Genomic DNA, 53,507 nt, shown 5'->3' with positions numbered 1-53,507 from the left:
CCGCGCAGCCGTAAGGCTCTGGGGGACACGGCCCCTCCACCGACAGCCCGCCTGGCGCGGCTACGCCAGGCGGGCGTCCCGGAAGACGTCGCCACTGTAGCAGCCAGCCAACAAACAAGGGGGACCGGCCGCCGAGCCGCAGGCGAAGAGCGGCTGGTGGAGGGGGCGGGCGGGCGGCACAGCCTTGCGACGCACCGTGATCACCAGCCGCGCACGCGCGATGCGCAAGGCGATGACCGAGCCCGAGGTCATTCTGTGGAGCCGTCTCCGCGGACGCTCAGGCGAACTTCCGACCTTCCGCCGGCAGCATCCGTTCGGCTCGATCATCCTCGACTTCTACTGCCCGAAGTTGCGGCTCGCGCTCGAGATCGACGGTTCGACACACTGGGACGACGATGCGCAGCTGAGGGACGCCGCGCGCGACCGATGGCTGGCCAAGCAAGGCGTGCAGGTCCTCCGCTTGCCTGCGTCCCGCGTCTACCGCGATCTCGCCGGTGTCATGGACGAAATCGCCCTGAAGGCGGCTGAGGTCGAACGCAGCCGAAAGGCCTGAGCGGCCGCTCGCCCCCTCCACCCCGCGCTCTGCGGCGCGCGGTCCCCCTCCCGCCGCTTCGCGGGGGAGGTGAGCGGTCGCCTCCCACCCCTCTGCGAAGTTCCGAACGTCCGCATACCGGAGTGTCGTAGACGCGATCGGCCTGGCGAACCCCAGTGATCGCCTGCGCCTGCGGCGTGTCAGCTGGGGGCCCGCAACGAGCGCTTGCATCCTCCGGAGCGTGCGCTAGCCTGAAGCCATGTCAGAGACTGTGGGAACCTGCTGAGCAGACGCGAGACGCGCTGCAGCAATTGCGAGGGTCGCAGGATCGCGCCCCTTGACCGCCTGCCATTCGAATTCCCCACAGGTTCACAATCATGCAAATCCGACAGGAGCGTCCTGGGGACGCCACCTTCATCCGCGCGCTCACCGACGCGGCGTTCAAGGACATGCCTTTCAGCGACCAGACCGAAGCCAAGGTCGTCGATGCGCTGAGGGCGGCCGGGGTCCTGACCCTATCGCTCGTCGCCACCGAGGGCGGCGACGTGATCGGCCACGTCGCCTTCTCGCCGGTCACCATCAATGGACGCGCCGGCGACTGGTATGGCCTGGGGCCCGTATCCGTCTGGCCGGATCGTCAGCGCGCAGGCGTCGGCCAAGCCCTCATCCGCGACGGACTGGATCGTCTCCGGTCGATGGGCGCGGGCGGGTGTGTCCTCCTCGGCGCCCCAGCCTACTACCACCGGTTTGGGTTTGAGAGCGATCCGGACCTCTACACCCCGGACGCGCCGCCCGGAGCCTTCCAGCGCCTCAGCTTCAACGGCTCCCGGCCAACAGGCGAGGTGCGCTTCCACCCCGCCTTCGACGTTCAATAGACCAAGCGGAGCGGCCCTCGCTCGGGGGCCGCTCCCCACCCCGCACAGTATCGTCCCGCACAGTATCGTCCCGCACAGTATCGTCCCGCACAGTATCGTCCCGCCGGCTTCGCGATCACCGAGAGACGGGCGGACGAGGGACGGGCTGGCGCCGAACGGCCTCCGCCCGCACCCACCAATCGACCGTAGTGAAATCTTACCAAATTCGCGCGCGTCCGTCAAGAACAAATTGGCAACATTTCACCCCTTGAATCTTTCGCCTCGCCGCCCAAATCCTCGCCGTCCGCGCGCGAGCCTCCGTCGTGCGCGGGCTCAGGCGAAAGGAAACGAGCAGGAGATTCAACCTCATGCGCCTTGCGACTTCAGACGAGGCCATCCGCCGCGAAGGGCTCGCCGCGGCTCTCGACCGCTGCCTCCGCCCCGGCGTGGGCTTCCTCCATCCCCGCGACGTCCTCAAGGATCCCTTCCTCGACATCGGCGAGAAGCGGGCCGTCCTCGCCTCCTGGGCGTCGGACGCCTCGGCCGTGCAGGATGAACCGCGCCTGCGCTGGCTGCTGGGCACGCCCGAGCCGGTGCCGCTGGCCGAGGTGCGGGAAGCCCTCGACCGCCTCGACCGCGAAGCCGGCGCCGGCCACGCCTGAGAGGGCCCGACTGAGAGGTGCGACGGGCGCCCGCGCTCAGCGGACGCCGACGATCTCGGCGTCCGCGCCGTTGATCACGACCTCGTCGCCGACGCGCTTGCCCATCACCGCCTTCGCCAGCGGCGAGACGTGGGAGACGCTGCCCGCCGCCGGGTCGGCCTCGTCCTCGCCGACGATGCGGAAGGCCTGGCGGCGGCCGTCCTCGCGCTCGATCTCCACGGTGCGGCCGAACTGGGCGACGCCCGCCTCCGGCGCCGGCTCGAGCAGCTGGGCGCTGGCCCGGCGGGCGGACCAGTAGCGCAGGTCGCGCGTGGCCCGCGCCATGGCCGTGCGGTCCGCCGCCAACCCGCCCTCGGCCTGGGCCGCCGCATAGGCGGCGCGGGCGGCCGCGAGCTCGGCCTCGATGGCGGCCAGGCCCGTGGCGGTGACGAGGTTCGGGTGCGGCGAGATCGGACGGTCGGGCAGGTCTGCCGCCTGCGCCTCGTAGTCCTCTTCTCGGGTGAATGCGACGGCCATGGCGTTCATCTAGGTCCTGGGGCCGCCGACGGAAAGGCCGACGCGCCTGCCGGCTTCAACGCGCATCCCCGGCCAGGATATCCAGCGCCACCTTCAGCACCGCCTCCAGCCGCGCGGCGTCCCGGTCGCCGCCCGCCGCCTCGCGGGGCGTCTTCTCCTCGCCGCAGATCAGGTCGCAGGCGGCCACGAGGTCGGGCTGACGGCACAGCCGGCGGCGGAACGCGTCCAGCCGTCGGCGCGCCGCCTCCGTGCCCTCCCCGTGCGCCAGCACCTCGCTGAGCGCCGGCGCCACGAACGCGCCACGCACGCGCTCGCCCAGGGTCGAGGGGATCGACGCCTCCAGCTTCACGCGCCGGTAGGCCTGCCCGTAGCGCTCGCCGGCGGCCCGGGCCGCCGCATCGATCCGCCCCTTGCCCGCCAGCCAGTCCAGCCCGCTCTGCCGCCGGTAGGGCTGGACGCAGGTGCGGTTGCGCCGCGGCCGGAACTCGGCGATCGCCTCGCCCCGCGCCCGGGACAGGGCCACCGTTTCGGCCACCCCGGCGTTCACCGCCGCGGCCTCGGCCTGGGCCTTTGCCTCCTGCTCGATGCGCAGCAGGCGGTCCCGCGCCACGTTCGATGCATCCCTCATCGCGGCGCCCCTCGGGCCACCACCGCGTCGGCGAGGCGATAGACCGCCTCGGACGCCTCGGCCTCGCCCTCGATCACCACCAGGCCGGCCGCCGTATGGGCCAGCAGCTCGCGCAGGAACCGGCCGCGCTCCTTCGGCTTTCGCCGGCTCAGCTCTGCCGCCACCAGGCTTGCGGCGTCGGCCCGCCCGCTCATCGCGACAGCACCGGATAGCCGCCCTGGGCCTGCACCGCCGCGACGTGGCGGTCGTGCCGGGCGAAACGGGGCCGCTCGGAATCGCAGCCCGCGCCCGGCCGCGCCACCCTCAGCAGCGCCTCCAGCACCTGCCCACGTCCGGAACTGACGCCAAGCTCTGCGCAAGCTCGCGCCTGGGTAGCTCCGCTGTGACGGAGCACGGAATAGGTTTCTCGATCGATGTTCGCCATACGTTCTGTATGTAAGATACAGGCCATTGAGTCAAACATGTTGATATGTAACCTACAGCCATGGACGGTCGCGCCCAGAGGCTCCGGCAGGCCCGCATCGACAAGGGCTTCGACACGGCCGCCGCCGCGGCCGACGCCTTCGGCTGGAGCCGCAATACCTACGCCTCGAACGAGAACGGCAACGCGCCCTTCTCGTACCGCCGGGCCAAGGAGTACGCCGCCGCCTTCGGGGTCGCAGCGGAATGGCTGTACGATGCGGCGGGCCCCATGCACGGCGCTTCCGTCACGGGGCTGGTTCCGGTGATCGGTCACGTCGGGGCCAATCCGGACGGCACGGTCCTCTTCGCCCACGGGCAGGATCCCGCCGAGCTCGCGCCGATTCCGCCCGGCGGCACCGATATGGCCCGGGCGCTGAAGGTGGTCGGCCACTCCATGCGCGGCGTCGCCGACCAGGGCGCCCTCATCTATTTCGAGGACCAGCGCACGCCGCCGACGCCCGACATGCTGGGCCATGTCGTCGTGGTCGAGACCGACACCGACGAGGTGCTGGTCAAGCGCCTGCTGCGCGGCTCGCGCCCCGATCGCTTCGACCTGGAAAGCGTCGCCGGCCCCACGCGCCACGACGCCCGCCTGCGGTGGGCCGCCCACATCACCGCGATCATCCCGCCGTTCCAGGCCCGTCGCATCCTGCAGAGCGCGGCGTGATCGATAACGAACCTACAGCTACGCGCGGCACGCTTCCGTATCAAACCTGCGGAAGAGGCGATGTGTAACGAATTCCGTTTCGAGGATTCCCTCGCCGACCTGCTCGGCGCCTTCCGGGCGTTGCAGATCCCCCTCGACTGGGAAGGCGGCGCGCCGAACCTGGAGCCGCGCGCCTCGATCCGGCCCACCGATCCGGCCTATCTCATCGCCGGCCGGCCAGGCGGCGGGGGCCGGCTCCTGCAGCTGCGCTGGGGGTTCCCCGGCCCACGCGGCCCGATCATCAATTTCCGATCGGAGGGCCGGGCGCTAAGCCGCGGCCGCTGCCTGGTTCCGGCCAGTGGCTTCTTCGAGTTCACGGGTGCGAAATCGCCCAAGTCGAAGTGGGAGTTCACGCCCGACGGCGCAGACTTCCTGGCGATCGCCGGCCTGATCCGCGACGACCGGTTCACCCTGCTGACCTGCGCGCCCGGCCCGGACGTCGCGCCGTATCACGATCGCCAGATCGTGATCTTGTCGCGCGACCACTGGGGCGCCTGGCTGGATACGGATCATCCACAGCCGCCGATCGGGCCCTCGCCCGCCGGCAGCCTGAGGGTTAGGCAGATCCGCTAGATGCGCCCTGCTACGGCAGGTCTTCCGCCAGGATCGCCATTTCGAACATGAACGAGCCGTCCTCGTCCTCGTCCTGGAAGACGACGCCGATGAACTCCTCGCCGATGTAGACCTCGGCGGAATCCTTCTGCTTCGGCCGCGGCACGAGCGTGATCCGGGCGTTGGCGAAGGTCCCGCGCAGATAGCCTTCGATCCTGCGGATGGTCTTCTCGTCCACGCCTACGCTCCTCGGGGGTCAGTTGCGGGCGCGAACCTACAGAATGCCGCGCCCGGGCGAAACCTCAGATCACGTAATCCGGGTCGATCGAACTCGGCAGGGTGTGATCCATGCTCTTGGCCGGCTCGTCGCAGGTGGGGCAGTTGACCAGCTTCGCCGGCACGCCGGCCGCGGTGCAGCCCGGCGGCACCGGCTTCAACACCACCGAACCCGAGGCGATCTTGGCGTAGTCGCCGATGGTGATGTTCCCCAGCACCTTGGCCCCGGCGCCCAGCAGCACGCCCTTGCCGATCTTGGGGTGACGATCGCCCCGCTCGGCGCCCGTACCGCCCAGGGTCACCCCCTGCAGCATCGAGACGTCGTCGCCGATAACGGCCGTCTCGCCGATGACGATGCCCGTGCCATGGTCGACGAACACGCCGCGCCCGATCCGGGTCGCCGGGTTGATGTCGACCTGGAACAGCTCGCTGGTCCGGCTCTGGAGGTAGAACGCGAGCGTCTCGCGGCCCTCGTTGTAGAGCCAGTGCGCCACCCGGTGGGTCTGCAGCGCCAGGAATCCCTTGAAGAACAGGAACGGCTGGACATAGCCCTTGCAGGCGGGGTCGCGCTCGAACACCGCCTTCAGGTCGGCCTCCGCCGTCTCCACGATCGAAGGTTCGGCCTCGTAGGCTTCCTCGATGGTGTCCCGCAGGCTCATGGCCCGTAGCTCCTGGTCGCCCAGCTTCCGCGCGAGCTGGTAGCTCAGGGCGTCGCCCAGGGTTTCGTGGTTCAGGATCACGGCCGCCAGCAGGCTGGCCAGCGCCGCCTCCGACTTGGCGGCGGCATAGGCCTCGTTCCGCAGCGCGGCCCACACGGGCGGCGGCGTGTGGGGATCCACCACTTCCAGGCGCTGACTCATCGCTTCCTCCCGACCCATAGGGTTCTCCCTACCCTAACATAACGCGGGCCAAGGCCGGCGTCAGAAGCCCTTCACGAGCCATATGGTATGCCTTCAGCAGCATCGCCACCGTCAGCATGTCCTTGAGGTGTCCGGCCATGGCGGCGTCGAGGGCCTCGCGGAACGGCACGCGGACCATCTCGATAGCCTCGGTGTCGTCAGCGGCATGAACGCCGTCTGCGGCCGACAGCTCCGTCGCCAGGAAACCGATCATGAGTTCGTCGGTGACGGAATTCGAGAGCTGCGCCCTCAACACCTCGCGCCACTCTGCGGCGGCCAGGCCCGTCTCCTCGGCCAGCTCGCGACGGGCGCTCTCCAGCGGGTCGACATCGCGCGCCCCGCCGCCCTCCGGGATTTCCCAGCTGTAGTCGCCGAAAGGCAGCCGGCTCTGGCCGAGCAGCACCGTCGTGCCATCCTCGAACAGGGGCAGGATGGCGATCGCCAGGTTCTTGAAGCTGACCAGCCCATACTGGGCCGGCGCCCCCGTCGGCGCGATGGCCGCGTACTCCGTCACGCTGATCCAGGGGTTGTCGTAGACGACACGCCCCTCGCCCCGTGTCCACGGCCGACCGTGCGCTCGCAGCCAATCCGGCTTGCCCGTCATTCCCGTCCGCCTCGCTTGCAGATGGCCGCCTGCCCCCCATAAAGAGGGGATCGCATCGGTAGCTAGCACCGAGACACCATCTTGGCTCCTCCCCCGCTTCCTCCGCCTCCGCCCTTCGGAGCGCCGCTGCCGGTCACCCCCGCGCCTGAGGTGCTGCGTTTCCTGACCGCACGACGGTCAGCGTCCGCGGTCACGCTCGCCGAGCCCGCGCCCAGCGCCAGCCAGCTGGCGGACCTGCTGCGCCTCGCCGCCCGCGCGCCCGACCATGGCAAGCTTGCCCCGTGGCGCTTCGTCATCCTCGAGGGCGGAGCCAAGGTCAGCTTCGCCGACCGCCTCGATGCCCTGGGCCAGTCACGCGGCGACCCCACGCTCTCGGCCAAGCTCGTCAAGCTCCGGACCCCGCCCCTCGCGGTGGCCGTCGTCTCTTCGCCGAAGCCCGGGGCGATCCCGGAATGGGAGCAACTGCTTTCGGCCGGCGTCGTCTGCACCAACCTGCTCTACGCGGCGCTCGCCATGGGTTTCGGCGCGAACTGGATCACCGACTGGTACAGCTATGACTCCGAGGCCATCGCGATCCTTGGATTGAACCCCGGCGAGAGGGTCGCGGGCTTCGTCCTCATCGGAACGCCGCGCGAAATGCCGATGGAGCGCGATCGTCCCGACGTCGACACGCTCGTATCCTACTGGGAGCCGTAGAATCGGCATCTGCAGCTCGCGCGCGAGTCCGGAACCACAGGCGGCGAGGAGGCCTCAGGCGCCCCATGAACTATCCCACGGCCCGCGAGGCGCTCTCTCGGTCCCTCCCGCTTCCGAAGGACATCCGGATCCTGGAGCTCAAGGATCATGGGGACGAGCGGGGCGTATTCCGCGAGATTTTCCGCACGCCTTGGGCGGCGGGCCCCGTTCCCATGCAGTGGAACATGGCCTGGTCAAAGCCCGGCGTGCTGCGCGGCGTCCATGTCCACCCAAGCCACGTGGACCATCTCACGGTGGCAATCGGCGAAATGATCCTGGGCCTTCACGACTTCCGCCCGGATTCGCCGACGGCCGGCCTGTCGGCCATGCTTCGCCTCCAGGGCGATGACCCCCACCTCGTGGAGATACCGACCGGCGTGGCCCACGGGTTCTATTTCCCCGTCGCCAGCATGCACGTGTACGGCGTCTCCCGACTGTATGCGGGGCCCGACGACTTTGCCTGCCGTTGGAACGATCCCGAACTGAAGTTCGCCTGGCCCACCGAGGCGCCCATTCTGTCTGACCGCGACCGTGCGGCCGGATCGTACCGGGCGCTGGCCGAACGGCTTGTCGCCCAGGCGGCGGCATGAGCCTTCGCGTCGGGCTGGTCGGCTGCGGGCGCTGGGGGCGCCATATCCTGCGCGACCTCGTCGCCCTCGGCGCGGAGGTTCAGGTGACCTGCCTGACCGAGGCGACGGCGGCCGAGGCTCTACGCGGCGGCGCCATTGCGGCGGGAACTGCGCCGCCCGACCTTCAGGCCTGCGACGCCTTTGTCGTGGCGACACCGACGGCGACCCACGCCGCCGTGCTGGAGACGCTCGTCGGTGCGGGACGTCCGATCTTCGTCGAGAAGCCGATGACCGCCGACGTGGCGAGCGCCCGCCGCCTCGCGTCGGCCGCGCCGTCCACCCTCTTCGTGATGGACAAGTGGCGCTACCACCCCGCGATCGAGGCCATGCGACGCGAAGCGCAAGCTGGCTCGGTGGGCGAAGTCCTCGCGATCAGAACGTCCCGCTGGCAGTGGTCGAGCCCGCATCGGGACGTCGACCCCCTCTGGATCCTGGCCCCGCACGACATCTCCATTGCGCTCCACATCCTGGGCCGCATTCCACCGCTCGTGGAGGCGTACCCCGTCGTCGCCGGCCGCCCTGACCTCGGAGTCTCGGCACGGCTGGCCGACCAGGCCACTCAGGTCCACATCGACATCGGCGTCACCTCGACCGAGCACCGGCGCCGCTGCCTGTTGATCGGCAGCGAGGCCACCCTCGAACTCACCGACGCGTACGACGACCGCCTGCTCGTGCGCCGCGGGCCGCCGGGCGAGGCCACCGCGCGCGCCGAGGTCCTGCCGGTCGGCGTCGAGATGCCCTTGCTGGCGGAACTCCGCGCCTTCCTCGCCCATGTTCGCGGTGAGGGACCACCTCCCCTGTCGTCCGCCGCCGACGGCCTGGCCATCGTGGAGCGGCTGGCCGAGATTGAGGCCGCCGTCGGGGCGACGGCGTGACCGAAGCTCCAGCCTTCACGATCCTCGCGCCCGTCAACCGGCCGCCGGACCTCCTGCCCTTCGCCATCCGCTCGGTCCTTGCCCAGACCCGCCAGGACTTCGAGCTCTTCATCATCTGCGATGGCGCGTCCGAGGCGACCGCGGCCGTGGCGCGCGACTTCGAGGCGCAGGATCCGCGCGTCCGCGCCTGCGTCCACGCCAAGGGCGAGCGGCACGGCGAGGCCTATCGCCATCAGGCGCTGCTGGCGGCGCGCGGACGCATCGTCTGCCAGATCGGTGACGACGACCTCTGGTTCCCCGATCACCTCGAAAAGGTCGAGGCGCTGATGGCGGAAGCGGACTTCGGCGCCACCCTGCCCATGTTCCTGCAGCCGGACGGAACGCCCCGGCTGCACTTTTTCGATTTCGCCGACCCGGTCGTTCAGCGGCAGATGGCGGAGGGCCACGGCAACGCCTTCGGACCCACGCCGGCCGCCTACCGCCTCGAAACCTACCGCGCCCTGCCTGTGGGCTGGTCGCCCGCGCCGGCGGACGTGTGGACCGACCTTTTCATGTGGCGGAAATTCCTTGCGCTGCCCGGAATACGGTGCGCGACCCATTTCGCCGCCACGACGCTGACCTTTCCCCAGGCCATGCGCCGCGACTGGTCGCTGGAGCGGCGTCGCGAGGAGATCGCCGCAATAGCCGCCCTGGTCGGGAGGCCGGGGTTCCGCGACAGCCTCTTCCGGGAGGCCCTGGCCGCAGCCGCCCGCCGAACCGTGGCCCTGCAACGGCAACTGAACGGCGAGCGAATCTTGGGCCGCGCGCTCCGGAGCGCCGTCGCGGATGCGGAGTGCGCGCTCACGGAGATCGCAGGGTCGCGGGACTCGGAAGCGCAGGCTGGCTTGGCTCAGAACGCTATACAGCGTCTGCACGATCACCCGTGGCGACGGATGCTTCCCGCCCCCGCGCCTCGTCCGCAGGGGAGCTAGGCGCTCGCCAACCTCGCATGGAGCCGTACGGGCGCGGGCCAGCCAGAAAACACGACGGCCGGACGACGCGCCGCGCCGCCCGGCCTGAGGTGACACGCCCGAGGAGAGTTGGGCACGTTAACGTATAGGCCGATGTTCAGCTTTTGGAAAGCCCGATCGGCTTTGCGCGCGAGTCGCTGCGGTCGATTCGCGTGTCGCGGGAACCCGCCGGCCGCAACCACGCCGAACATATGCTGCGGCTGCAGTTCAAGACCTAGAATACGCAGCCACCCATTCCTCAAGCGCTACAGTAAATCCACGCCTTCGAAGCTTCCCAACGGCTGCAATTCTACAGGTCGATGCTCAACCTCTGCCCCGGTACGGCGCCACGCCCTGGTCCGGCAGCCACAGCCCCTCTGGGGCCGCCCCGGTCTGCCAGAACACGTCGATGGGAATGCCGCCGCGCGGATACCAGTAGCCTCCGATACGCAGCCAGGGCGGCGACAGCGTCTCGACCAGGCGCTTGGCGATGGCCAGGGTGCAGTCCTCGTGGAACGCGCCGTGATTGCGGAACGCGCCGAGGTAGAGCTTCAGGGATTTCGACTCCACCAGCCATTCGCCCGGCACATAGTCGATGACCAGGTGGGCGAAATCAGGCTGCCCCGTCACCGGGCAGAGCGACGTGAACTCGGGCGCCGTGAACCGCACGAGGTAGGTCGTCCCCGGGTGCGGGTTCGGCACACACTCAAGGATCGCGGCCTCGGGACTGTCGAAACCCCGGACGTCACGGCCGAGCTGGGTGAGCTGGGTGTCTTCCATGACCGGGCGTTTAGCCGCTAGTACGGCCGCAAACAACGCGCGGGAGGAGATCATGGCTCAAGGCGACTATCAGGACTTCGTGGTGGTGGTGACGGGAGCGTCCACCGGCCTCGGCCGCGCCATCGCCGTCGAGACGGCCCGCCAGGGCGCCAGGGCCGTGGTCATCAACTACGCCCACAACCGCGAAGACGCCGAGGAGACGGCCCGGCTGGTCCGCGATCTCGGGGCCGAGGCCGCGCTCGTCCAGGGCGACGTGGCCAGGGACGAGGATTGCCGCCGGATCGCCGCGGCCGCCGAGCCTTATGGGCGGATCGACGCGCTCTTCAACAACGCCGGAACGACGAAGTTCGCCGGCCACGCCGACCTGGAGGCCGTCACCGGCCAGGACTTCCTCGACCTCTACGCGGTCAACGTCGTGGGCGCCTACCAGATGATCCGCGCCTGCCGCGCGCTGCTGGAGGCAGGCCCGCGCCCCGGCGCCGTCGTCAACACGGCCTCGATCGCGGGCGTCACCGGCATCGGCTCCTCGGTGCCCTACGCAGCGTCCAAGGGCGCGCTCAACACCATGACCCTTTCGCTCGCGCGGGCCCTCGCGCCGAAGATCCGGGTGAACGCGGTCTGCCCGGGCTTCATCGACACGCCGTGGTTCGGCAAGGGCCTCCCCGGAGCCGCGGTGGACAAGATCCGCGCCAACGCCGCCGCCGGCACGCCACTCCAGGCGGCGTCCACGCCGGAGGACATCGCCGCCTCGGCCGTGTTCCTGGCCTCGCCGGCGTCGCGTCACGTCACCGGCGAGACCTTGCTGGTCGACGCGGGCTCGCACCTGGGATTCGCTCCCCTGGTCGCGCGGTGACCTGACGCTGGGGAATTATGACTGTTTTGTTGGCGCCAGGTCATTCTGGCGCCCAACGAATGAGCAGCCGCCCCCAGGCTTCGCCGCACCCCTCGCGTCACGTTGATCTGCGACGCCCGCAGACGACCATGAAGACGCCCGCTGGCTTCGGCTGGCCGGAAATAAGAGGGGATACCAAATGAGAACGCTCAAACTCGCGCTGGCGGCCACCGTCGCCTCGCTCGCCTTCGCCGGCGCCGCCCAGGCCCAGGAAGATCCGCCGATCTCCTTCGCCTTCAACGTCGGCGCGGCCACCGAATACGTCTTCCGCGGCATCACGCAGACCGACGAGGATCCGCAGATCTTCGGCGGCGTGGACGCCACGCTCGGCAGCATGGGCTACGCTGGCGTGTGGGTGTCCAACGTGGACTTCGGCAACGGCACCGACCTGGAGTACGACCTGTACGCGGGCATCAAGCCGACGGTCGGCGCGGTCACCTTCGACCTCGGCCTGATCTACTACGGCTACGTGGACTCCCCGTCGGGCAGCAACCAGGACTACGTCGAAGCCAAGGTCGCGGCCTCGGTGCCGGCGGGCCCGGCCACGCTGGGCGCGGCTGTCTTCTATTCGCCGGAGTTCTTCGGCGACACCGGTGACGCCTGGTACTACGAAGCCAACTTCTCCGCGGCGATCCCGGAGACCAAGTTCAGCGTCAGCGGCGCCCTGGGCCACCAGACCGTCGACATCGGGCCGGACTACACCACCTGGAACTTCGGCGTCGGCTTCGCCCTGACCGACAACATCGGCCTCGACGTGCGCTACTGGGACACCGGCGGCAACAAGTTCGGCACGCTGGGCGACGAGCGGATCGTCGGCGGCATCAAGCTGGCCTGGTAGCCGCGAATTAAGCGCTGCCGTTTCCCGCGCGTTAAGCGCGACACGGTCTAGAGGGAGCCGCCGCGGCCTTCGCGGCGGCTTTTTCGTTGCGCGTCGGGGCGCCTGACCCTAGGTTCGGGCTCGCTCGCCGAACGCCCTGATTTGAATAGGTAATGAGCGTCGGCCGCGGAAAAAGCTCCGCTCGGCAGGTTTCTCTCGCACCCTCTGGCTGGGGGTCTAAGGTTGGGAATCAGAACGTGAGCGGAGTTCGACGCATGGAGCGGATGGCCGTTCGAGCCCAGACCGTCGTGTTCGACGCGCTGCTCGCGGCGCTCGCTTTCGCCATCGCCTTCTTCGTCGCCCCCACCCAGCCCGAACTGGGCTTCGGCCAGGCCGGTGCGCTGAACTTCTTCCAGCTCGCGGCGCTCTACGCCTCCATCGCGGCCGTGTTCAGCCTGGTCTTCCGGCGCGAACTTTCGCCCTGGCGCTATGTCTCGATCCCCGACGCCCTGGTCCTGGCGCGCAGCTCGCTCCTCACCGTCGGCATCTTCCTGCTGGCCGTGTTCGTCCTCGACCGGGCTGCGGGGCTACCCCGCTCGACGCTGGTCATGGCGCCGCTGTTCCAGATGGTGACGGCCATGGGCGTGCGCATCATGCGCCGGGCCCTGCACGAACACGCCCTCGAGAGCTTCTCGCCGCTGAAGACGATCAGCGACCGTACCCAGGCCCCGTCGCTGCTGCTGATCGGCCCGCCCTCGCTGGCCGACACCTACCTGCGCGACGCCGCCCGCAGCCACGACCGCAGCTATACGCCTGTCGGCATCATCGGGACCGATCGCCGGGACGTGGGCGCCCAGGTCCGCGGCGTCTGCATCATCGAGGCGATCGACCGGCTGGACGAGGCCCTGACCGATCTGCGCCGCTGGAACCGCTATCCCCGCGCGGTCCTGTTCCTGGAAGAACCGGGCAAGCTCAAGGGTCTTACCGCCGACCTCCTCGGCAGGCTGAAGAGCGACGGCGTGCGGCTTCTCCGTCTGCCCTCCATCGTCGAACTGTCGCAGCACGACGGCCTCACCCTGCTCCCGATGCGGGACATCAATATCGAGGAACTGCTGGCCCGCGAGCCGATCGAGCTCGACCGCCGCGCCATCGCCCACCTGATCCAGGGCCGCCGCATCCTCGTGACCGGCGCGGGCGGGTCCATCGGCGCCGAACTCTGCCGACAGGTGGCCACCTTCGGCTGCGGCCAGCTCACGGTGCTGGACGCGTCCGAGACCGCCCTGTTCGAGATCGAGCGCGAGATCCGCGAGACCTTCCCCCACATCGTGGTGAAGTCCGTGCTCTGCGACGTCCGCAACGCCCAGCGCCTGACCGCCGCATTCGAGCGCGAGCGCCCGCACCTGGTGTTCCACGCCGCGGCCCTGAAGCACGTGTCCATGGTGGAGCGGCATCCGACCGAGGGCCTGCTGACCAATGTGATCGGCACCTGGAACGTGGCCGAGGCGTCCAAGGCCTGCGGGGCGCGCCAGATGGTGCTGATCTCCACCGACAAGGCCGTCGACCCGACCAATGTCATGGGCGCCACCAAGCGCCTCGCCGAGGCCGTGATCCACGCCCAGCAGGCCGCGACCAACAGCGACACCCGCTTCTCCGCCGTCCGCTTCGGCAATGTCCTGGGATCAAACGGCTCGGTGGTGCCGATCTTCAAGTCCCAGATCGAGCGGGGCGGGCCGGTCACGGTCACCCATCCCGAGATGACGCGCTTCTTCATGACCATTCCCGAAGCGGCCCAGCTCGTGCTGCACGCCACCGCGGCCTGCCACGAGGACGAGCGCCGCGACAGCCGCCTGTTCCTCCTGGAGATGGGGGAGCCGGTCAGCATCATGGACCTGGCCCGCCAGATGATCGCCCTCTCCGGCCGCCGGGACATCGACATCGAGATCACAGGCCTTCGCCCCGGCGAGAAGCTGACCGAGGCCCTGCTGGACGAGACCGAAACCTCGCTGCCGGCGGCGCCCAAGGTGATGGAAGTGGTCTCCAACTCGGCCGTCCGCCTCACCCCCGGCCACATGGAAGCGCTGGCCGACGTCGCCGAAACCGGGGGTTCGGACGAAGTCCGCCGCTCCCTGTTCGACCTGGTGGCCCAGGTGCGCGGCGAGAAGCCGGGCGCCGCGCCGAACCTGCGCGTCGTCACCGGCGCCTGATCGACCGACCCTGACAGCGAAAAGGCCGCGGGGAGCCCCGCGGCCTTCTGCATGTCCGGCGGTGGTCCGACGGCTATTCGGCCGCCACGACCTTCGCCTGAGACTTGGCTGCCTCCAGGCGGGCCACCAGCGCCTCGTATTCGCTCCACAGAGCCTTCGGCGTGTGCTCGCCGAACTTCTCGTAGAACTCCGGGATCAGGGCCGCTTCCTGGGTCCAGATCGCCGGATCGACGGTGAGCAGCAGGTCGAGCTGCTGGTCGGTCAGCGACAGGCCCGAGGTGTCCAGGCTGGCCTTGGACGGCACGAGGCCGATCGGCGTCTCGACGGCCTCGCCCCGCCCTTCCAGACGGTCGACGATCCACTTCAGGACGCGGCTGTTGTCGCCATAGCCAGGCCAGACGAACTTGCCGCGCTCGTCCTTGCGGAACCAGTTCACGAAGTAGATGCGCGGCAGCTTCGAGGCGTCGTGAGTCTCGCCCATCTTCAGCCAGTGGCCGAAGTAGTCGCCCATGTTGTAGCCGCAGAAGGGCAGCATCGCGAACGGGTCGCGGCGCAGCTCGCCGATCTTGTTCTCGGCCGCCGCGGTGCCTTCGGAGGCCACGTTCGAGGCCATGAAGACGCCGTGCTGCCAGGTCCGGGCTTCGGTCACGAGCGGCACCGCCGACGCGCGGCGGCCGCCAAACAGGATAGCCGAGATCGGCACGCCGGCCGGGTCTTCCCACTCCGGCGCGACGACCGGGCACTGCGACGCCGGCACCGTGAAGCGGGCGTTCGGGTGCGCCGCAGGCTCGGGGCTGTCGGGCGTCCAGTCGCGGCCGCGCCAGTCGATCAGGTGCGCCGGGGCTTCTTCCGTCATCCCTTCCCACCAGACGTCGCCGTCGTCGGTCAGCGCCACGTTGGTGAAGATGCAGTGGCCCCACAGAGCGTCGATGGCGTTCTTGTTGGTGTGGACGCCGGTGCCAGGCGCCACGCCGAAGAAGCCGGCCTCGGGGTTGATGGCGTAGAGGCGGCCGTCCTGGCCGAAGCGCATCCAGCAGATGTCGTCGCCGATGGTCTCGGCCTTCCAGCCCGCCAGAGTGGGCTGCAGCATCGCCATGTTGGTCTTGCCGCACGCGCTGGGGAACGCCGCGGCGATGTACTTCACCTCGCCCTGCGGCGACGTGAGCTTCAGGATCAGCATGTGCTCGGCGAACCAGCCCTCGTCTCGGGCCATGACCGAGGCGATGCGCAGGGCGAAACACTTCTTCCCGAGCAGGGCGTTGCCGCCGTAGCCCGAGCCGTACGACCAGATCTCCCGGCTCTCAGGGAAATGGACGATGTACTTGATTTCGTTGCAGGGCCACGGAACGTCCTTGACGCCGTCGACCAACGGCATGCCCACCGAGTGAACCGCCGGGACGAAGAACCCATCCTCGCCGAGCTGGTCCAGGGCCGCCTGACCCATGCGGGTCATGATCCGCATGGACACGGCCACATAGGCGCTGTCGGTGATCTCGACGCCGATCTGGCTGATCTTCGAGCCCAGCGGCCCCATGCTGAACGGCACCACATACATGGTGCGGCCGCGCATCACGCCCTTGAACAGGTCTTTCAGGTCCGAGCGCATCTCGGCGGGGTCGAGCCAGTTGTTGGTCGGACCGGCGTCCTCGGGCTTCTCGGAGCAGATGAAGGTCCGGCTCTCGACCCGCGCCACATCCCGCGGATCCGACGCGGCATAGAACGAGTTGGGGCGCTTCTCCGGATTGAGGCGCTTCAGCGTGCCGCTGGCCACGAGTTCCTCGGTGAGGCGGTTCCATTCCGCTTCGGAACCGTCGCACCAGACGACGCGGTCGGGTTCGGTCAGCGCGGCGATCTCGCCCACCCACTGTACGAGCTTGGCGTGCTTCGTCGGCGCGGGCGCGAGTCCCGGGACGGTCTTCTGGCTCATCAAATCCAACTCCTTGCCCCATTCCGGCACAGCTAGAGGCCCCCGCACGCTCTCTCGCCGTGACAGTCGTCATAATGACTGAATGCGCGTCTGCATACCTTGGGCCAGTCGTGGGGCCGTCGAGTCCGCGTGATCGTTGATGTGTAAGGGGTTGGCCCGGGGCCCATGGGCAGGCGCCGCATTTTGCATCCCGCCGTTCGGCGAATCGGCAAGGTGGACGTGCGGGTCGCTCCCCCGCGACCCGCACGCCGCGACGCTGCCCCGAAGCGCGGCGGCCAGATCCTGGCGCCGCTGACCGATGCAGCATCGCTGGCATTGACGCCGCCGGCCGCGACCACCCCCCACTGCCTGCGCCCGAAAGTTGGCGGTCGGTCCGGATTGAGGCATTGGTGGACGAGCATCCACAGCGCCCCGGCCCGATGGCTAGATTCCACCCGCGCCCGATCCTCAGCCGCCCCCGGCGCGGGACGCCGCGCGCGTGAGCCTGCTCGCCGACCCAGGCGCCCAGCGCCCGACAGACCCGCTGCTGGAAATCTACCTGGAGCGGCGGGAGAACTTGGTGCGCTTCTTCGCCGCCCGTTGCGGGTCCCGGGCCACCGCCGAGGACCTGGCGCAGGAACTCTATCTGAAGCTCGCCACCCGCGACCCCGCAGTCACGGCGGAGAACCCCGTGGCGCTCATCTATCGCATCGCCACCAACGTGATGCTGGACCGCGCGCGCGGCGAGGCGCGGTCGCTCGCGCGCGACGCGGCCTGGCGGCAGGTGGCCCACGCCAGCGTGGCGGGCGAAGACGTGGCCGAGGAGGCGCCCGCCGACGAAGCCGCCGCCGCCCGCCAGCGCCTGCGCCAGCTCGTCGAGGCCGTGGCCGAGCTCCCCCCGCAGATGCAGCGCGCCTTTCGGCTGCACAAGCTCGACGGCAAGAGCCACGCCGACACCGCGCGAGCGATGGGCATCTCGGTCAAGTCGGTCGAAAAGCACATCTCGGCCGCACTCAGATCGCTCACTGCGAGACTTGAGCGATGAACTACCACCAGGAATTGAATCATGAGACCTGGGGGCGATGCGCTGCGGCGGCGTCTAGCAAAATGACGGCGCGCCGGTCCCGGCGGCTTTGGAAGGGCGGATGATCAGGAGCTGGCGATACGACGACGACGCGCGGCGCGCAGACGCCGCGGCGTGGGTCGCGCGCCTTGAGGCCGGCGACCTCGGCGACGCCGAGGCGACGGCGTTCGACGCCTGGCTGTCGGCCTCGCCCGCCAACGCCTCCGCCTTCGACACGGCCCTCGCCGTGTCCCACGACTATTCCGCGGCGGCGCTGCCGGTGGCGCGCGAACTCGCCAGGCGACGCGCGCCTTCGGCCAGCAGCGCCGTGGGTCGCCGCGCTTTCGTCGGCGTCGGGGCCATGGCGGCGGCGGCGGCCTTGGCCGTCGTCATCGCGCCCGAACTCACGGTCGCCCGGACAGACACCTACGAGACCGCGAAGGGAGAGCATCGGACGGTGCGCCTGGCCGACGGCTCTGTCCTGGACCTGAACGGAGGCGCCCGACTGACCGTCACGCTCGGGCGCGGATCGCGGGAGGTGACGCTGGACCAGGGGCAGGCCGTATTCGATGTCGCGCATGACGCGCGCCGCCCCTTCGTCGTCGCCGCGGGCGACCGGACCGTCCGCGTGGTCGGGACCCAGTTCGATGTTCGCCGCCTCGACGGCAAGCTGTCGGTCACCGTGGCGCGGGGCGCGGTCGAGGTTCGGCCCACCGACGGCGCGGAAGGACGATCTTACCGTCTCCGTCCGGGCCAGAGGCTCGAGCATCGCGAGGGCCAGACCACCACCACCGTCGCGGCCGCGGATCCCGCAGAGGTCCTGGCCTGGCGGGCCGGCCGGCTCGTCTATCGCGGTCAGCCGCTGAGCGAAGTGGTGGCCGATCTCAATCAGCAGTTCGAGACGCCGATCCGGATCGAAGACCCGGCCCTGGCCGCGACACCGATCTCCGGCGTGCTGGTGCTGGACGATCAGGCCGCGGTTATTCGCCGCCTGGCCTTGCTGGTTCCTGTAAGCGCGGTACGTTCCGGCCCGGGCGTGGTCCTGCGGCGCGATGGTGCGTCGGACCGCTGATAAGGGCGTGGCGTCATTTCAAGGCGGAGCGCGACTCTGCGGACGTTGCTGGGCGGCGTCGCTCTCGCTTGCTTGGCGGGGCGCGTTGAGGCCGCCGACTCACGGCTGCGTCTTTCGATCCCCGCGCGAAGCTATGCCGACGCCCTGATTGACCTGGGCCTGCAGGCGAATGTCTCCATCCTGGGCACCGCCTCCTGCGGCGGCGGCGGCCGGGTCCAACTCTCGGGACGCTATACCCTCGGCGAGGCGCTTGAACGGCTGACGGCAGGCGCCCCCTGCGCCTACCGCATCGTCGACGCGCGTACGGTGCGCATCGTCCCGATGGCGCCCGCGCGCGAGGCCCGCGACGCGCCGCGAAATCCGACAGTCATCTCCGAGCTCGTGGTGACGGCGACCAAGCGCCCGGCCGCCCTCGGGCGACTGCCGGCGGGTGTGAGCGCGATCTCCCGCGAACAGGTCCGGGTCACCCGATCCGCCGACGTGGGCCAGACGACCGGCCAGCTTGCGGGCGTCCTCACGACCAACCTCGGGCCCGGCCGCGACAAGCTGTTGATCCGCGGCCTGTCGGACGGCGCGTTCACGGGACGGACTCGTTCGACGGTGTCGACCTACCTCGACGATGCGCCGATCAACTACAACGCGCCCGACCCAGACCTGCGGCTCGTCGACATCGACCGCATCGAGGTCGTGCGCGGCCCTCAGGGCGCGCTCTACGGCTCCGGCTCCCTCGCCGGCATCTACCGTATCGTGACCGCCAAGCCCGACCTTCAGCAGGCGGTCTATGGCGCCTCCGCCTCGGTCGCCACGACGCGCGGCGGCGATCTCAGCCGCGAGTTCGAGGGCTATGTCAGCATTCCGGTCATTCCGGACCGCCTTGCCGTTCGTGTCGCGGCCTACGAGGACGTCCAGGGCGGCTACCTGGATGACGTGAACCTCAGGATCGCCAATGTCGACCAGACCCGGCGTGACGGCGGCCGGCTGGCCGTGCGAGTGCAGATCGACGACCACTGGCGGCTGGACGCCCTGGCGGCGACCCAGCACCTGCGCTCCAACGACACCCAGTACGTCACACCCGGCATGTCCAATGGCGGCATGCGGGCCAACCGCGTCCGCGAGGCCCACAACAACGACTTCTCGTACGCCGGCGCGACCGTGGCGGGGGACTTCCCTTGGGGCAGCGTCAGCTCGTCCCTAAGCTATGTCCACCACGTTTTCTCCAGCCAGTACGACGCCGGCGTGGGCGAACCGCTAGCCCTGTTCGGCGCGCCCCGCACCAGCCTCGGCGCGTTCGTTGAGGCGACCCGCTCGAACATGCTCGTACAGGATCTGGTGCTGCGCTCCACACCGACGGGACGCTTCGACTGGCTGCTGGGCGTCTATGCGGCGCGCACCCTGGAGCGATCGCCATCCGAGCTGACCATCCTCGGCCCGAACTCGGCGCGCACTGTCTACACCGAGCGGCGGAAGGACACACTCAGGGAGTTCGCGGTCTATGGCGAGGGCGCCTACGACCTCGGCCACGGCTGGTCCGCGAGCATCGGCGGCCGGGTCTTCGAGAGCCGGGTCCACACCACGGCCGACATCTTCGTCAGCACGCCCTTCCAGCCACGCGCATTCGACCAGTCACGCACCTTCAGCGGCTTCACGCCCAAGATCTCGCTCCAGCGCGAGTTCTCCAACGGCGATCTCGTCTACGCCCTGATCAGCGAAGGCTACCGGCCCGGCGGCTTCAACTCCTCCGGGTTCTTCGCCATCCGCGCGGCGCGCGCGGATTTCCAGCCGGACCGTCTCCGCAACTACGAGGTCGGCGCCAAGCTGCGCCGGCTTGATGACCGGCTGACCCTGCGCGCGGCGGCCTACTATGACGACTGGGCCGACATCCAGACCGACCGCTACCGCCAGTCCGGCCTCTCCTACACCGCCAATGTCGGCGATGCGCGGGTCGTCGGGGTCGAGGCCGAGATGGGCTACGAGTTTCCCTTCGGCCTGTCCCTGCAGTTGAACGGCCTGCTGTCGGACTCGAACATCCGGAACCCCAACCCCGACTTCGAGGCGCCGGTCACGGGTGACCTGCCCGGCGTGCCGAAGACGTCCGGCGGCATACTGGCTGTGTACGAACGGCCGCTCGGCGACGACCTGATGCTGCGGCTCGTCGGCGAGGCTGCATATGTGGGCCGGGCCGACCTCAGCTTCGACGCCACGCTCCCCCGCCGCATGGGGCACTACGTGCGCGCCCGCATGTCCGCAGAGCTGGCGAAGGACGCCTGGCGGGTGACGGCCTTCGTGACCAACCCCCTGGACGACGCCGGCGACACCTTCGCCTACGGCAACCCCTTCAGCTTCGGCGAGGTCCGGCAGGTCACCCCCCAGCGCCCACGCACCGTGGGCCTGCGGCTCGCCGCGGATTTCTGAAGAAACGGTGAAGCTTCGACTGGGGGGTCGCGCTCCGGGGCGGCGTCTAGTTCCATGGGACGGGGACGACGGGGCGTTCAGTGGTCAAGCTATCTGCGCTGGTTTGCGTTCAGAATCAGGACGCGCGGCTGGGCGAGTGCCTGCGGCGCCTCTCCTTCTGCGACGAGGTGGTCGTGGTCGCCGATCGGTGCACCGACCGGTCGCAGGAGATCGCCCGCCGGGCCGGCGCCGTCCTCGTGGACGGGATCTTTCCCCTTGAGAGCCAGCGCCGCCAGGCCGGCGTCGAGGCCTGTTCGGGCGACTGGGTGCTCGAGGTCGACCCCGACGAGATCGTGGACGCCGCCCTTGCGTGGGAAATCCGCTGGTCGCTCCAGACGCGGCGCAGCGCCGACTGGTACGAACTGCCGATCGACAACTATCTCGGGGACACCCGCCTCCGGGACGGCTGGACGGGCAGCCTGAGCCGTCACGCGGAAGTGCGCCTCTACAAGCGTGGTCTCAAGGCCTGGGAGCCCCGCCGCGTGAACGCGCCGTCCGTCGTGGCGGGTCGGTCAGGAGGCTCGCTCAAGGGGGCGATCCAGCGCACCGTCGGCGCGGACGTGGGCCAGCTCGTCGAGCGGCTGCATCGGCTCTCGGCGCTCGCGGCCGAAGACCTCGCCGATTCCGCGCGCCCCGGCTCGTTCGTCGCCGCCCTCTTCAGGGGCGCCGGCGCATTCCTCAATGGGTACCTGTACCGCGGGGGCTGGCGCGAGGGCCGTCTCGGACTGCTCGTGGCGACGCTGTCGGCGCTGTACCCCGTGCTCGCCCAGATGCGCGCCGGCGATGTGCTCCGCATGCGCGCGGCGACGGAAACGGCGGAAACCGCCCGCGTCGCCCGTCTGCGCGACGTGGCCGGCGTCGCCTCCCGCTAGAATTCGTCGCCGACGCTCGTTAGGCATCGGGATCGCGCAACCTCGGCGCGGATCTCATGAGGTGTCGCCTTGGCGATCCTGGTCACCGGCTCGGCCGGCTTCATCGGCTTTCACCTGTCGCAGCGCCTGCTGGCCGCCGGCGAGTCCGTGGTCGGGCTCGACAACCTGAACGCCTACTATGATCCGAAGCTCAAGGCCGCGCGCCTGGCGATCCTGGAGCAGACGCCTGGCTACCGGCACGTGCGCCTCGACCTGGCCGACCGTGAGGGCATGGCCGCCCTGTTCGGCGAGACCAAACCCACGGCGGTGGTCAATCTCGCGGCCCAGGCCGGCGTCCGCTACAGCCTGGAGAACCCGGAGGCCTATGTGGACTCCAACGTCGTGGGCTTCCTCAACATCCTGGAGGGATGCCGGGCCCATCCGGTCAGCCACCTGCTCTTCGCCTCGACCAGTTCCGTCTACGGCAACCACCTGAACCTGCCGTTCAGCGTGCACGAGGCCGCGCCACACCCGATCACGCTCTACTCGGCCAGCAAGCTCGCCAACGAGGCCATGGCGCACGCCTACGCCCACCTGTTCGGCATACCGGCCACCGGCTTCCGCTTCTTCACCGTGTACGGGCCATGGGGGCGCCCGGACATGGCCCTGTTCAAGTTCACGGACGCGATCCTCAAGGGCGAGCCGATCGACGTCTATGGCGAGGGCCGCATGCAACGCGACTTCACCTACGTCGGCGATATCGTGGACGGCCTGGTCGCGGCGCTCTCGCGCCCGCCGGCGCCGAATCCCGCCTGGGACGCCACGCACCCGGATCCCGCCACCAGCGCCGCGCCGTGGCGCATCCTCAACCTCGGCGCCGGCCAGCGCGTGGAGCTGATGCGCTACATCCAGGTCCTGGAGGAGAAGCTGGGTCGCAAGGCCGTGCTCAATCTCATGCCGATGCAGGCCGGCGACGTTTCGGCCACGGAGGCCGACACGGAGGAGACCAGGGCCGTCCTCGACTACGCCCCCTCCACCTCCGTCGAGGTCGGCGTCGGCCGCTTCGTGGACTGGTACCGGGACTACTACGGCGTCTGACGCCTACGTAGCGCACCGGAGGCGAGCGCCACCGTGCGGAGTGATATCAGGGTCGGACTTATGCGCTTCGGAGCCCCTGATTGTCCCTCCGCCACACCTACGAACTCTACCTGGAGTCCGACGAAGGCGCCCGGACGTTCGAGGCGCTCACCTGCGCGGGCGAGATCGACCTGCTGAGCCAGATGCGGAAGATCCTGGCTGAACGGGGGCTCAAGTCCATCGAGGCCTGGCGCCTCGGCCGCCAGGTTCTGGTGCTGGACCGCTAGACCGGCTTCTCGATCGATACGGCCGGCGACGAGAACCATTTCGGCCCCGCCTCGGTCATGTGGAAGCAGTCCTCCAGACGAATTCCGAACTCGCCCGGGATGTAGAGGCCCGGCTCGTCGGAGAAGCACATGCCGGGGGCCAGTCGCGTGCCCTCGCCCCGGACCAGGTTGACGGGCTCGTGGCCATCCATGCCGATCCCGTGCCCCGTGCGATGCGACAGGCCCGGCAGCCGGTAGTCCGGGCCGTATCCCAGCGACACGTAGTGGGCCCGCGCCGCGTCGTCGACGCTGCCACAGGTCGCCCCGAGGCTGGCAGCCTCGAATGCGATCTCCTGGCCGCGCTTCACCTGGCCCCAGACCATTCTCTGCCGCGCCGTCGGCTCGCCATGCACGAAGGTCCGGGAGACGTCCGACTGGTAGCCCTCGAAGGTGCAGCCGCAGTCCATCAGGATGACCTCGCCGGCCTTCACGATCTGCGGTTTGCCCGAGCCGTGCGGATAGGCGGACGCCTCCCCCAGCAGCACCAGGGCGAACTCAGGCCTGCCGCCCAGCGCGACGGTGGCGCCGTTCATGATCGCGCCGATATCCGATGGCCGCATCCCGGCCTCGATCCTGGGAACCGTATGCCGGTAGGCGGCCATGGTGATGTCGGCGGCCCGCTGCATCAGCGCGATCTCGGCTGGCGACTTGATCATCCGGCAGCCGCGCACGATTGGCGCGCCGTTGCGCAGCGTCGCGCCCGGCAGGTTTCGCTGGAGCCCATCGACGATGAAGAACCGGTTGGTCTCCTCGATGGCCACGACCTTGTCGGCCTTTCGGTCACGCAGCCAGCCGGCGACCAGGGCGGTCGGATCCTCGTGCTCCTGCCAGGTCCGCACTTCCGCCGGCGCCGCCAGGCTTTCCCGGACTGAAGGCTCCTCGAAGAACGGCGTGACGATGCAGATGTCGCCGTCAGCGGGAATCAGCGCGCACGTCAGCCGCTCGCTACGGCTCCAGCGGACGCCGGTGAAGTAGACGAGGCTGGACCCCGGCTCGATCAGCAGCGCCGAGACGCCCTGCTCCCGCATCAGGCGCTGGGCCTTGGCGATCCGCGCTTCGCGCTCGGCCCGGCTGATCGGCGGCGGCGCGCCCGGCGGCGGGGCAAGGTCCGTTGCTGCGGACGAGGCGGGCGACGCGGGCAGAGCCATGCCGGCCGCGCTTAGGGACAGAAATCGACGTCGATCCATGAGGCGACCCTTCCGCAAGTCCGTTCCGGCCTCAAGGCCGCGCGCCGGGACCTCTCGCGAATTTCAAGCCCAGATCGGCAATCTGGCCATGGTTTCGGGGCAGCGCTCATGAAAAAGGCGACCCGCCGCGCTTGTCGCCGCCAATGCATGCACTAGCTAGGTGGCAAGGCCGGCGATCGATCGGTCGAACCAGGAAGGAACCAGCCCATGAAGACGATCACTCCCGCCCTGATCGCCGCGCTCGTGTTTGCCGCGCCAGCCGCCGCGGCGCCGTCCGTAGCTGTCCGCGTCGGTGACCTCGACCTCACCAATGCGCGTCAGGCGGCCGAGATGCTTCGACGGCTCGACGTGGCCGCGGCCCGGGCCTGCGGCGCCGAGACCGCCAGCGTGCGCGAGATGCAGACCGCGGTCCGGCGGTCCGACTGCTACGCGAAAGCCATGGAACAGGCCCTGACCGAACTTCGCGCGCCGGTGGTCGAGTCGCTGTACCGCGGCGACCGGTCGGCCGCCGCGGCCGACTGACCCTACTTCGCCGACTTGGCGGCCTGTACCTCGATCTCGGCGAACATGCCGGGACGGACCAGACCCGCCACCTGCGACGTGATCCGGGCGGGCTTCTTCTTCAGGGGGCCATACACTTCGTTGTAGGCCTCCATCATGCCCGCGAAGTCCATGGCGCCGCCCTTGGCGGGATCGCCCACCAGCAGCACGCGCATCATCACCACGTCCTCCCAGCCGTAGCCCTGCCCCTGCAGGATGTCGCCGATCTGCTTGAGGATGCTCTGGACCTGGGTCTTCGTGTCGCCGAACGGCGTGGCCGCGGGGGCGCCCTGCACGGTCTGGGGCGTGATCCCGCTGACGTAGAGCGTGTCCGATCCGGCCGGGACCTTCACAGCGCGGGAGATGAAGCCGTTCGTCGGATTGACGTGCACGTTCTCGGCCTGGGCCGCTCCGGCGCACGCGAGGCCGAGCAGGACGGCGGGAAGCAGGATCTTTCGCATTAGGCACCCCTTATGACTCTTCGGCCGAACGCAGCGCGGGCGCTCCAGGCCCGCCGCGTGGCCAGCCTAAAGCGCCCGCGCCGGCGATGTTGGCAAGGGCGCCTCTGTTTGCCCGCCACCGCCGCAGGCAGGCGCCGTGAGCGCTGGCGCCCCCGCTCAAATTTTCCGCAACTGACGACTCCGACAAAGACTCGGATCGACCGATTTCGGCGAAGACGACAATTCGGCGCAATTGTCGAATTCAATGTTCATGACCCCACTTTGAGCTGGCATGGCGACAAAATGGTCATCACCCAAGCATTGGATACATCCGACGTCCTCCCACGATTGACTTCGGACTGACCAGACGCGGTGCTCACCCCCATGCGGAACGTGAGAACACGACCGCGGGGGAGGACGGCGTCGAGAAGGGCCCACACAGAGACTGAGGGGGTCCATCTTGAAGAGACTATTCGTGGGCGTGAGCGCCCTTGTTCTGGGCGTCGCCATGGCGGGCGCGTCCCAGGCGGCCGAGGCTGCGGATGACGACAGCAGCGTCATCCAGGAACTGATCGTCACGGGCTCGCGTGCGAAGCCACGCACCGTGCTGGAATCGCCTGTGCCCGTGGACGCCTTCACCGCGGAGGACATCGAGTCCATTTCGGTGACCGACACCCAGGATCTGCTCAAGACGCTGATCCCCTCCTATACGCTGAGCCGGCAACCGATCTCGGACGGCGCGACCTTCATCCGGCCGGCGTCGCTGCGCGGCCTGCCGTCGGACAAGACGCTGCTGCTCGTAAACTCGAAGCGGCGGCACCGCTCGGCCCTGGTCGTCACCGGCGGCTCGGGCGTGCAGGCGCAGGACGCCGCGCAGATCCCCGCGGCCGCCATCAAGTCGGTGGAAGTGCTCCGCGACGGCGCGGGCGCCCAGTACGGCTCCGACGCCATCGCCGGCGTCATCAACTTCATCCTCAAGGATGCGTCGGACGGCGGCAGCCTCTCCGTGCAGGCGGGCCAGTACTACGAGAAGGACGGTGAATCGATCATCGTCACCGGCAACAAGGGCCTGGCCCTCGGCGACGACGGCTTCTTCAACATCTCATTCGAGTATTCGACCGAGCAGCCGACCGCCCGCGTGCAGACGTTCTGCAACCGCAACATCCCGAACCAGTCGGCGGGTTTCTGCATCCCGCTGTTCCCGACGGAGACGACCGCGCCTGGCTCGGCGTTCACCGCCGCCTACGCCCAGACCGTCAACTACGCCGGCCTCTACCAACGCATCCCGCAGAAGTGGGGCCAGCCCGAAGGTGAGGCGATCCGCGTGTTCGCCAACAGCGCCTACAAGCTCGGCGAGGGCGAGCTCTACGTCTTCGGCAACTATGGCCGCAGCCGTCAGAAGCAGGACTTCAACTACCGGAACCCTGTGGACGTCGGTGCTTCGACCAACAATCTCGACGACTACGTGCGGATGGCCAACGGCCAGCTCTTCCGCGCGAACCAGATCTTCCCGCTGGGCTTCACCCCCGAGTACTTCGGCACCGTCACCGACTACAGCGTCGTCGGCGGCTACAAGGGCGAGCTGGGCGGATTCACCTACGACCTCAGCGCACGCTACGGCTACGACGAGCTCTCGTACGACCTCAAGGAAACGGTGAACTTCTCGCTCGGCGAGAAGAGCCCCACCGAGTTCCACCAGGGCGACCTGCGGTCGGACGAACTCGCGCTGAACGCCGACTTCACCTATGAGCTCTCGGGCTTCACGCCCGAGCCGATCGCCGTCGCGTTCGGCGCCGAATACCGCAAGGAAGGGTACGAACTCGTCGAAGGCGACGTGCCCTCCTACATCGCGGGTCCCTACGCCACACAGGACCCCTACGACTTCTGCACGAACGAGGCGACCGTCTCGCAGCGGACGCTTCGACCGACCGCGCCGCAGAATGCAGGCATCGTCTGCAACAGCACGACCCAGGTGATCGACGGGCGGACCTTCAACAACCCCGTCTACACGGTCCTCGGGGTCGGCTCGAACGGCGCGCCGGGTCTGTCCCCGCTGTACGCCGGGCGCGCGACCCGCAACTCCAAGGCCGCCTACCTCGACCTCAGCACCGACCTGACCGATCGCCTGTTCGTCCAGGGCGCCCTGCGGGCCGAGGATTTCTCTGACTTCGGGTCGACCCTCGACTACAAGGTCGCCGGCCGGTTCGAGATCAACGACATCTTCGCGGTCCGCGGCTCGTTCGGCAGCGGCTTCCGTGCGCCGACCGTGGGCCAGAACTCCACCACCATCGTCTCGACCGTGGTCAACAACGGCCAGCCGGTGGCCCAGGGGCTGTTCCCGGCCACCAATCCGGTCGCCCAGTTCCTGGGCGCCCAGAAGCTGAAGCCGGAAACGTCGCAGAACTATTCGATCGGCGTCACGGCCCAGCCGATGGCTGGCCTCACCCTCTCGGTCGACGCCTACTTCATCCAGATCGACGACATGTTCTACGCGGTGACGCCCATCACCGTGACGCCGGCCATCCAGGCGGCGCTGTTGGCCGCCAATGTTCCCGGGGCCAACACCATCGGCCAGGTGAACTTCTTCCAGAACGCCTTCGATGCCGAGGTTCAGGGCGTGGATGTGGTGGCCACCTACGCCCACAACTGGGAAGGCGGCCAGAACACCACTTTCAGCGCGGCGATGAACTGGAACATGCCGGTGGTGAAGTCGGTGAAGGTCATCACCGATCCCACGGGCGTTCGCCGGAGCTTCTTCGACGGCGAGTACGTCTATGACTTCAAGCACGCCGAGCCGCGCTGGCGGGGCACCGTCACGGCGGTCCACAAGGCGGGCCCGCTCACGGGTCTTGCCCGCCTCAGCGTCTTCGGCCCCTACAAGAACATGTTCAGCGCGACCAACACCGTCGTGCAGAAGTGGAACCCCGAGTTCTTCCTCGACCTGGAAGGCTCGTGGGACGTCACGGAGAACACCAAGCTCAGCCTCGGTGTCCGGAACGTGTTCGACAACTACCCGGACCGCGACAAGATCGGCGAGTCCGCCACGAACGGCCGCATCTACCGCTCGGACATGATCGTCGACTGGCAGGGCGGCTACTACTACGCCAAGATCGGCCTGACGTTCTAAGGTCCGACAATCCAGAACGAGGGGGAGGAGGCCTTGCGGCCGCCTCCCCTTTTTCTTGGCCCTCTCCCCAGCCTCGGGGAGTCACCAACGAAAAAAGCCGCGCCTTGCGGCGCGGCCAGTTCTGGGAGGAAACGCCCCAAAGGGCATCCCGACCTTGGCCGTGCCGGCCGCGTCGGGAAAGTCGGACAACCTTCGAAGTCGCGAGATCGTTCCCCAGGCGCCCATTTTCGCATCAGGCGCCGCACGATTGGGCGCCAGGCTATAGGCGCAGGTCCGCCGCGCCGCTGGGAAGCATGGCCTTCACGTCGAAGAGCACCGCATTCGGGCGGCCGAACGCGCGGATCTGCTCGGCTCCCAGCTCGGCGAACTCCCGGTGGGCCACCGCCAGCACCACACCGTCGTAAGCCCCGGTCTGCGGCGCCGCGGTGAGCGTCAGGCCGTACTCCTCCCGCGCAGCGTCGGGGGCGATCCAGGGATCCCAGACATCCACCTCGGCGCCGTAGTCGGCCAGTTCCCTGACGATGTCGATCACCCGGGTGTTGCGCAGGTCCGGCGTGTTCTCCTTGAACGCCAGGCCCATCACCAGCACGCGGGCGCCCTTCACCAGAACGCCCCGCCGGATCATCTCCTTGACCAGCTCGCGCGCGACGTAGCCGCCCATGCCGTCGTTGATCCGACGCCCGGCAAGGATCACTTCCGGATGGTAGCCCAGCGCCTCGGCCTTGTGCGTCAGGTAGTAGGGATCGACCCCGATGCAGTGACCTCCGACCAGGCCGGGGCGGAAATTCAGGAAGTTCCACTTGGTCGCCGCCGCCGCCAGCACCTCATGGGTGTCGATGCCCATGCGATGGAAGATCAGGGCGAACTCGTTGATCAGGGCGATGTTCAGGTCGCGCTGGGTGTTCTCGATCACCTTGGCGGCTTCGGCCACCCTGATCGAGCTCGCCCGGTGCGTCCCCGCCCTCACCACCGAGCCGTAGAGCGCATCGACGAAATCGGCGGCCTCGGCCGTCGATCCGGCCGTCACCTTCACGATGTCGGAAAGCCGATGGACCGGGTCTCCGGGATTGGCCCGCTCCGGACTGTAGCCGGCGTAGAAGTCCCGGTTGAAGGTCAGGCCCGATACCTCCGCCACCACCGGCACGCAGTCTTCCTCGGTCGCCCCGGGATAGACGGTGGACTCGAAGATCACGACCCCGCCCTTGCCGATCGCCTGCCCGACCGTCCTGCTGGCGGCCATCAGGGCCGAAAGGTCCGGGCGCTTGTGAGCGTCGATCGGGGTGGGCACCGTCACGATGAAGACGTTGCAGCCCGCCAGGGCCGTCGGATCGTCGGTGAAGGTCAGTCGCGACGCCGCGCGCAGGGCTTCCGGCGGCACCTCAAGCGTACGGTCTTCTGCGCGTGCGAGCTCGGCCACGCGGTCGGCGTCGACATCGAAACCGACCACGTCGTGCTCGGCCGCGAAGGCCACGGCCAGCGGCAGACCCACATAGCCGAGGCCGATGACGCCGATCCGGGCCGGCGAGCGGGTGAAGGGGTTGGTCACCATTCGCCGCGCTCTAGCACGCTTCGCCCGCGAACCGCGCCAGTTCGCGGATCGCCAAGTGCAGGTGATAGAGCGAGGTCGCCGGCGAGGGCTCGTCGATGAAGCCGCCATCCTCGCGCATGCGCTCGCGCCAGACGCCTCGGGCGGGCGTGTCGAGATAGGCGGCCAGCCCATTGGCCGCTTCCAGGGCCGCGGCCGGCTCGCCCAGCACCAGCGCCGCCTTCAGATGTTCGGTCTGCGGCCACAGGCGCGCGCCGGCGTCGCGGATGGCGAAGTCCTTGTGGATGGCGTTCTGGACGACGCTGCGGGCAGGGTCGAACGCCGTGCGCCCGACGATGAACAGACGCCGGGCGGCCGCCCGCGCGCGATCGTCGCCCCGCGCCGCGCCCCAGGGCTCGAGCAGCCAGGCCCATTCGAACTGATGGCCGGGCTCGATCAGATCCGCCTCTCCCTCCATCGGCCGCCAGTCCGCATCGAAGAACTCGTGAAGCGCCCCGGTCGCCGGGTCGATGAACCGGCTCAGCGCCAGATCGGCGAGTTCGTCGCCGAGCGCCGCCCATCTGTGTCCGCCCCCTATCGCTTCCCAGGCGAGCGCGGCCTCGAACAGGTGCATGTGGGCGTTGGCCTGGAAGGGGTGGTCCGAGTTCTCCTGGAAACCGCCCGCACCGTGCCGGAAGGCCTGCAGCCGCTCCAGGATCGCCAGCGCCTCCGACTCGGCGCCGCTAGCCGGGTCCAGGCGGTGGAGCGCAGCGAGAGCCAGCAGAACGAAGGCGTGCTCATAGAGCCTCGCCTCCCTGTCCGTGACGGCCCCGGTGGTGTCCAGGGTGGTGGCCAGGAGACCATCGGGCCGCCGGCCGTTGCTCAAGAACCAGTCGAAGCCCTCGCGCGCCGTGCGCGCCCAGGGTCCCGCCAGGCCGTCGGCCGCGGCGGTGGCGAACACGAAGGCCTGCCGCGCCTGCACGCGGGCGCGGCGACGCGGATCATGCGGCGCGCCGGTCCAGGTCAGCGCCTCTCGAAATCCGCCATTGGCCGGGTCGCGTCCCACCGTGGCCCACAGCGGCAGCGCCGCGGTGCGGAGCCAGCCATCGTACCAGGCCGCCGCCGACTTCAGGTCTGGGAATGGGCGCTGCGCCCCGACCGCGGCCTCGCGGACAGCCTGGGCGTGGTCCAGGTGACAGACCAGCACGGCATCGGGCTCGGCCACGACGGCGACCCTCGACAGTCCGACGACGCTGACCCGCACCCCTGGCGCGGCCCGCACGAGCACGTCTGCCCCCCCTTCCGCACGGGAGCCCGCCGCCACGCTGTTGCCGGCGTCGTCGCGTATCGATGCCTCGAGCACCGCGTCCCAGGCCCCCAGGTCGGACCAGGGAAAATTGACCGGGAGCACCGCGGCGCGATCGGTCCGCTCCATCACCGCGCGGTCGAACGCGATGCGCGGGGCCTGGTTGAACGCCTTACCGAGCCAGAGGACCTCCCCCTCGAGTTCCGGCGCGCGGAGCGCCGCCTCGGCGGCGGCGGCGACTTCGCCGGCCCAGCGGCGCGTCTCGTCCATCAGCGTCCGCGCCGTCGCTATGAAGACGCCGCTGTTCCAGAGCGCCCCACAGGCGATCAGTCGCTCGGCCTCCGCCGTCGTCGGCTTCTCGACAAAAGCGGCCACCGGCTTGACCGCCTCGGGTCCGGGCGCGGGTCGGATGTAGCCCATCGCCGTAGAGGCCGAGCGGGCGCGCAGTCCCAGGGTCACGATGGCGCCGTTGCGGGCCGCGGGCAGCGCGGCCTGGACGGCGGACCGGAAGCCTTCGCCGTCGGGGATATGATGGTCCGCAGGCAGCACGACCATCACCCCTTCGGGATGGCGCGCCTCTACCCAGGCCGCCGCGGCGGCGATGGCCGCGGCGGTGTCCCGCCCGGCCGGTTCAAGCAGAACCGTGGCCGAGACACCTGCCTCCGCCAGTTGCTCCCGGATGAGCGGCTCATGGCCTGCGGCGCCGACGACCAGGACCTGCCCATCGCCGGCCAGCGGTCGCGCCCGCAGGGCGGCCTCCTGCAAGCCCGTGTGCTCTCCAACGAGCGGGAGAAAGGGCTTCGGGCGCGCATCACGGGACGCGGGCCAGAGGCGCTGGCCTCGGCCGCCGCAGAGGATCACCGGGAAAACGGATCCCAGAATGGCGCGCTCCCTCAGGTCGGTTCAACCTGGACAGGTGAGGCTCTAGCGCGCTGGACGCCGTCCTGGAAACGGAATTGGCCACCAGCGGGAAAACCTCCCGTTGATTGCCCTTCGGGCCTGGGAAAGGTAAAAGCCCGTTAAGTATAGGAGCTTGTGGAGGCGTTCCGGACCGCGAGGTCCAATCAGGCTCAGGCGAACAGGGCGCGCAGGCCAAATCCTATGCACGTCCACAGCGCGATCGATGCGCAGGCGCCGAGGGTCAGGCCCACGCCGATCGGAAGGCGACGGGCCGACTGGGTTTCGACAACGGTGTGCGTCACGAGTTCGACGGACACGTCGGACGGCATGGTTCTACTCCGACACCGCCCAATTCCTGGGCTGTGTCACATTAAGTACCGACGAGCGTGAACAGATCGTTTGGGAAAAGGGCTAACGGACGGCAACCATAAGGCGGCGGGGGGCGCGGCCGGTTGTCGATGGGCGGATTGGGGCGTTGTTTCGGATGACGGATGTCATCGTCAGTGCGGTGAGGCCTTCGACGGCGGAAGAACCCGCTGTGCGGGCTCTCCTGGCGCCCAAGGCGCTCGACGTCGCCGCCAGCCGCGGCAAGCGCCTCATCGACATCCTCGGCGCAGGGCTTGCGATCCTCGTCTTCCTCCCCCTGCTGTTCTGCATCGCCCTCGCCGTGCGACTTGAAAGCGGCGGACCGGTCATCTTCAAGCAGCGGCGGACCGGCCATCTGGGCCGCATCTTCACCATCTACAAGTTCCGCACGATGACCGTGGCCGAGGACTCGACCGAGGTTCGCCAGGCGACTCGCAATGACTCGCGGGTCACGGCGGTGGGCGCCCTGCTCCGCAGGCTGAGCCTCGACGAACTCCCCCAGTTCCTGAATGTCCTGAAGGGCGACATGTCTCTGGTCGGCCCCCGGCCTCACGCCCTGGCCCATGACGACCTCTACGGTGCGCAGATCCCCGCCTACGTCGACCGCTTCCGGGCCAAGCCGGGGCTGACCGGTCTGGCGCAGGTGAACGGGCTGCGAGGGGAAATTCAGGATGTGCGGTGCATGCGCAACCGCATCGCCGCCGACAACCTCTACATCGACAGCTGGTCGCTCGGCCTGGATATCGCCATCCTGGCCAAGACGGCCCTGATCATCTTCCGCGATCCCCAGGCCTATTGATCGGGGTCAAGCCGCCCCCCGGAAGATTTTGTAAACCCTGACTGCAACCAAACCACCATTCGCTCCGAATATGGTGAAGATCACGTTGGTATCGGGACAGCGGCCGTGGCGCGGCTTTTGCTCCTACCCCCTCGGGATCGACGGGACGGTCGGGGAAGATGTCCGGATTTGAAACGCGGTTCGGGGCGGAAGATGACGCGGAGCGGATCCGCGCGGCGTTCTACGGCTTCGTCGGGGCACACGCCGCCGATGTCGATGGGCCCGCCCACATCTCAACGGAATTCGACGGGCGCGGATCGCGCTTGCGCGTCTGCCTCTGGAGCGCCGAAGCGCTCGACGACTTCCTCCGCGGACTCGACATCGGCCGGCCCGACCGCAGAGCCTGCTATGAATAACCTCGCGGAGTTTCGTCCGCACAATGATCCGGCCGCCTGGGCCGCGCCGACGGCGACTCCGCCCGCGCGTCCGCACCAGGCGCCGCGCCCCTCCGCCGCGGCGGCCGTGGCCGTCAGCCGACGCAAGCGCGCCTTTGACGTGATGGTGGCGCTCGCCGCCCTCGTGGTGTTTCTGCCGCTGCTGCTTCTGATCGGCCTGATGGTGCGGCTGGAAAGCCCGGGCCCCGCCCTGTTCCGCCAGCGCCGCACGGGGCTGAACGGCCGGGTGTTCACCGTCTTCAAGTTCCGCACCATGACCGTCGCCGAGGACGGTGACACCGTGCGCCAGGCCACCCGGGGGGACGCCCGGGTCACCGCGCTCGGGGCCATCCTACGCAAGTTCAGCATCGACGAGCTGCCGCAGTTCCTGAACGTCCTGCGCGGGGACATGTCGCTGATCGGCCCGCGGCCCCATGCCCTCGCCCACGATGAGGCCTGGAGCCAGGCGGTCCCGGACTACGATCGCCGCTTCCGCGCCCGTCCGGGCCTGACCGGCTACGCGGCGGTCTGCGGGTTTCGCGGGGAGGTCAAGGAGCTGCAGGCCATCGTGGACCGCGTCAACGCGGACAACGAGTACATCGACACCTGGTCGTTCGCGCTCGATATGAGGATCGTCTGGCGCACCCTGCCGCTGATCTTCGGCGACGCCCGCGCCTACTGAACGCCCCCGATTAACCGATCGCTCAGGGCCGGCCGCTAGGTTCCCGCCGAGAAGCTGGGGGCCAGAATGGCGGATGACACCGGCGCGTTCCGCGCCGTCCCTGATATGCAGCAGGCCCAAAGGCGTCACATGCGTGGCCCGTTGCGTCCTCAGCAGCTGAAGCCGGTCCGCGCGCGGGTCTCGGGCGCCGGGCTCGCACGACTGTTCCAGGCCGGCGACGCCGCCGTCCTCTTCGCCGCCTCCTTCGCCGTGGCGCAGCTCGCCAGTCTTCCCCGCGTCATGTGGCTGGGGGCGCCTACGCTGGCGCTTGTTCTCCTGGTCGCCACCGGCGCCTACGCCATGAGCGCGAGGGAACGGACCCGTCGGCGCTTCGGTCGCCTGCTGATCGCAACGTCCGCGGCGAGCGGCGGCGCCGGCACGCTTGCGGGCCTCTTCAACCCGGCCTTCCCTGCGCTCGGATGCGCTGCCTGGGCGGCGGCGGCGGCCCTGGCGATCTGCGCCAGCCACCTCGCCTGGGGTGTCACGCTTCGACGCCTGCGGCGCGCGGGTCACCTCACGCCGAACCTGATCATCGTGGGCGGCACCCCGGCGGCCCAGAGGCTCATCCGGCGCGCGCTGAAGACCCGTGACGTCAACATCCTTGGCGTCTTCGACGACCGCCGCGAACGGGTCGGCCCGGAGATCTGCGGAGTCCCCGTGCTGGGCAAGACCGCCGACCTGATCGACCACCGCATCCTCCCCTATGTCGATCGCATCGTGGTCACGGTTCCCCCCAAGGCGAACGCGCGCATCGCCCAGCTCCTGGAACGTCTGGCGCCCATCCCGAACCCGATCTCCCTTCTGCTGGACGACACCGACGACGAGACCGAGGCCGAGGCGGTCGGGCGCATCGCCGACTTCGACCTCCTGCAACTCACCGGTCCGCGGCAGAGGTCCGGCTACCTCGTGGCCAAGCGCATTATGGACCTTACGCTGAGCATCCTGGCGCTTGTCGCGCTGGCGCCGCTGATGGCCGCGGTGGCCCTGGCGATCCGCCTCGACAGCCCCGGCCCCATCTTCTTCCGTCAGCGCCGCCACGGGTACATGAACGAGGAGATCGTGGTCTGGAAGTTCCGCTCCATGCGAACGGAAGCCACCGACCAGAAGGCCGCCCGCCAGGTGACCGCCGGCGACGACCGGGTCACGCGCGTCGGCCGCTTCATTCGCAAGACCAGCCTCGACGAGCTGCCGCAGATCTTCAACATCATCACTGGCGAGATGTCGATCGTCGGCCCGCGGCCCCACGCCATCGGCATGTTGAGCGGCGGCGCCGAGGCGTCAAAGCTGGTGGAGACCTACGCCCACCGCCACCGGATCAAGCCCGGCCTCACCGGCTGGGCGGCGGTGAACGGCTCCCGTGGCCCCGTCGACACGCCCGAAGACGTGCGGCGGCGCGTGCAGCTCGACCTGGAGTACGTCGAGCGCCAATCCTTCTGGCTTGACGTGTCGATCATCCTGCGCACGGCGCCGTGCCTGCTCGGCGATACGGGCGCCGTGCGTTGATCAGCGTCGCCACGACCCGCTTGGCAGCGGCGGCTCGGCGCCGGCGCATAGGGCTGACCCGGTTTCGCCCCGCATCGGATGGTGTCGCGAATCACGCATGCCCGGCAGAATCGTGGGCAATCCGGGCTTGGGTATGGTGAACTCTGCGCCGCACGAGCGTGAGTCCGTGGTCTCGCGCCTGCCAAGATGAAACTCTACAGACTATGCGCCGGCACACGTCCGTTCCGGGGTGGGAGAATGCAGTTTGCCAGTTAGCGACGTCGCCTCCGCGCAAACTGCAAGTCGGACCCCGTTATTGAGGATCGTCGCATTCGCAGCCCTGTTTGGCGCGGCGATGATTCCGGTGTTTCTCACGCCAGTCTTGCCGATGATTGATTATTACAATCATTTCGCGAGGTATTTTACACTCTCACATCTCGATAAGCTAGCATACCTTAAAGAACACTACGCCTCGAACTGGATAATACTTCCAAACATTGGAATGGACATATTGGGATATTTTATATCCCAGGCCTTGCCGCCTCTGCTCGCTGCAAAACTCATCGTGATTTTGTCGGCGTTGGTTCAGTACACGGGAATTCTGTTCTTCAACCGGCAGCTCACGGGACGCGCATCGCTGGCGGTTGCGGTCCTGTCGATCCCGCTCCTGTACAGCTTCATTTTCACATGGGGCTTCATGAACTTCCTGCTGGGCCTGGGACTCGTGTTCTGGGGCGCAGGTTGGTGGCTGCTTGCGCGAGACAAGCCCCGGATCGCTATCCCCGTGGCCTGTGTGATCGCCATCGCGATCTTCCTCACCCACGGGGTGGCCTTCGCACTCTACGGCCTGCTGCTCGGCGGACTTGAGCTCGGCATATTCGCCACGGCCGCACGGCGATCGTTGGCCGACCTGATGCGCTCGATGCTCGCCCTGGCGGTCCAGGCGATCGCGCCGGCGATCCTGTTCGCCATCAGCCCGACCTCCGGCAACCCACAGGGCCTCACCAACGCCGACGAAGCCGTTCGGCGGCTCGCGAGCCAGGGTGCGTTGAACGACCGGATGCTCGAGCTCATCTGGTATCGGCTGACCACGGTCGTGCGTGTGGCCGAAGGCCCCTCCTTTGCGTTCGATCTCGTCGCCGCTGGCCTCGTGACGATCACCCTCGCCCTACTGTTTATGAGGAAGAGCGTCACGCTCCCGAGGCTGGTCTGGCCCGCCCTGGCGATCGGCGCGCTGCTGGTCCTGATCACGCCGCCCGCACTGTTCGGCGTCGGCTACGTGTCTGATCGAATGCCGCTTTTCCTCGCCATGCTCGCCGTGGCTTCGCTACGCTTCTCCGAGATGCGGACAGACCGCGTTGCGGCGGCGCTCACCATGGGCCTCGCCGCCCTGGTGGCCGTCCGGCTGGCGGCGCTCACCGTCGCCTGGCAACCCTATCGGGACGACCTCGCCGCCTTCCGGAGAGTGGCCGAACACATCCCCCCTCACAGCCTGGTCGGCTTCGTGAACCTCGCCAACGACCATCGGATTGATGGCAGCTCGCGCTGCGAGATGTATGGCCCGCTGCTCATTCCGCTGGCCGGACAGGCAACCCCGATATTCGCCTTCGGAACGCAGCAGCCGATCACGATCGTCGGCCCCCTGAAGGCGGCGATCAGCGCCCTGCCGCCTCCTTCCGGGTCAAGATCCGGACTGTTCCGGGGCCAGCGGCGGATTGCGGCCATGGCCCAGGCCGGCAAGTTCGAGTTTGCACTGATCTGCGCGCCGGAGCGCCTGAGCGCGCCCCTCCCCGCATCGGCCGTCCTGACGGCCCAGGAGGGCCGCTTCGCGCTCATCCGACTTTCGGGAGCTCCGGCGGCGCAGCGCTGAAGCGGGCTTCGGTCACGCCCCTGGGACCTGGGCTTGCGGGCGACCCCGCCGAACGGATGACCCCGCGCGTCGCTGGCCTTGGACGCGCCCTCAGCGCTTCGGGAACTTGAAATCCAGGCCGAAGGGCTTCAGCACCAGGGCGATGTAGAGCAGCACGCCCGCCACGATGAGGAACGAGACGAGGCCATTTCCCTCGTTACCGAACCAGTTCGCCACGGCGCACCCGACCGAAGGCGGGAGGTAGTGCAGGATCGTATCCTGCGGCTCGCCGGGTTGTACTGACCTGTGCAGGAAAAGCACAACCAGCCCCCCGAAGATCGCGACGGTGATCCAATCGTAGACCGTTTCCACCAGTAAGCTCCGTCGTTCCCTTCACGCGCCTACCTAGCAGGTAGGCCGCAACGTGCAATTGTTGGCGAGCCGAACGGCTCGGTCAAATCCTACAGCAAGAGCTATGCCGAACACGCCCCAATGGCCACCATCAGATCCGTCCGAGGCCACGATCATGCACGCGCATCGACGCACCTTCCTGGTCAGCCGGCGGGCCCTCGCCGTGACGGCGCTCGCGGCGGTGCTGGCGCTCGCGGCCTGCGCCGCTGACGAAGGCCAGGCGGCGGGCCCAAAACCGGGGGAGACGGCGACGCTGGCCGACGGCCGGAAGATCAATCTGCGTTGCCAGGGACACGGCGCGCCCACGGTCATTTTCGAGTCCGGCTTCGGCGCCCACGCAGGCGCGTGGGCCAAGGTCCAGCCCACTGTCGCGCGAAGGACCCGAACCTGCGCCTACGACCGCGCCGGAATGGGGCTGAGCGACGATGGCCCCCTCCCCCGGGACGGCGCCGCGATCGCCCGCGACCTGGACCAGGCGCTGACGGAGGCGGGAATCGAGGGTCCCTACATTCTGGTCGGACATTCGGCCGGCGCCCTGTACGCGCGCCTGTTCGCAGCGCGGAGGCTTGGCGAGGTGCAGGGGCTCGTGCTCGTCGATCCGACCGTCGAGCACCTCGCGCGACCGGGCGCGGATGGCCTGAATGGAATTCGTGGGCGCCTGTCCCGATGCCTTGCGGTGGCCGAGGTTTCGCCGCCGGCGGAAGACGCCAGGTGGCAAGGTTGCGCTCCGCCAGGCGATGGAGAAGCCGCCGCGCGCGCGCGCGCGCCGGATCGGTGGCGAAATCAGCTTTCCGAACTCAATGCGATCTTTGGCCCGACATCAGAAGCGGTCGCGCGGGTGGGGAGCCTGCTTAACGACGTTCCAGCGTACGTGATCACCGCATCGGACACGGCCATGGCCGCGCCCACCGTCGGATACGACAAGCCACAGTCGATCCTGGAACTCCAGCACCTGCGCATGGCGCTGAGTTTCAGCCCCGGCTACCAGCGCACCGTCTACGCCTCCCACCTCGTCATGAACGACCGCCCCGAGGTGGTGATCGAGGCCGTTGTCGCCATGATCGACGCCGCGCAGGCGGGAAAGCCGCCACCGGCGCTCCCGCCGAGCGAGACCGGCGAAGCCGTCGGCGAGCCTGGCTCCGCGTTTCCGCGATAGCGTTTCGCCGTGGCTACCGCTTGAGGCTCGCCAGTTGCTTCAGGCGACGCGCCTCGCTGCTGGTCACGCACTTGGGCGCGCTCCAGCTTTCGCCTTTGGCCAGGACGGCCTCGGCCTTCACGAACTCGACGGCGCCATGCTCGCGCGAAAAGCCGCGTCGGGTCAGGGTGTCCTTGTTGCAGACGTAGACGGTGCGCGATGGGGCCACGACGCTGTCGCGCGCGGCGTCAGCCGCCGCAGGCGCCTGCTCGGCGAGGGCGACCCCGGCAGTCAGGGCCGACGCGACAATCGTGCAGATGAACAAGCGCATTCTGTTTCCTCCGCTCGGGCGGCTTGACTGCCGCTCTCTGAGGAAAAACCCTAACCCTTAACAGTCCTGCATAAAAGTTTCGCGACAGGTCTGCGACACCTCGCCCCTTCGTCGCGCTTCAGCGACTGTCATCCAAGACCCGCGCAAGCTTCACGGAACTGTCGCCGCCCCCTCTCATAACGGAGCGATCACTCCGGGGGAGCCGCATCAGGATGCGCTATGGCGTTGTCCGCATCTCGTCAGATTTGCCGCCGCCAAGCCTCCAGCGACGCCTGATCGAGGCCGCCGGCTGCGACCTCGTGCTGGACGAGAGCCATCCGATCGTCGCCGACCCACAGGCCTTGCGGCGCAAGCTCGAGCGTCTGGAGCCAGGTGACGAGATCCTCGTCCACAGCCTGGAGACCTTCGACCTGACGACCGGCGGGCTCGCTCGGCTGATCCGTCGCCTGTTCGAGGCGCGTGTCACGTTGCGGATCGTGGGTGGCGCGCGCGTTGAGACTCTGTCGCCGGCGGGACCGATGCCGCGCGTGCTCGCGCTTCTCGCTGATTTCGAGAGCAGAAGGCCGACCGCGCAGACAGTCAGGCGCCGCGCACGTGCGCAGGTCTCGCCACTGACCCAGCACCAGCTCAAGTTCGCTCGGGAAATGCATCGGCGCGGGCATTCGATCCGCGCGATCGGCCTGCTGTTCCGCCTGGCGCCCAGCGAGGTGGCCCAGCTCCTGCGTGTGGCGCCTCCCGCCGGTGAGACCGACAGCGAACTCAGCGCGGATTTCTGACGCGCGCGGACGCCGTTAGCGCTTCGGCGACGTAACGCCCGAAGATCGTCCCGGCGGCCTCTCGGCGACCGGGACGACTCGATGACTACAGACGGGCGCTCAGGCTGATCGAAACGCTACGGCCCATCTCATAGTTGTTGAGCTTGATCGTATCGCCGCCACGCTTCTGGAACTCGTCGAACTTCTCGTTGAGCAGGTTGCGGGCCTCGAAGCCCGCGGTGAACTCCTGCCCGAACAGGTCGAACTTGTGGCGGAAGGTGAAGTCCAGGAGGAACCCCGGCTCCTGTTCGAAGTCCGGCGCGCCCGCCTGGCCACGCGCCGTGCTGCGCTTGCTGGCATAGTTGAGCAGGAACGTGGCCTGGGTGGCGCCGTCGAGGGTCTCGAAGCCGAACTGACCGTTGGCCAGGTGCTTGGACTGTCCCTGCAGCGGGCTTCCGTCGATCACGAAGTTCGCCGCCGGCGCAGGTAGGCCAAGGTTGGTCCGCGGAAAGACCACGTCGCCGGAGCCGACCTTCACCTCGCTCTTGGTGTAGGTGTAGTTCGCCGCGACGAGCCAGCGCACGCCGTCCAGCCACACCTGGCCGGTGTCGAACTCGAAGAACTTCTTGAACTCGGCTTCGGCGCCGTAGACCACGGCCTTCGGCGCGTTCAGGAAGCTCTGCTGCAGGCCCGAGCCAGACTCGTTGACCACCGACTCGATAGGCTTGTCGATGTTCTTGTAGAACAGGCCGAAGGTCGCGAACTGCCCGCGGTCGAAGTACCGCTCGTAGCGGGCGTCCAGGTTCACGATCTCGCTGTCGAACAGGTACGGATTGCCGATGAATGTGCGGTCCGACTCCGGGTCGAGGTAGAGCTGCGGCGCCTGCTCGCGGAACTGCGGACGCGCGATCGTCTTCGACGCCCCGAAGCGCAGTTGCTGGTCTTCCGCGAAGTTCCAGGTCAGCGTTCCGGCCGGCAGCCAGTACTCGTTCTTCAGTTTCCGGCCCGGAAGCGGGGTGGTCGAGAACAGGTCCACCGCCTGCACGTCCTGCTCGCCGCTCTCGAAGCGCACGCCCAGCGTGGCGCGGACGGCGGGCATGATCTCGCCTTCGCCCTGCAGATAGACGCCATGAGTGATCAGGCTGGCCGAGTAGGCGGCCGCGCCGTCCGACCCGGTGACCTCACGCAGGAGCAGGCCATTCGGACCGATGTTGTAGTCCGAGTAGAGGAAGTCGACGCGCTGGCGCTGGAAGTTCAGGTCCGGCGTCGAATTCATCGTGAAGCGGAAGACGCGCGAGTCGGAGAACCGCTCGTTGTCGTACCAGGCGTAGCCGCCGGTCAGGGTGAAGTCCGCGATCCAGGGATTTTCCCAGCGGTAGGCGAAATCGATCCCCGCGCCTGACGCCTTGTCCTCGAGTTCGCTGAAGCGGATGAAGTTCGCGTCGAGCTGCGGATTGTGCAGGAACTCGCCGTCCACGCGGCGATAGCGAACCTGGCGCTCGTAGGGCACGTCGCGCTCGGTGCGGGCATAGGACCCACGCCAGGACACCGTCAGGTCGCCGAACTCGTGCTCGCCGGTGACCTGGGTGTCGATCAGCTCGCGCTGGTACCAGGCTGTGTAGTCGTCCCGGACGTAGTTGCTGGCCCGGGCGCTCTCGCCCTCGACGGAGCGGGCTTCCTTGGTCACGTTGCGGACATAGAGGTTGGTCCACTTGAACCTGTGGCTGTCCAGTTCCAGGGCCACCTGGGTCAGGCCGTTCAGGACCACGTCGTTCTGGGTGGAGAACGACCGCATGTCTTCCTGCACGGACAGACCGTCCAGGTTGACGACGCCCTCCTGCTGGGTCGCGTCGCGCGTCGACCATCCCGAGTCGTACCCGACGATGGCCACGACGCCGAGGTTGCCCCAATCGAAGGTCCAGGACGTGCCGCCCGAGATGTCGACGCTGCCGTTGATGGCCACGTCGTCGGTCGACTGCAGCAGGTTGATGTTGGCGTTCTGGAAGCTGCGGCCCATGGCCGTCAGCTCGTCCGAGGTGAAATTGTTGGCGTCGATCCGCTTGCCCGTCTCGATCCCGCGGCGGATGAGCGACGGCAGCTCCCGCGTCCCATCGTCGACGCCGAAGCGGTCGCTGGTCCCGCCGCCGTAGTAGGTCAGGCCCCGCTTCAGCGTCGTCTCGCTGTTGCCGCCCAGGCTCACCGACATGGCGATGAACGGGTCGTCCGGCACGTCGACGGTCTTCAGGTCGATCAGGCCGCCACCGAACTCGCCGGGATAGTTCACCGAATAGGTCTTCTGGACGTTCACGCCGGCCAGCACGCTCGACGGGAAGAGGTCCAGCGGCACCACGCGCTGCAGCGGCTCGGGGCTGGGCAGCGGGGAGCCGTTCAGGAGCGCCGAGGAATAGCGCTCGCCGAGGCCACGGACATAGACGAACCGCCCGCTGACCACGCTCAGGCCCGCCAGGCGGGTCAGCGCTTGCGCGGCGGTGTCGTCGCCCTGGCGCACCAGGTCCTCGGCGGTGACGATGGACGCCACCTCCGACGTCTCGCGCATGACCTCGGGGATGTATTTGCCCCGGATCAGCACCTCCTCCACCTCCGGTCCGGGGGCGGTGGATTGCGCCTCTTCCGCCCACGCCAGGGCCGGAGCCAGCAGCGCCGTCGAGCACAGCAGGAGCCCGGTGATCGGGCGGGTGATCTTGGTCATGGGTCAGGTCGCCTTTGGGATTCGACGCGCGCTAGGCGGCGGGGCCCGAAGGCCCCGCCGGAGCCGGCTCAGCAGGAGCTTCCGCTGGCCAGACCGCAGGTCCAGCCGCTCCACCAGGTGTCGTTCGCGTCGCGGACGGCGCCGATGTAGGTCACGCTGTCGAAGAACGAGTAGATCGTCTTCGGATCGGTCGCGACGCGGCCCGTCTCGTTCGAGCCGTTCACGAAGCCCGACAGCGTCGAGGTGTGGCTCGCCGAATTGTTGGCGCCGACGTTGAACAGCGTCGTCGCCTGGGCGGCGTCGACCCCGGTGTCGTTCCGGAACGGGCTCGAGCAGGCCAGCACCACCGAGTCCCAGCGAGGCGCCGCGGCGACCGTGGACGTGTCGTCGACGTCGATGCAGGCGGTGCTGGTATGAGCGCTCGCGAAGATCCCGTTGACGAAGCGCCCGCCCGTGCCGGTGTTCAGCACCTGGAGGTCGCCGGCGCCGGTCCGGGTGGTGCCGAGCACGGTGAAGTTCGCGAACTTGGGCTGGGAGTTCAGCGACGCCTGGACGCCTGCCGAGCTCTGCTCGAAGCCGCGGTCACCGCCGTTCGCCCGCTGGCGAACGATCAGGAACTGCACGCCCCCGCGCCAGCCCTCATCGGTGTCCAGGCTGTCGTCGTCGGCGCCGGTGACCACCACATGCTTCAGGTTGACCGTGCCGCCGAAGAACTCGATGCCGTCGTCAGAGCTGTTGTGGACCTGCACGTGGTCGATGGTCGTACCCGAGCCCACGCCCAGCAGGGTGATGCCGTTCAGTTCGCGGTTGGGCTGGATCTCGAAGCCCGGATAGCGCACCTGCACGTAACGGAGGCGACCCGAATTGTCGGTCGGGCTGTTGCCGCCGTAGAGCGACACGCCGCCCTCGAAGGTGGCCACGCAGTTGACGTTCGGCGGCGTCGTGCCGGCCGGGCAGCTCGCGATCGGCGCGCGGCCGGCGATCACGATGCCGCCCCACTGGCCGATCAGGTCGGCGCCGGCGTTGCCCTCGATGTTCGAGCGGCTGGTGAAGATGATCGGGTTGCTGGCGGTGCCTTCGGCGAAGATCTGCGAGCCGCGCTGGACGTTGATGTAGTCCAGGCCGCCCGAACCGAAGAGACGCACGCCGGCCTCGATCGTCAGGATGCCCTGCTGGGCGCCCGCGATCGGGTTGTTCGGATCGGCGCCGCGATCCTGGCCGACGTCGACCCGGCCGCTGATGGCGTAGACGGTGCCCGCGCGGAGCGGAACCACCAGGTTGCCGACGATCGTCTGCGGGAGCTGGCAGGCGCGGAGCGTGCCGTTGGCCACGGTGCCGACGTTGGCGAAGCCTGTCGGACAGTCCGACGCGGCCTGGCCAGGCGGGGTGGTCGTGCCGCCGCCCGTGCCCGTGCCGCCACCGGCGCTCGGCGGGAAGGCGCCCTCGCCCGGCGAGGCCACATTGTCGGCGCCGCCGCTGCAGGCGGCCAGCGCGAGCGCGCCCACCGAGGCGACGAGAGTGATTTTGAGCGTGGCGCCGTTCATAGAGATCTCCCCAACCGGACGCTGGTCAGGCAGGGAATCCCCGTCCGGAGCCGATCTCCGGGTCCGTCCCCGCCGCGGGGCCGGTTCTAGGCGCCACCCATGACAGGGCTCGGACAACTCTGTGACGAACACGTTGCGGCTTCGCGACGGTTTGACCACAGCGCCAGATTAGGACGAACGCCTACAGAGACCGCGACGAAGTGGTCTGGCCGCGTGGCCGGCCCATGGAGTAGTCTTCGCGCCTCGGGTTGGGGCGATCATGGCGTTCAGGACAGCACATCGATTGGCGAACTGGGCGGCCTTCGCCGCCGCGCTTGCCCTGCCGCCCGCCGTGTCCGCGCAGGTGCTGGAGATCGGCGACGACGGAGCGGTCACCACCTATGCCGCCCCCACTGTGCACACCAGTGATGGGGCTCGCGCCATCGCCCCACCGGTGGCTGCGCCGGCCTATCGCGCGACGCCGGGCGAGGTCGCCCGCCTGATCCAGGAATCGTCGGCGCGGCATTCTGTCCCGGCGCAGCTGGTCGAGGCGGTGGCCTGGCAGGAGTCCCGCTTCAACCCCGCCGCGGTGTCACCAAAAGGCGCGCTGGGTGTCATGCAATTGTTACCCAAGACCGCTAGCGAGCTCGGCGTGGATCCCTCGGACCTCAGGGGCAACATCGACGGCGGCGTCGCCTACCTGGCGCAGCAGATGCGACGCTTCGGCGACGTGCGGCTGGCGCTGGCGGCCTACAATGCCGGTCCCCAGGCGGTCGCCCGCTACGGCGGCGTCCCGCCGTACGCCGAGACCCAGAACTACGTGCGCGCGATCCTGGCGCGCCTGTCGGCCGTTGGGGCCGTCGGCGCCGGCGCTGAGTGAGGACATGAAGAAGCTCGTTACTCTGGCCGCCCTCGCGGCTCTCGTCGCCGGGCCCGCGCATGCGCAGGTCCAGGCCGACCCGGCCGGATCCTCACCGATCCTGGCGGCGCTCAACTGGGTGCAGGGCACCCTGCTCGGCAACGTCGCCACGACCGCGGCCGTCATCGCCGTCGCCGCCGTGGGCTTCCTCATGCTCACCGGACGCATCGATTGGAAGCGCGGCCTGACCGTCATCGTCGGCGCCTTCATCATCTTCGGCGCCGTGTCGATCGTGGCCGGCATCCGCAGCCTGGCCGGAGGCATGTAGGGTGACCCGCCTCGCCTCCGATCCGGTGTTCGCGGCGCTCACCCGGCCGCAGATGATCGCGGGCGTCACCTATCCCTACATGGTGCTGAACCTGATCGTGACGCTGGAGGCGTTCCTGATCCTGCGCTCGTTCTGGGTGCTGCTGGTCGCCCTGGTGGTGCACGCCGTCGGCTACGTCGGCTCCCTGCGCGAGCCGCGCTTCTTCGACCTCTGGATCACGCGCCTGCAGACCTGTCCCCGGGTGCGGAACTTCAGCTTCTGGGGCGGCAACTCGTACCGGCCATGACCGCCACCTTCCTCACCACCGCCGCCGCCAAGGTGCTGGCGCCCCGCGAGGTCGCTGTCGGGGCCCGCCTGCCATTCCTGGGCCATCTGGACGACGTCACCCTCCGGACCCGAGACGGCCTGCTGGTGCAGACCCTCCACCTGGCCGGCTTCCCGTTCGAGACCGCGGCCGACGACGAACTGAACTATCGCAAGGCGATCCGCGAGACCGTCCTGCGTGGCGCGGCCAGTTCGCGGCTGGCCCTCTACCACCACGTGGTCCGGCGTCGGGTGACGCCGACCTTCCCGCCGGCGCCCGAAGACCCCTTCTGCGCCGAGCTCGATCGCCGCTGGCAAGAGCAGCTGGCCAGCCGCCGGCTGTATGTGAACGAGATCTTCCTGACGCTGGTCCTGCGCCCCACCCAGGGCGGCGCGGGCTTCGTCGAGCGTCTCCTGAAGGGCCCGCGGGTCCGTGACGCCGACCTCAGCCGCGACCTGCGCGAGCTGCATGCGACGCGGGAGGCCTTCGCCGCGGCCCTCGCGCCCTACGGCGCCCGCACCCTCGGCCTCTACAGCGGCCCTGGCGGGGTCCAGCGTTCGGAACCTGCCGAGTTCCTCGGCCTGTTGCTGAACGGCGACATGAGGCCGGTGCTCAACCCGTCCGGCGACCTGTCGGACGCCATCGCCACCCGCCGCCTCAGCTTCGGCTTCGACGCCATGGAGTTCGGCCCGCAGGCGGGCGGCGACGGGGCTTTCGGCGCCATGGTCTCGCTCAAGGACTATCCGGCCCGCACGGCGCCCGGCCTGCTCGACGGCGTCCTCCGCCTGCCGATGGAGATGGTGCTCACCGAGAGCTTCGCCTTCGTCGACCGGCAGGCGGCGCTCGGTCGCATGGGCCTGGCGCTGCGCCGGCTAAAGGCCGCCGAGGACGACGCCTTCAGCCTGCGCGCCGAACTGGCCCAGGCTCGCGACGACGTGGGCGCCGGCCGCGCCGCCTACGGCGAGCATCACCTGACCATCCTGGCGAAAGCCGACAGCCTGGAGGACCTGGACTTCGTCGTCGCCGACGTCCAGTCGGCCCTGGCCGAGGCTGGCGCCGTGGCGGTGCGCGAGGACGTCAACCTGGAGCCGGCCTTCTGGGCCCAGTTCCCGGGCAACTTCAAGTTCATCGCCCGCAAGGGACTGATTTCGGCTGGAAATTTCGCCGGTCTCGCCAGCTTCCACAACCATCCGACCGGGCAGGCCGAGGGCAACCACTGGGGGCCGGCCATCGCGGTCCTCGAGACCACCGCTTTCGGTCCCTACCACTTCAACTTCCACCAGGGCGACCTCGGCAACTTCACCTGCATCGGCCCGTCGGGATCGGGCAAGACGGTACTGCTGACGTTCCTGCTGGCCCAGGCCGAGCGTCTGAAGCCGCGCATCGCCTACTTCGACAAGGACCGCGGCGCCGAGCCGTTCATCCGCGCCATCGGCGGCCGCTATGACGTGCTGTCACCGGGGGAGCCGACCGGCTTCAACCCGCTGGCCCTCGCCGACACCCCGCTCAATCGCGCCTTCCTGGTGGAGTGGGTCGCCCAGCTCCTCACCGCCGAAGGCGGCGTGCTGGACGCCGAGGACCGCGCCATGATCGCCGACGCGATCGACGCCAACTTCGCCCAGCCGCCAACCCATCGCCGGCTGCGCTACCTGCGCGAGCTGTTCCGTGGCGCCCGTCGGCCCAGCGCCGGCGACCTGGCGTCCCGCCTCTCGGCCTGGTGCGAGGGCGGCGACCACGCCTGGCTGTTCGACAACCCCGACGACCTGCTCGATATCGAGACGCGGGTTCTCGGCTTCGACATGACGAAGCTGCTGGACTCCCCGATCATCCGCATCCCCGCCATGATGTATCTGTTCCACCGGCTGGAGCAGCGGCTGGACGGAAACCCCGCCATCTTCGTCGTCGACGAGGGTTGGAAGGTCCTGGACGACCCGGTCTTCATGCGCCGCATCAAGGACTGGGAGAAGACGATCCGGAAGCGGAACGGCCTCGTCGGCTTCTGCACCCAGAGCGCCTCCGACGCCCTCGACAGCCGGATCGCCTCCGCGATCATCGAACAGGCCGCCACCCAGATCTTCTTCCCCAACGCCCGCGCCAAGGCGTCGGACTACATCGACGGCTTCGGCCTCTCCGAGCACGAGTTCGAGCTGGTGAGGAGCCTGCCCGACACCTCGCGCTGTTTCCTGATCAAGCGCGGCGACCACAGCGTGGTGGCGCGCCTCGACCTGACCGGCCTCACCGGCGAGCTGGCGGTTCTCGCCGGCACCGAGCGCGCCGTACGCCGGCTGGACGCCCTGCGCGCCCAGGTCGGCGACGCGCCGGCCGATTGGCTGCCGACCTTCATGGAAGGCCGGAGCGCGGCATGAACGGCTCCTGCGCCTCCGTCGTCGACGACGGCGTCATCCGCGGCGTCCTGGCGACGATCGACTGCCAGACCCGCGCCTATGCCCAGGGCGGCTATCTGGCGCTGACCACCGGGTCCGGCGTCTTCCAGACGGCGCTGACGGTCCTGCTGACGGTGTACGTGGCCCTCATCGGCTGGCGGATGCTGTTCGCTCAGGGCGACACGCGGCTGTCCGACGCGCCCGGCATCGCGCTTCGAATCGGCGTGATCCTGGCCCTGGTGACAAGCTGGTCGACGTTCCAGACCCTGGTGTTCGACCTGGCCGACCGCGCCCCGCTCGAGATCGCCGCCATCGCCTCCTCGCCCTGGACCGCGGAAACCCGGTCCAGCCTGGCCGCAGATCCGGTGACTGGGCTGGAGACGGTCTACAACGAGCTGACCCAGGTCTCGGCGGTGTTCGGCCAGCAGGCCGGCGTCGACGCCAAGGCCTACGCCAGCCCCCAGGCCGCCGCTGCGGAAGCGGTGTCCCTGGCCAGCGGCGCCCTGTTCTTCTCCAGCGTCGGCGTGATCTCGGCCGCGACGCTGGCCATCGGCATCCTCACCGCCGTGGGCCCGATCTTCATCGCCATGGCGCTGATGGTCGCGACGCGGGGGATCTTCATCGGCTGGGTGCGCGCCATGCTGGCGGCGGCCCTGACGCCCCTCGTCGGCTGGCTGCTCCTGGTCCTGATGCTCACGGTCATCGAGCCATGGATCGCCGAGCTGGGCGCCCAGCGGCTGGCCATGCGACTGGATCCGCAGACCGCGATCAGTACGGCGGCCCTGATCTTCGTGTTCGCCGCGGGCCAGGCGGCCCTGGTGATCGGCGCCTGCGTGATGGCGCTCGGCTTCCACATGCCGACGGAACGCAAGCCGGCCACCGAAGTCCGCGCACCGGCTGGCGCCGCACCGGCTGGCGTCGCCGGATCCGTCGGCGGGGGCATCCTGCCCTCGCGCGCCGAGCGGCTCGCGCTGGATCTTCAGCGTGATCAGGCCCACGCCGCCGCGCGCACCCGCGCCGCCGCCTCGGCGTCCGCCGCCGCCGCCCCGGGGCGCTCCATCCACGTCGGCGCCGCCGAGACCTCGCGTCTGGGCGACGGCTACCGGCGTCCCACTGTCACCTCCCGGCCCGCGGGAGCCTCCCGATGAACCGACCGTCCGCCATCGCCTTCGCCATCGCCCTGGCCGCGACGCCAGCCCTCGCCGTGACCCCGCGGCCGGGTTCGGGCGACCCGCGGATCCATGTGGTCGACTACGATCCTGCCGAGGTCGTCGAGCTGCGCACGGCGCTCGGCCTGCAGCTCTCGCTGGAGTTCGACCCGACCGAGAAGATCGAGAACGTCGCCATCGGCGACTCCCTCGGCTGGCAGGTGACGCCCAATCGGCGCGCGAACCTCCTGTTCCTGAAGCCCATGTCGCCGCGGCCGCCGACCAACATGACGGTCATCACCAACATGCGGCGCTATTCCTTCCAGCTCAGCGTCCTGCGGCAAGCCTCGCGCAGCACGCCCTACGCCGTGCGGTTCCTCTACGCCGAGCCGGCGGTGGCCTATGTCGCCCCGCCGCCGCCCCCGCCTCCGCCGCTCGAGAAGAACGCCGCCTACTCCTACGAGGGCTCGACCAAGACCCTGCCGCTCAAGGTCTTCGACGACGGCCAGGACACCTACTTCACTTTCCGCGTGGAGGAAGACCTGCCGGCCATCTACGCCGTCGATCCAGACGGCGGCGAGGCGGTGGTCAACATCCGCCAGCGCGACGGCTACTTCGTGGTCGACCGCATCGCCCGGGGCTTCGTGCTGCGGCGCGGCAGCGAGGTGACCCGCATCCACAACGACGGCTTCCGCGTGGAGGAGGCCAGTGCGCTCGTCAGGCGCAAGAAGGACCCATGGTGGCGGCGATGACCCGCAAGACCCCGATCTCCAGCGACGCCAGCCCCGTCTTCGCTCGCGGCCAGACGTCGGCGCCGCGTGTGCGCCAGTCGAATTCCCCCATCACCCTCTGGGCCGGCGGCCTCGGCGCCTGCATCCTCGGCTTCGTCGTCTTCAACGGCCTGAGTTCGGGACGCGAAGCCCAGGCCCAGCCGCAGAAGACGGCGACCGCCCGCCCCGTGGTCGCTCCAGCGCCGCAGGCGGCGCCCGCGCCCCCGCCTGCTCCAGCGCCCGCGGCGGCGCCGGCCCCTGTCGCCCTGATCCCGACCGCGCCCACGGCCAATCCGTCGGAGGCCCATTGGCGCGCGCCGGCCATGGTCGTCGACTTCAGCACCCAGGGCGACGCCGCGGCCGTCCAGCTCGCCCAGGCCGCCACGGCGCCGGCCGGCGCCCCCCCGGCGGCGGCCGGACCTTCCGACGATCCCGGCGCGTCTGCCGACGAGCGCTTCGCCGCCCGCGTCACGCGGGGCGCCGGCGACACGGCCCGCGCGACCCAGATGTACAACCTCGGCCGCACGGTTCCGCAGGGCACGGTGATCGCCGCCGTGCTGGAAACCGCCATCGACTCCGACCTGCCCGGTTCGGTCCGCGGCGTCGTCAGTCGCGACGTGCGTAGCTTCGACGGCAGCCGGGTGCTCATCCCGCGCGGCTCGAAGCTGATCGGCCAGTACAAGAGCGCCGTCGCGGTCGGCCAGACCCGGGCCTTCGTCGTCTGGACCCGCATCATCACCCCCACGGGCGTGACCATCGAGGTCGGCTCGCCCGCCACCGACCGCCTGGGCCGCGGCGGTCTGCCGGGCGAGGTGGACACCCACTTCTTCCGCCGCTTCGGCGGCTCGATCCTGCTCTCGGTGGTCAGCGCCGGCTCCCAGGCCCTCGCCAACTCCGCCTCGGGCAGCGACAACACCACCCTGGTGATCGGCTCGCCTGCCCAGGCCAGCCAGGTCGCCTCCCAGGCGCTGCAGAAGCAGATGGACATCCCCGACACCATCCGCGTGCCCCAGGGCGTGCCGGTGCAGGTCTTCGTGGCGCGGGACCTCGACTTCGCGGGGGTGGTGCGTTGACCGCCAACGTCTACCTCTCCGCCTACCTGGCGCCTCTGTCGCCCTGGCTCTCGCGGCCCGACGTCACCGACGTGCTGGTCAACCGGCCCGGCGAGGTCTGGGTCGAGACCACGGGGGGCGGCATGACCCGTGAGCCAGCGGATCAGCTCGACGAGACCGCGCTACAGCGCCTCGCCCGCCAGATCGCCGCCGCCAGCCACCAGGGCGTCAACCGCGAGCAACCGCTCCTGTCGGCCACCCTGCCCGACGGCGCCCGCGTCCAGGTCGTCGCCCCGCCTGCAACGCGCGGGGGCCTCGCCCTCGCCGTCCGCAAGCATCTGATCTCCGACCTGTCGATCGGCGACCTCGACCGCGATGGCCTGTTCTGCACGACGGCGCGCGTCGACCCCGAGCGGGAGGCCCGCGCGGACGACGAATTGAAGGCTCTCCTGGACGGTGGCGACCTCGGCGGCTTCCTCAAGCAGGCCGTCAAGCGTCGCAAGACGATCGTCATCTCCGGCGGCACCGGCAGCGGCAAGACCACCCTGCTCAACGCCCTGGTCAAGGAGATCGACCGCGGGGAGCGCCTGGTGGTCATCGAGGACGCCCCGGAGATCCGGCTCGACCATCCCAACAGCGTCGGCCTCGTGGCGGTGCGCGGCGATCTCGGCGAGGCGCGCGTCGACGCCGACGCCCTGCTGGCCGCCTCCCTCCGGCTGCGTCCCGATCGGATCATGCTGGGCGAGCTGCGCGGCAAGGAGGCCTTCGCCTTCCTGCGCGCCGTCAACAGCGGCCACCCCGGCTCGATCACCACGGTGCACGCCGACAGCCCGGGCGGCGCCCTGGACCAGATCGCCCTGCTGGCCCTCACCTCCGGCGTCGACCTCGGCTGGGACAAGGTGCAGACCTATGTGAGCAAGGTCATCGACGTGGTGGTCCAGATCGAGCGCATCGACGGGGCGCGCCGCGTCACAGAGATCCGCTTCCAGCCCGGCTGATCGGCGATTTTGCCGCACCGGGTGCGCGCAAAAGGGGAAATTCTTTTAAGCATGGCCCGCTAAGGTCGCAGGCCATGACCCCGCCGGTTCCCAGCTACATCGAGCGCCGCTCCGAGCCGCGCGAGCCGGCGAACATCCGCGCCCGGGTGATGCACGGCAAGGACCTGGCCCTCTGGGCCGACTGCGTGATCCGCGACCTCAGCCCCAGCGGCGCCAAGATCGAGCTCTCGCACTTCTACAAGCTCCCGCCCCGCTTCGTGCTGCTCCGCTTCGACATCGGCGTGGCCTTCGAGGTCGTGCTGAAGTGGCGCCGCGCCGACCTCGCCGGCATGGCCTTCGAAGCGCGTCACGAGCTGGAAGGCGACGTCCAGCCCCACTTGGCCAAGGTCCGCGAAGCCTGGCTGGCGCTGAAGCCGCGGTAGAGGGCTATTCGCCCGGCGCGCTGGGGGAGTCGGCCTTCGGTCGCTTCAGCGTCAGAAGAGCCAGCGGCTCCCTAACCGCCTTGACCACTCGGCCGCGAAGCGCGGCGGTGGGCTTCTCGACGTATTGCGATGAAAGATAGGCGCAGATGCTGGCGATCATGATGGTCAGAGCGATATTCGCGACCGGACTGCTGGTTATCTTGTAGTAATACAGAAGTTGCTGAATGGGAAATGAGTACAAAAAGATCCCATATGACAAATCCGGCTTCCCGATCGATCTGAGCTCCAAGGCTCGGGACACAGATCGCAACACCGACGCCTTCGAATACGAGATCGAAATCAGCAGATACCCGAATGCATAATA

55 protein-coding genes (1 of these 55 only partly in view) are annotated in these 53,507 nt (G+C 69.0%); 36 read left to right on the top strand and 19 right to left on the bottom strand.

Annotated elements, in window-relative coordinates; genetic code table 11:
* The first annotated feature begins 196 nt into the window (after positions 1 to 196).
* The 3 genes from DJ019_RS10200 (at position 197) to DJ019_RS10190 (ending at position 2,048) form a co-directional block, all read left to right on the top strand.
* Positions 197 to 553: an endonuclease domain-containing protein gene (locus tag DJ019_RS10200; protein WP_240606429.1), complete on the top strand. Its 357-nt coding sequence runs from the start codon at positions 197 to 199 to the stop codon at positions 551 to 553.
* A 356-nt stretch (positions 554 to 909) separates the two neighbouring features.
* Positions 910 to 1,407, top strand: a complete 498-nt coding sequence (locus tag DJ019_RS10195; RefSeq protein WP_111275903.1) for a GNAT family N-acetyltransferase — start codon at positions 910 to 912, stop codon at positions 1,405 to 1,407.
* Positions 1,408 to 1,754: 347 nt separating this feature from the next.
* On the top strand, positions 1,755 to 2,048 hold the full coding sequence (locus DJ019_RS10190) for a hypothetical protein (protein WP_111275902.1): 294 nt from the start codon (positions 1,755 to 1,757) through the stop codon (positions 2,046 to 2,048).
* Between the two features lie 36 nt (positions 2,049 to 2,084).
* On the opposite strand, the gene greA is transcribed toward DJ019_RS10190, so the two are convergent.
* The 4 genes from greA to DJ019_RS20775 are packed head-to-tail and all read right to left on the bottom strand — an operon-like array spanning position 2,085 to position 3,586.
* Positions 2,085 to 2,564, bottom strand: a complete 480-nt coding sequence (greA, locus tag DJ019_RS10185; protein WP_111275935.1) for a transcription elongation factor GreA — start codon at positions 2,562 to 2,564, stop codon at positions 2,085 to 2,087.
* A 55-nt stretch (positions 2,565 to 2,619) separates the two neighbouring features.
* A complete protein-coding gene (locus tag DJ019_RS10180) occupies positions 2,620 to 3,192 on the bottom strand; it encodes a hypothetical protein (RefSeq protein ID WP_111275901.1) in 573 nt (190 codons plus the stop codon).
* Positions 3,189 to 3,386: a hypothetical protein gene (locus DJ019_RS10175; protein WP_111275900.1), complete on the bottom strand. Its 198-nt coding sequence runs from the start codon at positions 3,384 to 3,386 to the stop codon at positions 3,189 to 3,191. The genes DJ019_RS10180 and DJ019_RS10175 overlap by 4 nt, the downstream gene beginning before the upstream one ends.
* The gene (locus tag DJ019_RS20775; protein WP_133255279.1) at positions 3,383 to 3,586 is read right to left on the bottom strand and encodes a hypothetical protein; all 204 of its coding nucleotides are present in this window, start codon (positions 3,584 to 3,586) and stop codon (positions 3,383 to 3,385) included. The genes DJ019_RS10175 and DJ019_RS20775 overlap by 4 nt, the downstream gene beginning before the upstream one ends.
* A gap of 90 nt (positions 3,587 to 3,676) precedes the next feature.
* Between DJ019_RS20775 and DJ019_RS10170 the strand changes: the two genes are divergently transcribed.
* Both DJ019_RS10170 and DJ019_RS10165 read left to right on the top strand, forming a co-directional pair.
* Positions 3,677 to 4,321: a S24 family peptidase gene (locus DJ019_RS10170; protein ID WP_111275899.1), complete on the top strand. Its 645-nt coding sequence runs from the start codon at positions 3,677 to 3,679 to the stop codon at positions 4,319 to 4,321.
* Positions 4,322 to 4,381: 60 nt separating this feature from the next.
* Positions 4,382 to 4,933 (top strand): SOS response-associated peptidase, encoded by a 552-nt coding sequence (locus DJ019_RS10165; RefSeq protein WP_111275898.1) that lies wholly within the window; start codon positions 4,382 to 4,384, stop codon positions 4,931 to 4,933.
* Between the two features lie 10 nt (positions 4,934 to 4,943).
* Here the strand turns inward: DJ019_RS10165 and DJ019_RS10160 are convergent, their stop codons facing one another.
* The 3 genes from DJ019_RS10160 to DJ019_RS10150 all read right to left on the bottom strand — a co-directional run bounded on the left by DJ019_RS10160 (position 4,944) and on the right by DJ019_RS10150 (position 6,691).
* Positions 4,944 to 5,150: a DUF3126 family protein gene (locus tag DJ019_RS10160; RefSeq protein ID WP_111275897.1), complete on the bottom strand. Its 207-nt coding sequence runs from the start codon at positions 5,148 to 5,150 to the stop codon at positions 4,944 to 4,946.
* A gap of 64 nt (positions 5,151 to 5,214) precedes the next feature.
* Positions 5,215 to 6,048 (bottom strand): serine O-acetyltransferase, encoded by an 834-nt coding sequence (gene cysE / locus DJ019_RS10155; protein ID WP_111275934.1) that lies wholly within the window; start codon positions 6,046 to 6,048, stop codon positions 5,215 to 5,217.
* Positions 6,049 to 6,076: 28 nt separating this feature from the next.
* On the bottom strand, positions 6,077 to 6,691 hold the full coding sequence (locus tag DJ019_RS10150) for an NUDIX domain-containing protein (RefSeq protein WP_111275896.1): 615 nt from the start codon (positions 6,689 to 6,691) through the stop codon (positions 6,077 to 6,079).
* A gap of 81 nt (positions 6,692 to 6,772) precedes the next feature.
* Here DJ019_RS10150 and DJ019_RS10145 point away from each other — a divergent pair, with 81 nt between their 5' ends.
* The 4 genes from DJ019_RS10145 to DJ019_RS10130 all read left to right on the top strand — a co-directional run bounded on the left by DJ019_RS10145 (position 6,773) and on the right by DJ019_RS10130 (position 9,901).
* Entirely contained in the window at positions 6,773 to 7,387 is a 615-nt protein-coding gene (locus DJ019_RS10145; RefSeq protein ID WP_111275895.1) for a nitroreductase family protein, read from the top strand.
* A 65-nt stretch (positions 7,388 to 7,452) separates the two neighbouring features.
* Positions 7,453 to 8,016, top strand: a complete 564-nt coding sequence (locus DJ019_RS10140) for a dTDP-4-dehydrorhamnose 3,5-epimerase family protein (protein ID WP_111275894.1) — start codon at positions 7,453 to 7,455, stop codon at positions 8,014 to 8,016.
* Positions 8,013 to 8,930 (top strand): Gfo/Idh/MocA family protein, encoded by a 918-nt coding sequence (locus DJ019_RS10135; RefSeq protein WP_111275893.1) that lies wholly within the window; start codon positions 8,013 to 8,015, stop codon positions 8,928 to 8,930. Before DJ019_RS10140 ends, DJ019_RS10135 begins: the two co-directional genes overlap by 4 nt.
* Positions 8,927 to 9,901 (top strand): glycosyltransferase family 2 protein, encoded by a 975-nt coding sequence (locus DJ019_RS10130; protein WP_111275892.1) that lies wholly within the window; start codon positions 8,927 to 8,929, stop codon positions 9,899 to 9,901. Before DJ019_RS10135 ends, DJ019_RS10130 begins: the two co-directional genes overlap by 4 nt.
* 342 nt (positions 9,902 to 10,243) lie before the next feature.
* Here DJ019_RS10130 and queF read toward each other — a convergent pair whose 3' ends face one another.
* Positions 10,244 to 10,699 carry a preQ(1) synthase gene (gene queF / locus DJ019_RS10125; protein ID WP_111275891.1) on the bottom strand — a complete coding sequence of 152 codons (456 nt, stop codon included), beginning with the start codon at positions 10,697 to 10,699 and terminating at the stop codon, positions 10,244 to 10,246.
* Positions 10,700 to 10,751: 52 nt separating this feature from the next.
* Between queF and DJ019_RS10120 the strand changes: the two genes are divergently transcribed.
* The 3 genes from DJ019_RS10120 to DJ019_RS10110 all read left to right on the top strand — a co-directional run bounded on the left by DJ019_RS10120 (position 10,752) and on the right by DJ019_RS10110 (position 14,612).
* Complete coding sequence (locus DJ019_RS10120) at positions 10,752 to 11,552, top strand: SDR family NAD(P)-dependent oxidoreductase (protein WP_111275890.1); 801 nt, start codon at positions 10,752 to 10,754, stop codon at positions 11,550 to 11,552.
* A 178-nt stretch (positions 11,553 to 11,730) separates the two neighbouring features.
* A complete protein-coding gene (locus DJ019_RS10115; RefSeq protein ID WP_111275889.1) occupies positions 11,731 to 12,429 on the top strand; it encodes a TorF family putative porin in 699 nt (232 codons plus the stop codon).
* A gap of 236 nt (positions 12,430 to 12,665) precedes the next feature.
* Complete coding sequence (locus DJ019_RS10110) at positions 12,666 to 14,612, top strand: polysaccharide biosynthesis protein (RefSeq protein ID WP_165843973.1); 1,947 nt, start codon at positions 12,666 to 12,668, stop codon at positions 14,610 to 14,612.
* 73 nt (positions 14,613 to 14,685) lie between these two features.
* On the opposite strand, the gene DJ019_RS10105 is transcribed toward DJ019_RS10110, so the two are convergent.
* Positions 14,686 to 16,539, bottom strand: a complete 1,854-nt coding sequence (locus DJ019_RS10105; RefSeq protein ID WP_111275887.1) for a phosphoenolpyruvate carboxykinase (GTP) — start codon at positions 16,537 to 16,539, stop codon at positions 14,686 to 14,688.
* A 478-nt stretch (positions 16,540 to 17,017) separates the two neighbouring features.
* Between DJ019_RS10105 and DJ019_RS10100 the strand changes: the two genes are divergently transcribed.
* The 6 genes from DJ019_RS10100 (at position 17,018) to DJ019_RS10075 (ending at position 23,319) form a co-directional block, all read left to right on the top strand.
* Positions 17,018 to 17,563, top strand: coding sequence for an RNA polymerase sigma factor (locus DJ019_RS10100; protein ID WP_240606428.1), 546 nt, complete (start codon positions 17,018 to 17,020; stop codon positions 17,561 to 17,563).
* Positions 17,564 to 17,663: 100 nt separating this feature from the next.
* On the top strand, positions 17,664 to 18,653 hold the full coding sequence (locus DJ019_RS10095) for a FecR family protein (protein WP_111275886.1): 990 nt from the start codon (positions 17,664 to 17,666) through the stop codon (positions 18,651 to 18,653).
* A 72-nt stretch (positions 18,654 to 18,725) separates the two neighbouring features.
* Entirely contained in the window at positions 18,726 to 21,065 is a 2,340-nt protein-coding gene (locus tag DJ019_RS10090) for a TonB-dependent receptor (RefSeq protein WP_133255278.1), read from the top strand.
* Between the two features lie 80 nt (positions 21,066 to 21,145).
* On the top strand, positions 21,146 to 21,976 hold the full coding sequence (locus DJ019_RS10085) for a glycosyltransferase family protein (RefSeq protein WP_111275884.1): 831 nt from the start codon (positions 21,146 to 21,148) through the stop codon (positions 21,974 to 21,976).
* A 69-nt stretch (positions 21,977 to 22,045) separates the two neighbouring features.
* Positions 22,046 to 23,053 carry an NAD-dependent epimerase gene (locus tag DJ019_RS10080; protein WP_111275883.1) on the top strand — a complete coding sequence of 336 codons (1,008 nt, stop codon included), beginning with the start codon at positions 22,046 to 22,048 and terminating at the stop codon, positions 23,051 to 23,053.
* Between the two features lie 80 nt (positions 23,054 to 23,133).
* Entirely contained in the window at positions 23,134 to 23,319 is a 186-nt protein-coding gene (locus DJ019_RS10075; protein ID WP_111275882.1) for a hypothetical protein, read from the top strand.
* Here the strand turns inward: DJ019_RS10075 and DJ019_RS10070 are convergent.
* On the bottom strand, positions 23,316 to 24,506 hold the full coding sequence (locus DJ019_RS10070; RefSeq protein WP_240606427.1) for a M24 family metallopeptidase: 1,191 nt from the start codon (positions 24,504 to 24,506) through the stop codon (positions 23,316 to 23,318). The two genes, DJ019_RS10075 and DJ019_RS10070, sit on opposite strands and share 4 nt — an antisense overlap.
* A 246-nt stretch (positions 24,507 to 24,752) precedes the next feature.
* Between DJ019_RS10070 and DJ019_RS10065 the strand changes: the two genes are divergently transcribed.
* Positions 24,753 to 25,067 (top strand): UrcA family protein, encoded by a 315-nt coding sequence (locus DJ019_RS10065; protein WP_111275880.1) that lies wholly within the window; start codon positions 24,753 to 24,755, stop codon positions 25,065 to 25,067.
* Positions 25,068 to 25,069: 2 nt separating this feature from the next.
* On the opposite strand, the gene DJ019_RS10060 is transcribed toward DJ019_RS10065, so the two are convergent.
* Entirely contained in the window at positions 25,070 to 25,546 is a 477-nt protein-coding gene (locus tag DJ019_RS10060) for a Rid family hydrolase (RefSeq protein ID WP_111275879.1), read from the bottom strand.
* A gap of 439 nt (positions 25,547 to 25,985) precedes the next feature.
* Here DJ019_RS10060 and DJ019_RS10055 point away from each other — a divergent pair, with 439 nt between their 5' ends.
* On the top strand, positions 25,986 to 28,652 hold the full coding sequence (locus DJ019_RS10055; protein ID WP_240606426.1) for a TonB-dependent receptor plug domain-containing protein: 2,667 nt from the start codon (positions 25,986 to 25,988) through the stop codon (positions 28,650 to 28,652).
* A gap of 259 nt (positions 28,653 to 28,911) precedes the next feature.
* On the opposite strand, the gene DJ019_RS10050 is transcribed toward DJ019_RS10055, so the two are convergent.
* From DJ019_RS10050 to DJ019_RS20950, 3 genes are all read right to left on the bottom strand, one after another.
* Positions 28,912 to 30,201 (bottom strand): nucleotide sugar dehydrogenase, encoded by a 1,290-nt coding sequence (locus DJ019_RS10050; protein ID WP_111275878.1) that lies wholly within the window; start codon positions 30,199 to 30,201, stop codon positions 28,912 to 28,914.
* Positions 30,202 to 30,211: 10 nt separating this feature from the next.
* Entirely contained in the window at positions 30,212 to 32,344 is a 2,133-nt protein-coding gene (locus tag DJ019_RS10045; RefSeq protein ID WP_111275877.1) for an AGE family epimerase/isomerase, read from the bottom strand.
* Positions 32,345 to 32,553: 209 nt separating this feature from the next.
* The gene (locus DJ019_RS20950; RefSeq protein ID WP_165843972.1) at positions 32,554 to 32,712 is read right to left on the bottom strand and encodes a hypothetical protein; all 159 of its coding nucleotides are present in this window, start codon (positions 32,710 to 32,712) and stop codon (positions 32,554 to 32,556) included.
* Between the two features lie 209 nt (positions 32,713 to 32,921).
* Here DJ019_RS20950 and DJ019_RS10040 point away from each other — a divergent pair, with 209 nt between their 5' ends.
* The 5 genes from DJ019_RS10040 to DJ019_RS10020 all read left to right on the top strand — a co-directional run bounded on the left by DJ019_RS10040 (position 32,922) and on the right by DJ019_RS10020 (position 38,034).
* A complete protein-coding gene (locus tag DJ019_RS10040; RefSeq protein WP_276309999.1) occupies positions 32,922 to 33,548 on the top strand; it encodes an exopolysaccharide biosynthesis polyprenyl glycosylphosphotransferase in 627 nt (208 codons plus the stop codon).
* A gap of 158 nt (positions 33,549 to 33,706) precedes the next feature.
* Positions 33,707 to 33,943, top strand: a complete 237-nt coding sequence (locus DJ019_RS10035) for a hypothetical protein (protein WP_111275875.1) — start codon at positions 33,707 to 33,709, stop codon at positions 33,941 to 33,943.
* Positions 33,936 to 34,643, top strand: coding sequence for a sugar transferase (locus DJ019_RS10030; protein WP_111275874.1), 708 nt, complete (start codon positions 33,936 to 33,938; stop codon positions 34,641 to 34,643). The genes DJ019_RS10035 and DJ019_RS10030 overlap by 8 nt, the downstream gene beginning before the upstream one ends.
* 129 nt (positions 34,644 to 34,772) lie before the next feature.
* The gene (locus DJ019_RS10025) at positions 34,773 to 36,185 is read left to right on the top strand and encodes an exopolysaccharide biosynthesis polyprenyl glycosylphosphotransferase (RefSeq protein ID WP_240606425.1); all 1,413 of its coding nucleotides are present in this window, start codon (positions 34,773 to 34,775) and stop codon (positions 36,183 to 36,185) included.
* Between the two features lie 295 nt (positions 36,186 to 36,480).
* On the top strand, positions 36,481 to 38,034 hold the full coding sequence (locus DJ019_RS10020; RefSeq protein WP_133255276.1) for a hypothetical protein: 1,554 nt from the start codon (positions 36,481 to 36,483) through the stop codon (positions 38,032 to 38,034).
* Positions 38,035 to 38,124: 90 nt separating this feature from the next.
* Here DJ019_RS10020 and DJ019_RS10015 read toward each other — a convergent pair whose 3' ends face one another.
* A complete protein-coding gene (locus tag DJ019_RS10015; RefSeq protein ID WP_111275872.1) occupies positions 38,125 to 38,385 on the bottom strand; it encodes an XrtV sorting system accessory protein in 261 nt (86 codons plus the stop codon).
* 154 nt (positions 38,386 to 38,539) lie between these two features.
* On the opposite strand from DJ019_RS10015, the gene DJ019_RS10010 reads away from it, so the two are divergent.
* Positions 38,540 to 39,580 carry an alpha/beta fold hydrolase gene (locus DJ019_RS10010; RefSeq protein WP_165843971.1) on the top strand — a complete coding sequence of 347 codons (1,041 nt, stop codon included), beginning with the start codon at positions 38,540 to 38,542 and terminating at the stop codon, positions 39,578 to 39,580.
* 13 nt (positions 39,581 to 39,593) lie between these two features.
* Here DJ019_RS10010 and DJ019_RS10005 read toward each other — a convergent pair whose 3' ends face one another.
* On the bottom strand, positions 39,594 to 39,890 hold the full coding sequence (locus DJ019_RS10005; protein ID WP_111275870.1) for a hypothetical protein: 297 nt from the start codon (positions 39,888 to 39,890) through the stop codon (positions 39,594 to 39,596).
* Positions 39,891 to 40,102: 212 nt separating this feature from the next.
* Between DJ019_RS10005 and DJ019_RS10000 the strand changes: the two genes are divergently transcribed.
* The gene (locus tag DJ019_RS10000; protein WP_111275869.1) at positions 40,103 to 40,666 is read left to right on the top strand and encodes a serine integrase family protein; all 564 of its coding nucleotides are present in this window, start codon (positions 40,103 to 40,105) and stop codon (positions 40,664 to 40,666) included.
* Between the two features lie 85 nt (positions 40,667 to 40,751).
* Here the strand turns inward: DJ019_RS10000 and DJ019_RS09995 are convergent, their stop codons facing one another.
* Both DJ019_RS09995 and DJ019_RS09990 read right to left on the bottom strand, forming a co-directional pair.
* Positions 40,752 to 43,355: a TonB-dependent receptor domain-containing protein gene (locus DJ019_RS09995; protein WP_111275868.1), complete on the bottom strand. Its 2,604-nt coding sequence runs from the start codon at positions 43,353 to 43,355 to the stop codon at positions 40,752 to 40,754.
* Between the two features lie 68 nt (positions 43,356 to 43,423).
* Entirely contained in the window at positions 43,424 to 44,899 is a 1,476-nt protein-coding gene (locus tag DJ019_RS09990; protein WP_111275867.1) for a hypothetical protein, read from the bottom strand.
* 259 nt (positions 44,900 to 45,158) lie between these two features.
* Here DJ019_RS09990 and DJ019_RS09985 point away from each other — a divergent pair, with 259 nt between their 5' ends.
* The 9 genes from DJ019_RS09985 to DJ019_RS09940 all read left to right on the top strand — a co-directional run bounded on the left by DJ019_RS09985 (position 45,159) and on the right by DJ019_RS09940 (position 53,143).
* On the top strand, positions 45,159 to 45,758 hold the full coding sequence (locus DJ019_RS09985; RefSeq protein WP_111275866.1) for a lytic transglycosylase domain-containing protein: 600 nt from the start codon (positions 45,159 to 45,161) through the stop codon (positions 45,756 to 45,758).
* Between the two features lie 4 nt (positions 45,759 to 45,762).
* A complete protein-coding gene (locus DJ019_RS09980; protein WP_111275865.1) occupies positions 45,763 to 46,065 on the top strand; it encodes a TrbC/VirB2 family type IV secretion system protein in 303 nt (100 codons plus the stop codon).
* 1 nt (position 46,066) lies between these two features.
* Positions 46,067 to 46,351: a VirB3 family type IV secretion system protein gene (locus DJ019_RS09975; RefSeq protein ID WP_111275864.1), complete on the top strand. Its 285-nt coding sequence runs from the start codon at positions 46,067 to 46,069 to the stop codon at positions 46,349 to 46,351.
* Entirely contained in the window at positions 46,348 to 48,735 is a 2,388-nt protein-coding gene (locus DJ019_RS09970) for a VirB4 family type IV secretion/conjugal transfer ATPase (RefSeq protein WP_111275863.1), read from the top strand. Before DJ019_RS09975 ends, DJ019_RS09970 begins: the two co-directional genes overlap by 4 nt.
* Positions 48,732 to 49,901 carry a TrbL/VirB6 family protein gene (locus tag DJ019_RS09965; protein WP_111275862.1) on the top strand — a complete coding sequence of 390 codons (1,170 nt, stop codon included), beginning with the start codon at positions 48,732 to 48,734 and terminating at the stop codon, positions 49,899 to 49,901. Before DJ019_RS09970 ends, DJ019_RS09965 begins: the two co-directional genes overlap by 4 nt.
* The gene (locus DJ019_RS09960; RefSeq protein WP_111275861.1) at positions 49,898 to 50,653 is read left to right on the top strand and encodes a TrbG/VirB9 family P-type conjugative transfer protein; all 756 of its coding nucleotides are present in this window, start codon (positions 49,898 to 49,900) and stop codon (positions 50,651 to 50,653) included. The genes DJ019_RS09965 and DJ019_RS09960 overlap by 4 nt, the downstream gene beginning before the upstream one ends.
* Positions 50,650 to 51,744, top strand: coding sequence for a type IV secretion system protein VirB10 (virB10, locus tag DJ019_RS09950; protein WP_165843970.1), 1,095 nt, complete (start codon positions 50,650 to 50,652; stop codon positions 51,742 to 51,744). Before DJ019_RS09960 ends, virB10 begins: the two co-directional genes overlap by 4 nt.
* Positions 51,741 to 52,721, top strand: coding sequence for a P-type DNA transfer ATPase VirB11 (gene virB11, locus DJ019_RS09945; RefSeq protein ID WP_111275858.1), 981 nt, complete (start codon positions 51,741 to 51,743; stop codon positions 52,719 to 52,721). The genes virB10 and virB11 overlap by 4 nt, the downstream gene beginning before the upstream one ends.
* Positions 52,722 to 52,795: 74 nt before the next feature.
* Positions 52,796 to 53,143, top strand: coding sequence for a PilZ domain-containing protein (locus tag DJ019_RS09940; RefSeq protein WP_111275857.1), 348 nt, complete (start codon positions 52,796 to 52,798; stop codon positions 53,141 to 53,143).
* A gap of 4 nt (positions 53,144 to 53,147) precedes the next feature.
* On the opposite strand, the gene DJ019_RS09935 is transcribed toward DJ019_RS09940, so the two are convergent.
* On the bottom strand, positions 53,148 to 53,507 hold the end of the coding sequence (locus DJ019_RS09935) for an acyltransferase family protein (RefSeq protein WP_111275856.1). Its footprint extends 816 nt past the window's final position; 360 of the gene's 1,176 nt are visible here — the last part of the coding sequence; its start codon lies off the right edge, out of view; the stop codon is at positions 53,148 to 53,150.

It is taken from the genome of Phenylobacterium kunshanense (assembly GCF_003254525.1).
In the GTDB taxonomy this organism is placed as follows: Bacteria; Pseudomonadota; Alphaproteobacteria; order Caulobacterales; family Caulobacteraceae; genus Phenylobacterium; species Phenylobacterium kunshanense.
This window is presented reverse-complemented; position numbering and strand designations above follow the sequence as displayed.

What these genes read in the sequence shown, in the direction of transcription:
- DJ019_RS09995 (WP_111275868.1), bottom strand. Translation starts at nt 43,355, where the DNA reads ATGACCAAGATCACCCGCCCGATCACCGGGCTCCTGCTGTGCTCGACG.
- DJ019_RS10005 (WP_111275870.1), bottom strand. Translation starts at nt 39,890, where the DNA reads ATGCGCTTGTTCATCTGCACGATTGTCGCGTCGGCCCTGACTGCCGGG.
- DJ019_RS09965 (WP_111275862.1), top strand. Translation starts at nt 48,732, where the DNA reads ATGAACGGCTCCTGCGCCTCCGTCGTCGACGACGGCGTCATCCGCGGC.
- DJ019_RS09940 (WP_111275857.1), top strand. Translation starts at nt 52,796, where the DNA reads ATGACCCCGCCGGTTCCCAGCTACATCGAGCGCCGCTCCGAGCCGCGC.
- DJ019_RS10150 (WP_111275896.1), bottom strand. Translation starts at nt 6,691, where the DNA reads ATGACGGGCAAGCCGGATTGGCTGCGAGCGCACGGTCGGCCGTGGACA.
- DJ019_RS10095 (WP_111275886.1), top strand. Translation starts at nt 17,664, where the DNA reads ATGATCAGGAGCTGGCGATACGACGACGACGCGCGGCGCGCAGACGCC.
- DJ019_RS10175 (WP_111275900.1), bottom strand. Translation starts at nt 3,386, where the DNA reads ATGAGCGGGCGGGCCGACGCCGCAAGCCTGGTGGCGGCAGAGCTGAGC.
- DJ019_RS10180 (WP_111275901.1), bottom strand. Translation starts at nt 3,192, where the DNA reads ATGAGGGATGCATCGAACGTGGCGCGGGACCGCCTGCTGCGCATCGAG.
- DJ019_RS09980 (WP_111275865.1), top strand. Translation starts at nt 45,763, where the DNA reads ATGAAGAAGCTCGTTACTCTGGCCGCCCTCGCGGCTCTCGTCGCCGGG.
- DJ019_RS10120 (WP_111275890.1), top strand. Translation starts at nt 10,752, where the DNA reads ATGGCTCAAGGCGACTATCAGGACTTCGTGGTGGTGGTGACGGGAGCG.
- DJ019_RS10035 (WP_111275875.1), top strand. Translation starts at nt 33,707, where the DNA reads ATGTCCGGATTTGAAACGCGGTTCGGGGCGGAAGATGACGCGGAGCGG.
- DJ019_RS10190 (WP_111275902.1), top strand. Translation starts at nt 1,755, where the DNA reads ATGCGCCTTGCGACTTCAGACGAGGCCATCCGCCGCGAAGGGCTCGCC.
- cysE (WP_111275934.1), bottom strand. Translation starts at nt 6,048, where the DNA reads ATGAGTCAGCGCCTGGAAGTGGTGGATCCCCACACGCCGCCGCCCGTG.
- queF (WP_111275891.1), bottom strand. Translation starts at nt 10,699, where the DNA reads ATGGAAGACACCCAGCTCACCCAGCTCGGCCGTGACGTCCGGGGTTTC.
- greA (WP_111275935.1), bottom strand. Translation starts at nt 2,564, where the DNA reads ATGGCCGTCGCATTCACCCGAGAAGAGGACTACGAGGCGCAGGCGGCA.
- DJ019_RS10070 (WP_240606427.1), bottom strand. Translation starts at nt 24,506, where the DNA reads ATGGCTCTGCCCGCGTCGCCCGCCTCGTCCGCAGCAACGGACCTTGCC.
- DJ019_RS10135 (WP_111275893.1), top strand. Translation starts at nt 8,013, where the DNA reads ATGAGCCTTCGCGTCGGGCTGGTCGGCTGCGGGCGCTGGGGGCGCCAT.
- DJ019_RS10060 (WP_111275879.1), bottom strand. Translation starts at nt 25,546, where the DNA reads ATGCGAAAGATCCTGCTTCCCGCCGTCCTGCTCGGCCTCGCGTGCGCC.
- DJ019_RS10115 (WP_111275889.1), top strand. Translation starts at nt 11,731, where the DNA reads ATGAGAACGCTCAAACTCGCGCTGGCGGCCACCGTCGCCTCGCTCGCC.
- DJ019_RS10030 (WP_111275874.1), top strand. Translation starts at nt 33,936, where the DNA reads ATGAATAACCTCGCGGAGTTTCGTCCGCACAATGATCCGGCCGCCTGG.
- DJ019_RS09990 (WP_111275867.1), bottom strand. Translation starts at nt 44,899, where the DNA reads ATGAACGGCGCCACGCTCAAAATCACTCTCGTCGCCTCGGTGGGCGCG.
- DJ019_RS09970 (WP_111275863.1), top strand. Translation starts at nt 46,348, where the DNA reads ATGACCGCCACCTTCCTCACCACCGCCGCCGCCAAGGTGCTGGCGCCC.
- DJ019_RS10025 (WP_240606425.1), top strand. Translation starts at nt 34,773, where the DNA reads ATGCGTGGCCCGTTGCGTCCTCAGCAGCTGAAGCCGGTCCGCGCGCGG.
- DJ019_RS10050 (WP_111275878.1), bottom strand. Translation starts at nt 30,201, where the DNA reads ATGGTGACCAACCCCTTCACCCGCTCGCCGGCCCGGATCGGCGTCATC.
- DJ019_RS10140 (WP_111275894.1), top strand. Translation starts at nt 7,453, where the DNA reads ATGAACTATCCCACGGCCCGCGAGGCGCTCTCTCGGTCCCTCCCGCTT.
- DJ019_RS10170 (WP_111275899.1), top strand. Translation starts at nt 3,677, where the DNA reads ATGGACGGTCGCGCCCAGAGGCTCCGGCAGGCCCGCATCGACAAGGGC.
- DJ019_RS10165 (WP_111275898.1), top strand. Translation starts at nt 4,382, where the DNA reads ATGTGTAACGAATTCCGTTTCGAGGATTCCCTCGCCGACCTGCTCGGC.
- DJ019_RS10105 (WP_111275887.1), bottom strand. Translation starts at nt 16,539, where the DNA reads ATGAGCCAGAAGACCGTCCCGGGACTCGCGCCCGCGCCGACGAAGCAC.
- DJ019_RS10000 (WP_111275869.1), top strand. Translation starts at nt 40,103, where the DNA reads ATGCGCTATGGCGTTGTCCGCATCTCGTCAGATTTGCCGCCGCCAAGC.
- DJ019_RS20950 (WP_165843972.1), bottom strand. Translation starts at nt 32,712, where the DNA reads ATGCCGTCCGACGTGTCCGTCGAACTCGTGACGCACACCGTTGTCGAA.
- DJ019_RS09960 (WP_111275861.1), top strand. Translation starts at nt 49,898, where the DNA reads ATGAACCGACCGTCCGCCATCGCCTTCGCCATCGCCCTGGCCGCGACG.
- DJ019_RS10195 (WP_111275903.1), top strand. Translation starts at nt 910, where the DNA reads ATGCAAATCCGACAGGAGCGTCCTGGGGACGCCACCTTCATCCGCGCG.
- DJ019_RS10010 (WP_165843971.1), top strand. Translation starts at nt 38,540, where the DNA reads ATGCACGCGCATCGACGCACCTTCCTGGTCAGCCGGCGGGCCCTCGCC.
- virB10 (WP_165843970.1), top strand. Translation starts at nt 50,650, where the DNA reads ATGACCCGCAAGACCCCGATCTCCAGCGACGCCAGCCCCGTCTTCGCT.
- DJ019_RS10065 (WP_111275880.1), top strand. Translation starts at nt 24,753, where the DNA reads ATGAAGACGATCACTCCCGCCCTGATCGCCGCGCTCGTGTTTGCCGCG.
- DJ019_RS09985 (WP_111275866.1), top strand. Translation starts at nt 45,159, where the DNA reads ATGGCGTTCAGGACAGCACATCGATTGGCGAACTGGGCGGCCTTCGCC.